The 57,671-nt window shown below is 61.0% G+C and carries 50 protein-coding genes (1 of these 50 cut by a window edge); 29 read left to right on the forward strand and 21 right to left on the reverse strand.

Annotated features, from left to right (window positions below):
- The 13 genes from GL286_RS04430 to GL286_RS04490 form a co-directional block, all read left to right on the forward strand.
- A protein-coding gene (locus GL286_RS04430) for a DeoR/GlpR family DNA-binding transcription regulator (protein ID WP_155094298.1) crosses the window boundary here: on the forward strand, positions 1 to 204 show its 3' end. Its footprint begins 693 nt before the window's first position; 204 of the gene's 897 nt are visible here — the last part of the coding sequence; the start codon falls outside the window, past its left edge; the stop codon is at positions 202 to 204.
- Positions 201 to 1,256 carry an AgaS family sugar isomerase gene (locus tag GL286_RS04435; protein ID WP_155094299.1) on the forward strand — a complete coding sequence of 352 codons (1,056 nt, stop codon included), beginning with the start codon at positions 201 to 203 and terminating at the stop codon, positions 1,254 to 1,256. The genes GL286_RS04430 and GL286_RS04435 overlap by 4 nt, the downstream gene beginning before the upstream one ends.
- On the forward strand, positions 1,253 to 2,164 hold the full coding sequence (locus GL286_RS04440) for an ROK family protein (protein WP_246184820.1): 912 nt from the start codon (positions 1,253 to 1,255) through the stop codon (positions 2,162 to 2,164). The genes GL286_RS04435 and GL286_RS04440 overlap by 4 nt, the downstream gene beginning before the upstream one ends.
- Entirely contained in the window at positions 2,161 to 3,417 is a 1,257-nt protein-coding gene (locus GL286_RS04445; protein WP_155094301.1) for a class II D-tagatose-bisphosphate aldolase non-catalytic subunit, read from the forward strand. Before GL286_RS04440 ends, GL286_RS04445 begins: the two co-directional genes overlap by 4 nt.
- Entirely contained in the window at positions 3,411 to 4,505 is a 1,095-nt protein-coding gene (locus tag GL286_RS04450; RefSeq protein WP_155094302.1) for an N-acetylglucosamine-6-phosphate deacetylase, read from the forward strand. Before GL286_RS04445 ends, GL286_RS04450 begins: the two co-directional genes overlap by 7 nt.
- Entirely contained in the window at positions 4,502 to 6,385 is a 1,884-nt protein-coding gene (locus tag GL286_RS04455; RefSeq protein WP_155094303.1) for a beta-N-acetylhexosaminidase, read from the forward strand. The genes GL286_RS04450 and GL286_RS04455 overlap by 4 nt, the downstream gene beginning before the upstream one ends.
- Positions 6,386 to 6,393: 8 nt before the next feature.
- On the forward strand, positions 6,394 to 7,749 hold the full coding sequence (locus tag GL286_RS04460) for a M81 family metallopeptidase (protein ID WP_155094304.1): 1,356 nt from the start codon (positions 6,394 to 6,396) through the stop codon (positions 7,747 to 7,749).
- 131 nt (positions 7,750 to 7,880) lie between these two features.
- A complete protein-coding gene (gene ytfQ, locus GL286_RS04465) occupies positions 7,881 to 8,840 on the forward strand; it encodes a galactofuranose ABC transporter, galactofuranose-binding protein YtfQ (protein ID WP_155094305.1) in 960 nt (319 codons plus the stop codon).
- 60 nt (positions 8,841 to 8,900) lie between these two features.
- Positions 8,901 to 10,412, forward strand: coding sequence for a sugar ABC transporter ATP-binding protein (locus GL286_RS04470; RefSeq protein ID WP_155094306.1), 1,512 nt, complete (start codon positions 8,901 to 8,903; stop codon positions 10,410 to 10,412).
- On the forward strand, positions 10,409 to 11,407 hold the full coding sequence (locus tag GL286_RS04475; RefSeq protein WP_155094307.1) for an ABC transporter permease: 999 nt from the start codon (positions 10,409 to 10,411) through the stop codon (positions 11,405 to 11,407). The genes GL286_RS04470 and GL286_RS04475 overlap by 4 nt, the downstream gene beginning before the upstream one ends.
- Positions 11,404 to 12,387, forward strand: a complete 984-nt coding sequence (gene yjfF / locus GL286_RS04480) for a galactofuranose ABC transporter, permease protein YjfF (RefSeq protein ID WP_155094308.1) — start codon at positions 11,404 to 11,406, stop codon at positions 12,385 to 12,387. Before GL286_RS04475 ends, yjfF begins: the two co-directional genes overlap by 4 nt.
- Positions 12,388 to 12,389: 2 nt before the next feature.
- Entirely contained in the window at positions 12,390 to 13,133 is a 744-nt protein-coding gene (locus GL286_RS04485) for a FadR/GntR family transcriptional regulator (RefSeq protein WP_155094309.1), read from the forward strand.
- A gap of 96 nt (positions 13,134 to 13,229) precedes the next feature.
- Positions 13,230 to 14,513, forward strand: coding sequence for a lytic murein transglycosylase (locus GL286_RS04490; protein ID WP_155094310.1), 1,284 nt, complete (start codon positions 13,230 to 13,232; stop codon positions 14,511 to 14,513).
- 48 nt (positions 14,514 to 14,561) lie between these two features.
- On the opposite strand, the gene GL286_RS04495 is transcribed toward GL286_RS04490, so the two are convergent.
- The 4 genes from GL286_RS04495 to GL286_RS04510 form a co-directional block, all read right to left on the reverse strand.
- Positions 14,562 to 15,950 (reverse strand): L-cystine transporter, encoded by a 1,389-nt coding sequence (locus tag GL286_RS04495; protein ID WP_155094311.1) that lies wholly within the window; start codon positions 15,948 to 15,950, stop codon positions 14,562 to 14,564.
- 168 nt (positions 15,951 to 16,118) lie between these two features.
- Positions 16,119 to 16,535 (reverse strand): type II toxin-antitoxin system VapC family toxin, encoded by a 417-nt coding sequence (locus tag GL286_RS04500; RefSeq protein WP_155094312.1) that lies wholly within the window; start codon positions 16,533 to 16,535, stop codon positions 16,119 to 16,121.
- 3 nt (positions 16,536 to 16,538) lie between these two features.
- A complete protein-coding gene (locus GL286_RS04505; RefSeq protein ID WP_155094313.1) occupies positions 16,539 to 16,784 on the reverse strand; it encodes a type II toxin-antitoxin system Phd/YefM family antitoxin in 246 nt (81 codons plus the stop codon).
- Positions 16,785 to 16,898: 114 nt separating this feature from the next.
- Entirely contained in the window at positions 16,899 to 18,203 is a 1,305-nt protein-coding gene (locus GL286_RS04510; protein WP_155094314.1) for an MFS transporter, read from the reverse strand.
- 216 nt (positions 18,204 to 18,419) lie between these two features.
- On the opposite strand from GL286_RS04510, the gene cyoA reads away from it, so the two are divergent.
- Genes cyoA through GL286_RS04535 form a run of 5 tightly spaced genes read left to right on the forward strand, consistent with a single transcriptional unit; the run spans position 18,420 to position 23,390 of the window.
- Entirely contained in the window at positions 18,420 to 19,625 is a 1,206-nt protein-coding gene (gene cyoA, locus GL286_RS04515; RefSeq protein ID WP_155094315.1) for a ubiquinol oxidase subunit II, read from the forward strand.
- Between the two features lie 13 nt (positions 19,626 to 19,638).
- Positions 19,639 to 21,648: a cytochrome o ubiquinol oxidase subunit I gene (gene cyoB, locus GL286_RS04520; RefSeq protein WP_155094316.1), complete on the forward strand. Its 2,010-nt coding sequence runs from the start codon at positions 19,639 to 19,641 to the stop codon at positions 21,646 to 21,648.
- Positions 21,649 to 21,652: 4 nt separating this feature from the next.
- Entirely contained in the window at positions 21,653 to 22,273 is a 621-nt protein-coding gene (gene cyoC / locus GL286_RS04525; protein ID WP_155094317.1) for a cytochrome o ubiquinol oxidase subunit III, read from the forward strand.
- Positions 22,273 to 22,650, forward strand: a complete 378-nt coding sequence (gene cyoD / locus GL286_RS04530) for a cytochrome o ubiquinol oxidase subunit IV (protein WP_155094318.1) — start codon at positions 22,273 to 22,275, stop codon at positions 22,648 to 22,650. The genes cyoC and cyoD overlap by 1 nt, the downstream gene beginning before the upstream one ends.
- A gap of 56 nt (positions 22,651 to 22,706) precedes the next feature.
- Positions 22,707 to 23,390: an SURF1 family protein gene (locus GL286_RS04535; RefSeq protein WP_155094319.1), complete on the forward strand. Its 684-nt coding sequence runs from the start codon at positions 22,707 to 22,709 to the stop codon at positions 23,388 to 23,390.
- Here the strand turns inward: GL286_RS04535 and GL286_RS04540 are convergent.
- The 3 genes from GL286_RS04540 to otsB are packed head-to-tail and all read right to left on the reverse strand — an operon-like array spanning position 23,365 to position 27,280.
- Positions 23,365 to 24,750: an alpha,alpha-trehalose-phosphate synthase (UDP-forming) gene (locus GL286_RS04540; protein WP_155094320.1), complete on the reverse strand. Its 1,386-nt coding sequence runs from the start codon at positions 24,748 to 24,750 to the stop codon at positions 23,365 to 23,367. The two genes, GL286_RS04535 and GL286_RS04540, sit on opposite strands and share 26 nt — an antisense overlap.
- Positions 24,747 to 26,543, reverse strand: a complete 1,797-nt coding sequence (locus GL286_RS04545; RefSeq protein WP_155094321.1) for a glycoside hydrolase family 15 protein — start codon at positions 26,541 to 26,543, stop codon at positions 24,747 to 24,749. Before GL286_RS04545 ends, GL286_RS04540 begins: the two co-directional genes overlap by 4 nt.
- Positions 26,540 to 27,280: a trehalose-phosphatase gene (gene otsB, locus GL286_RS04550; protein ID WP_155094322.1), complete on the reverse strand. Its 741-nt coding sequence runs from the start codon at positions 27,278 to 27,280 to the stop codon at positions 26,540 to 26,542. Before otsB ends, GL286_RS04545 begins: the two co-directional genes overlap by 4 nt.
- A 268-nt stretch (positions 27,281 to 27,548) precedes the next feature.
- Here otsB and ada point away from each other — a divergent pair, with 268 nt between their 5' ends.
- Positions 27,549 to 28,613 (forward strand): bifunctional DNA-binding transcriptional regulator/O6-methylguanine-DNA methyltransferase Ada, encoded by a 1,065-nt coding sequence (ada, locus tag GL286_RS04555; protein WP_170295033.1) that lies wholly within the window; start codon positions 27,549 to 27,551, stop codon positions 28,611 to 28,613.
- Here ada and GL286_RS04560 read toward each other — a convergent pair.
- The gene (locus tag GL286_RS04560; RefSeq protein WP_155094323.1) at positions 28,610 to 28,789 is read right to left on the reverse strand and encodes a hypothetical protein; all 180 of its coding nucleotides are present in this window, start codon (positions 28,787 to 28,789) and stop codon (positions 28,610 to 28,612) included. The two genes, ada and GL286_RS04560, sit on opposite strands and share 4 nt — an antisense overlap.
- Before the next feature lie 76 nt (positions 28,790 to 28,865).
- On the opposite strand from GL286_RS04560, the gene GL286_RS04565 reads away from it, so the two are divergent.
- From GL286_RS04565 to GL286_RS04585, 5 genes are all read left to right on the forward strand, one after another.
- Positions 28,866 to 29,447, forward strand: coding sequence for a DUF421 domain-containing protein (locus GL286_RS04565; protein WP_155094324.1), 582 nt, complete (start codon positions 28,866 to 28,868; stop codon positions 29,445 to 29,447).
- Between the two features lie 97 nt (positions 29,448 to 29,544).
- Positions 29,545 to 30,675 (forward strand): o-succinylbenzoate synthase, encoded by a 1,131-nt coding sequence (gene menC / locus GL286_RS04570; protein WP_155094325.1) that lies wholly within the window; start codon positions 29,545 to 29,547, stop codon positions 30,673 to 30,675.
- Positions 30,672 to 31,406, forward strand: coding sequence for a GNAT family N-acetyltransferase (locus GL286_RS04575; RefSeq protein ID WP_170295034.1), 735 nt, complete (start codon positions 30,672 to 30,674; stop codon positions 31,404 to 31,406). The genes menC and GL286_RS04575 overlap by 4 nt, the downstream gene beginning before the upstream one ends.
- Before the next feature lie 38 nt (positions 31,407 to 31,444).
- Entirely contained in the window at positions 31,445 to 32,902 is a 1,458-nt protein-coding gene (locus tag GL286_RS04580; protein WP_155094326.1) for an amino acid permease, read from the forward strand.
- Between the two features lie 171 nt (positions 32,903 to 33,073).
- Positions 33,074 to 34,990 carry a DEAD/DEAH box helicase gene (locus tag GL286_RS04585; RefSeq protein ID WP_155094327.1) on the forward strand — a complete coding sequence of 639 codons (1,917 nt, stop codon included), beginning with the start codon at positions 33,074 to 33,076 and terminating at the stop codon, positions 34,988 to 34,990.
- A 28-nt stretch (positions 34,991 to 35,018) separates the two neighbouring features.
- On the opposite strand, the gene GL286_RS04590 is transcribed toward GL286_RS04585, so the two are convergent.
- Both GL286_RS04590 and GL286_RS04595 read right to left on the reverse strand, forming a co-directional pair.
- On the reverse strand, positions 35,019 to 35,999 hold the full coding sequence (locus GL286_RS04590) for a LysR substrate-binding domain-containing protein (protein ID WP_155094328.1): 981 nt from the start codon (positions 35,997 to 35,999) through the stop codon (positions 35,019 to 35,021).
- A gap of 75 nt (positions 36,000 to 36,074) precedes the next feature.
- Entirely contained in the window at positions 36,075 to 37,547 is a 1,473-nt protein-coding gene (locus GL286_RS04595) for an aldehyde dehydrogenase family protein (RefSeq protein WP_211596181.1), read from the reverse strand.
- A 225-nt stretch (positions 37,548 to 37,772) separates the two neighbouring features.
- Between GL286_RS04595 and speB the strand changes: the two genes are divergently transcribed.
- The gene (gene speB / locus GL286_RS04600; protein WP_155094329.1) at positions 37,773 to 38,723 is read left to right on the forward strand and encodes an agmatinase; all 951 of its coding nucleotides are present in this window, start codon (positions 37,773 to 37,775) and stop codon (positions 38,721 to 38,723) included.
- 134 nt (positions 38,724 to 38,857) lie between these two features.
- Here speB and ppk2 read toward each other — a convergent pair whose 3' ends face one another.
- The 9 genes from ppk2 to GL286_RS04645 form a co-directional block, all read right to left on the reverse strand.
- Positions 38,858 to 39,688 carry a polyphosphate kinase 2 gene (ppk2, locus tag GL286_RS04605; RefSeq protein WP_155094330.1) on the reverse strand — a complete coding sequence of 277 codons (831 nt, stop codon included), beginning with the start codon at positions 39,686 to 39,688 and terminating at the stop codon, positions 38,858 to 38,860.
- Between the two features lie 17 nt (positions 39,689 to 39,705).
- Positions 39,706 to 41,442, reverse strand: a complete 1,737-nt coding sequence (locus GL286_RS04610) for a SulP family inorganic anion transporter (protein ID WP_155094331.1) — start codon at positions 41,440 to 41,442, stop codon at positions 39,706 to 39,708.
- A 190-nt stretch (positions 41,443 to 41,632) separates the two neighbouring features.
- The gene (locus GL286_RS04615) at positions 41,633 to 42,004 is read right to left on the reverse strand and encodes a potassium channel family protein (RefSeq protein WP_211596183.1); all 372 of its coding nucleotides are present in this window, start codon (positions 42,002 to 42,004) and stop codon (positions 41,633 to 41,635) included.
- A gap of 2 nt (positions 42,005 to 42,006) precedes the next feature.
- On the reverse strand, positions 42,007 to 42,645 hold the full coding sequence (locus GL286_RS04620; protein ID WP_155094333.1) for a VIT1/CCC1 transporter family protein: 639 nt from the start codon (positions 42,643 to 42,645) through the stop codon (positions 42,007 to 42,009).
- Positions 42,642 to 43,730, reverse strand: coding sequence for a calcium/proton exchanger (gene cax, locus GL286_RS04625; protein WP_155094334.1), 1,089 nt, complete (start codon positions 43,728 to 43,730; stop codon positions 42,642 to 42,644). The genes GL286_RS04620 and cax overlap by 4 nt, the downstream gene beginning before the upstream one ends.
- 10 nt (positions 43,731 to 43,740) lie before the next feature.
- Positions 43,741 to 45,429 carry an aspartate-alanine antiporter gene (gene aspT / locus GL286_RS04630; RefSeq protein WP_155094335.1) on the reverse strand — a complete coding sequence of 563 codons (1,689 nt, stop codon included), beginning with the start codon at positions 45,427 to 45,429 and terminating at the stop codon, positions 43,741 to 43,743.
- A gap of 22 nt (positions 45,430 to 45,451) precedes the next feature.
- Positions 45,452 to 47,143 carry an aspartate-alanine antiporter gene (gene aspT, locus GL286_RS04635; protein ID WP_155094336.1) on the reverse strand — a complete coding sequence of 564 codons (1,692 nt, stop codon included), beginning with the start codon at positions 47,141 to 47,143 and terminating at the stop codon, positions 45,452 to 45,454.
- A 16-nt stretch (positions 47,144 to 47,159) separates the two neighbouring features.
- On the reverse strand, positions 47,160 to 49,892 hold the full coding sequence (locus tag GL286_RS04640) for a decarboxylase (protein WP_155094337.1): 2,733 nt from the start codon (positions 49,890 to 49,892) through the stop codon (positions 47,160 to 47,162).
- 145 nt (positions 49,893 to 50,037) lie between these two features.
- Positions 50,038 to 50,295: a hypothetical protein gene (locus tag GL286_RS04645; RefSeq protein WP_155094338.1), complete on the reverse strand. Its 258-nt coding sequence runs from the start codon at positions 50,293 to 50,295 to the stop codon at positions 50,038 to 50,040.
- Between the two features lie 165 nt (positions 50,296 to 50,460).
- Between GL286_RS04645 and GL286_RS04650 the strand changes: the two genes are divergently transcribed.
- The 4 genes from GL286_RS04650 (at position 50,461) to GL286_RS04665 (ending at position 54,975) form a co-directional block, all read left to right on the forward strand.
- Positions 50,461 to 52,092 carry a hypothetical protein gene (locus GL286_RS04650; protein ID WP_155094339.1) on the forward strand — a complete coding sequence of 544 codons (1,632 nt, stop codon included), beginning with the start codon at positions 50,461 to 50,463 and terminating at the stop codon, positions 52,090 to 52,092.
- 101 nt (positions 52,093 to 52,193) lie between these two features.
- Entirely contained in the window at positions 52,194 to 52,625 is a 432-nt protein-coding gene (locus GL286_RS04655; protein ID WP_211596185.1) for a hypothetical protein, read from the forward strand.
- Positions 52,618 to 53,847: an HlyD family secretion protein gene (locus GL286_RS04660; protein ID WP_155094340.1), complete on the forward strand. Its 1,230-nt coding sequence runs from the start codon at positions 52,618 to 52,620 to the stop codon at positions 53,845 to 53,847. Before GL286_RS04655 ends, GL286_RS04660 begins: the two co-directional genes overlap by 8 nt.
- 21 nt (positions 53,848 to 53,868) lie before the next feature.
- The gene (locus GL286_RS04665; RefSeq protein ID WP_155094341.1) at positions 53,869 to 54,975 is read left to right on the forward strand and encodes a porin family protein; all 1,107 of its coding nucleotides are present in this window, start codon (positions 53,869 to 53,871) and stop codon (positions 54,973 to 54,975) included.
- Positions 54,976 to 55,126: 151 nt separating this feature from the next.
- On the opposite strand, the gene GL286_RS04670 is transcribed toward GL286_RS04665, so the two are convergent.
- Together GL286_RS04670 and GL286_RS04675 are read right to left on the reverse strand one after the other, a co-directional pair.
- Entirely contained in the window at positions 55,127 to 56,032 is a 906-nt protein-coding gene (locus tag GL286_RS04670) for a DUF2950 domain-containing protein (protein WP_155094342.1), read from the reverse strand.
- Positions 56,029 to 57,618 (reverse strand): DUF3300 domain-containing protein, encoded by a 1,590-nt coding sequence (locus tag GL286_RS04675; RefSeq protein WP_155094343.1) that lies wholly within the window; start codon positions 57,616 to 57,618, stop codon positions 56,029 to 56,031. The genes GL286_RS04670 and GL286_RS04675 overlap by 4 nt, the downstream gene beginning before the upstream one ends.
- Positions 57,619 to 57,671 lie beyond the last annotated feature (53 nt).

Below are 57,671 nucleotides of genomic sequence, written 5' to 3' on the forward strand. Positions count from 1 at the left end.
GAGGCAGCGTCCCGTGTCATCGTCTTGGCCGACCATACCAAGTTTCGCGGCTCGCGCCTGCATCGCATTTGCGGTCTGTCGCGGGTGGCAATCCTGATCACCGACCGGATGCCTTCGACCGAGATCCGGGCGGCGCTTGAAGCGGCCACGGTCCGGTTGATCGTGGCAGACGTGACAGGCACAGACCTCAAGGACAGATCATGACGACTTTCACTGCCGAGGAAATCAACGCTCAGCCCGAGATCTGGCGCGACTGGGCCGCTCTGCTTGCCGCTCAATCCGAGGAAATCCGGAACTGGATTGCGATGCGGGCGCCGCGTGAAATCTGGCTGTCGGGGGCTGGTACTTCGGCCTATCTCGGCGAGGTTCTGACTCGCCAGTTGGGCGGCAAGTTGAAGGCATGGCCGACCACGGATCTGGTTGCCGCGCCGGATCTGGCCTTTGGCGCCAATGGACCGATCCTGTCCCTGCAATTCGGCCGCAGTGGCGACAGTTCGGAATCGGTGGGCCTACTGGACATGTTGGACGCGCACCGCCCCGATATCGACCGCCTGAACATCACATGCAACGCGACCAGCACATTGGGGCAGCGCAAGGGCCCCGGACCGGGTGAAACCCGCGCCCTGATCCTGCCCGAGGCGACGCATGATCGCGGCTTTGCCATGACCTCAAGCTTCACGACAATGTATCTGAGCGCGCTTGCTTGCCTTGATCCGTCATTCGATCCGGTCGCGGTCCTGCCGCGCCTTGCCGCCGCTGCCGAGACTTTGCTGCCACAACTCTGGAGCATCGATGACCGTCCTCCGACACGCGCGATCTTTCTGGGCTCGGGAGCGTTGACCGGAATTGCTCGGGAATCGGCATTGAAAGTGCTGGAACTGACCGCGGGTCGCACGATCACGCAATGGGATAGCAGTCTGGGATTCCGGCATGGTCCGAAAGCTGCAGTGGATGACGGAACGGCGGTTTTTGTCATGATCTCGCCCGATCAGCAGGTGGCGCGTTACGACCTTGATCTGGCAAGCGAAATCCGGCGTCAATTTCCGGCGGCGTCTGTCGTCACCATCGGTTCCGGATGCGATATCGACCTGACGCCGACCGGAACGCCGGCTGATCCGGCGTTATTTGTGCTTCCCGCTCAGGTCATGGCGCATCGCTGGTCCGAAGCGTTGGGTCTGCCGGTGGACGATCCATTTGCCGGACGGAACCTGACCCGCGTCGTGTCGGGCGTGAAGCTATATGGATGGGAAGCATGATCAGCGGTGCCATCGACCTCGGCGGCACGAAGATCGAAGCTCGTCTGTTCGACGAACAGATGCGGACGCAAGAAACCCGACGTGTGCCCACGCCACAGGATGGTTTTGACAATTTCCTGAATGCATTGGTCAATCAGATCCGCTGGCTAGAAGATGCGTCAGGTGATTCCTCGCTTCCGGTTGCCATCTCGATTGCAGGACTGATCGACCCGCAAACTGGTATTGCGACGGCCTCGAACATACCGGTCTCCGGTCGGAATTTGGGTAGGGAACTCGGCGCGGCGCTTGGTCGCGATCTGCCCTTGCTGAACGATTGTATGGCCTTCGCTTTTTCCGAGGCGCATGGCGGCGCAGGGGATGGGGCGGATTCCGTGCTGGGTCTGATCCTCGGGACCGGAGTAGGTGCGGGGTTGGTGATCAACGGTGCGATTACGCCGCGATATGCCGGACTAGCGGTCGAGATAGGGCATCTGGGCATGCCCGCCCGCGCGCTTGCTCGTCATGGCCTGCCGATCTGGCCTTGCGGTTGCGGGCGCGATGGCTGCAATGAAAATTATGTCTCGGGTACAGGGCTGCGGCGCATCGCGGAATGGGCGGGTCTGTCCGATACCGATCCGGTCAATGTCGCGGCCAGCGCCAAGATCGATGCCGATGCCGCACGGGTGATGGAGATCTGGGCCGATCTGACCGGTGAGATGCTTTATTCCGCGCAACTGATGCTGGACCCTGAAGTTATCGTGCTGGGCGGAGGATTGTCGAATATCCCCGGCTTGCCCCGGCGTCTGACGTTGGCGCTTGAAAAGCTGCGGTTGGGGCAGGTGCGTTTGCCGCGTATCGTCGTGGCGAAACATGGCGACAGTTCCGGCGCGCGCGGTGCGGCGCTGATGGCACAGGTGGGCAAAGCATGACCGATCTTCTGACCCCGATGATCCGCGCCTTGCGCAAAGAGATGGGGCCTGCCATTCCCTCGGTCTGTTCGGCCCATCCCGATGTCATTGCGGCTGGGCTACGGCAAGCCCGCGATCATGCAATGCCGGCCCTGATCGAGGCCACTTCGAACCAGGTGAACCAGTTCGGCGGGTATACCGGAATGACGCCCGCCGATTTCACGACATTCGTCCATGATATCGCGATTACTCATGGGCTAGAGGACGTGCCGCTGATCCTTGGTGGCGATCATCTGGGTCCGCAGGCATGGCGCGGTCTTGCTGCCGACGCCGCCATGACCCATGCCGAGGAGATGATCGCAGCCTATGTGCGTGCGGGCTTTACCAAGATCCATCTGGACTGTTCCGAGGGTTGTCTTGGCGAGGCAGCGCAGGTCGGCGATGCTGTGGCGGCCTCTCGCGCGGCGCGACTGGCGGCGGTAGCCGAGGCTTCCGCTCCTGATCCCGAATTGTTGGTCTATATCGTCGGCACGGAAGTTCCCCCACCCGGCGGGGCCCGCCACGATGACGAAGGGATCAGCCCCACGCCTCCGGAACGGGCACGCGCGACCCTTGCGGCGCATGAGGAAGCCTTTGCCGAAGCCGGAGCATCGGCCGCTTGGAAACGTGTCCGCGGGCTGGTCGTTCAACCGGGGTTGGAGTTTGCGCCAGCAAGCGTGCATCGCTTCGATACGTCGCAACCCGATCATCTCAGCGCGGTTCTGGGCCATAATGAACGGTTGTGCTTCGAGGCGCACTCGACCGATTATCAGCGGCCCGAGGTCTATGCCGATCTGACCCATCGCAATTTTGGCATCTTGAAAGTCGGCCCCGCCCTGACATTCGCATGGCGCGAGGCGCTTTATGCGCTGTCCCATGTGCAGGGCTGGATTGATGGCACGCCGCATATCTCGAAAACGCTGGAACGGTTGATGCTGGACGCTCCGCAATACTGGCAGGGGCATTATCACGGCGATCCGGTCACCCTGCATATGCTGCGTCATTTCGGCTATGCTGATCGCATCCGGTATTATTGGCCTCGCGCCGAGGCCGAGGTGAAAAACCTGTGTGCCGCGCTGGATGCAGGCCCGATCCCGCAGCCGGTACTGCTGCAATACCTTCCGATCGCGACTTTGGAACGTGCGTCCCGTCTGGAACTGCCTCCGGCCCGTGCCATCCTGCAAGCGCATGTCGAGCAGACTCTTATGGCTTATTATCCCGAGGAAACATGCTGATCGCCGCCGAACGCCTATGGACGAACGGAGGGATGGCCGAAGGTCTGGCAATCGACGTCGAAGCGGGGCGTGTCACGGCCTTGCGGCCTCTTGGGCAGGACATTCCGGATCTGACGGTCGGGTTTCTGATGCCCGGCTGTACCGATTTGCAGGTGAATGGCGGCGGCGGTGTGCTTTTCAACGCCGACCCAACGCCCGAGGGGATCGCGGCAATCGCAGCGGCCCATCACCGGTTGGGGACCGCGCAAATCCTTCCTACCGTGATTACCGATGCCCCCGAGGTACTGGACGCCGCTTCCGATGCGGTAATCGCGGCGATGGGGCAATCCGGCGTGGCAGGCATCCATATCGAGGGGCCCCATATCGCGCTGGAACGCCGTGGCACGCATGATGCGCGTTTCATCCGTCCGCTGGATCAGCGCACCATGGATGTTTTGCGCAAGCTTCGTGCGGCGGACGTGCCGGTCTTGCTGACTCTCGCTCCGGAACTTGCTGATCCGGCCTTGCTGCGCGAGGCAGCGGCCATGGGGGTTGTTCTTTCTGCTGGCCACACGATGGCGAGTGCCGACGAAACCCGCACTGCTATGGCGAACGGCATCTGCATGTTCACCCATCTTTACAACGCGATGCCACAGATGACCTCGCGCCAGCCGGGGGTGATCGCCGCCGCCATTCTGTCGGACGGTTGGTGCGGATTGATCGCAGACGGCATCCACGTCTCGCCCGAGATGCTGGCGGTTGCGCTGAATGCCCGCCCGCGTCCGGATCGCTGTTTTCTTGTTTCGGACGCGATGCCGACCGTTGGCGGGCCGGATCATTTCACGCTTTATGGTATGGATATCCATGTGCAGGACGGTGCTTTGGTCAATGCGCAGGGATCATTGGCGGGCGCGCATATCGACATGCTGGAATCGATGCGCCGGTTGATTGCCATGACTGGCCTGCCGCTGGAGCGCGCGATTGCCATGACAACCGATCTTCCGCGTCAGGCAATGCATTTGCCGCAACTTGCTGTGGCTAAGGGCACGCCGATCCGCGATCTGGTCGCCTTGGACGATGACCTTCAATTGTTGGCCTGGCCGACATGACGCTGTCGCTAGAGCAGGCATGGTCGCCTGACGGTGACAAACAAAGCAAAGGCGGCATGTTCCTGCTGCGGATAAGGAATCATGGGGAACATGCGGTTGCGCCCTTGGCGTTGTGCCTGTCCTCGATGACGCGGATCGCGCAAGGTGCCACGATCCACGGCGCTGCATTGGAACGCCGCTTCGGGAACTATCACCGCCTGACCGCGCCGCAGGATCTGCGGATCGAAGCGGGCGCATTCTGGCAGATCGAGATCATGGCCCTGACCCACCCGCCCCGCAATCGTTCGCAGGGGGTCATGTCGGCATGGATCGATACTGGCGATGGCGAAACGGTAATATTGTTGGGTGATCTTGAACCACCTGCGGATCTTCCCCGTGGTTCGGTCCCGCCTTTGCCCGAGGGCAGGATAGATCAAGCCTTGGCCCTGCTGCCTTGGCCCCAGCATATCGGGATCGAGGAATGGGGGCCTGCAACCGGATTGGCCCCATTGGCCGAGGTTATGGACGTCGCGGCGCTGCATCGCAGGCTTTTCCCGATGGCCCCCTCGATCCTGTCAGGGCAAGGACGGCAAGTCGTTCTTTTGCACGCCTCTGACATTGCCCCCGAAGGCTATCGCTTGACGTTTACGCCCGACGTGATCGAGCTTTATCATTCGGACGCGGCGGGGCGTCGCCACGGGCTGGTGGCATTGGCGCAGATCGTTCATGGCGCATTCTCCGATGCCCGTTTTCGGGAACCCTTGCGGGGTTATATTCAGGACGAACCGCGCTTTGGCTGGCGCGGGATGCATATGGATGTGGCCCGAAACTTTCGTCCCATCGAAGACGTCCGCCGTGCCGTCGATATTCTGGCATGGCACCGGATGAACCGACTGCACTGGCATCTGACGGATGACGAAGGTTGGCGGATCGAGATCCCCGCGCTTCCACAACTGACGCAGATTGGCGCGCGGCGCGGGGCGGGGCTGCCCTTGTTGCCGCAATATGCCGATCCGCCATCGGGGCAGGCGGGCCATTACTCTGTGGCCGAGGCGCGGGAACTGGTCGCCCATGCCGCCTTGTTGGGAATCGAGGTCATGCCGGAAATCGACACGCCCGGTCATCTGGTTTCGTTGTTGACGGCGATGCCGGAACTGGCCGATCCGGACGAACGACCCGACAGCTATCGGTCGATCCAAGGCTATCCGAACAACGCGGTAAATCCGGCCATACCTGCGGTCTATGACGTGCTCGGGCAGGTTTTCGACGCCATTTGCGCGATTTTCCCTAGCCGCTTCATCCATGTCGGCGGGGACGAGGTCGACGCCCATTCATGGCAGCAAAGTCCCGCTGCCATGGCACTGGCCAAGGTCCACGGACTGACGGGCGAGGGTGTGACACATCAGTTGCAGGCCCTGTTCATGCGCCGGATGCAGCAGATGCTGGCCGAACGCGGTCGGAGGCTGGCCGGTTGGGACGAATGTGCGGATGAGGGCGGGGTTGATCCGGAAGGCACGCTGCTGTTTGCATGGCGCTCGGTCGAAAAAACCGCCGAGTTGATGCGCGCGGGTTATGATGTCATCGCAACGCCGGGACAGGCCTATTACCTCGATATGGCTCAGGTCGAGGGATGGGATGCGATCGGTCTGACTTGGGGCGGGATCGTGCCGCCCGAAAAGACCTACGGTTTTGATGCCTCGGACGGGTTGCCCGACGATGCGGTGGGGCGGTTGGTCGGCATTCAGGCGGGTGTCTGGTCCGAGATGCTGGACTCGCGCGAGCGTTGGAACGCAATGGTGTTTCCTCGCCTGTCGGCCATTGCGGAATCCGGCTGGACGGCTCGCTCTGCGAAGGATTGGCAAAGATTTGTCGCGCTGTCCCGTCTTATGCCTCAGCTATAGGAACTGAAATGCGTGTTGCCATCGGCGGTATCCATACCGAATGCTCGACCTATTCGCCGCTGCTTCAGGTCGCGCGCGATTTTACCCGCACCGAGGGACAGGCACTGCTGGACATGGCCGGAGTCGGCCCCGATTGGGACGGAATCGAGGCCATACCGATCTTTCATGACCGCTCGATTCCGGGTGGGCCAGTGTCACCCGATCTGTTCGCCGCGCAATGCGACGAATTTTGTTCAAGGCTACGTGCGGCAATGCCGCTGGACGGTGTGCTGCTGATCATGCACGGGGCCTATTTCGTGCCGGGCGTCGAAGATCCCGAGGGCGTCTTTGTCACCCGCGTCCGTTCAGTGGTTGGCCCAAGGGCAGTGATCTCGTCGAGTTGGGATCTGCATGGCCAGACTACCCAACGCATCGCCGATACCGTTGACGGATTTGCCGCATTCCGTACGGCCCCCCATATAGACCAGCGCCAGACCCGCGCCCGCGCGGCCGGAATGCTGCTCACGACGCTACGCGGCGGCCCGCGCCCCTGTGTCGTGCGCAAGCCTATTCCGCTGCTTGTCTCGGGCGAGATGTCGTCGACCTTTGTCGAGCCATGCGCCAGCCTTTACGCATCATTGCCCCTTTTCGATGCCCGCTCCGGTATTACCGATGCCAATCTGATGATCGGATATGTCTGGGCGGACAGCCCCCGTGCCACGGCGGCGGCGGTCGTCACCTGCACCGACCGCGCCGCCGGCGAGGCGGCCGCCGCCGAAATTGCGCAATCCTATTGGGATAGGCGGGCCGAGCTTAGGCCGGACATGCCTTCTGCGGCGCTGGATATTCTTCTGGATGGATTGGACCGCCCGACAATTCTGGCCGATAGCGGCGACAATCCTACGGCTGGTGCGGTGGGGGACAGGGCCGATGTCCTTGCGGCTTTGATCGCGCGGGGATGGGACCGTGATCGTCACGCGATCATCGCCGGAATAGCGGCGCCCAAGGCGGTTCAGGCGCTGCGTGACGGAGCGGACCGGATCTTGGTCGGTTCGGAACTGGGCGGCGGCGGCCCGACGTTGGAAGTGCGACCTGATGCGGTGCGCTACACCGAGGCCGGTGCGGTTCTGACCTTGGGGGGCATATCGCTGATTCTGACCGAGCGGCGCAGGCCATTCCATGATCTGGCCGATTTCGAGGTGCTGGGCCTTGATCCCCAAGGCGCGGATCTTCTGGTGGTGAAGTCAGGCTACCTGTCCCCTGATCTTCGGCAATTGCCGATGGCTCAGGTAATGGCCCTGACCGATGGCGCGGTGTCGCAAGACTTGCTGGCATTGCCCAATTTGCATCGTCCGCGTCCGACATGGCCGTTCCAGATCGGCTGATGACGATTTCATCAGATTAATATGCCCGTCAGCCAGCGGTAGAGGGCCTGTTCAGCGTTGTTGACGGACCAAAAATCATACTTTATCGATTCTCTGGAAGGTTGGAGGACCTTTGCAGGGAGAGATAAATCATGAAACGCAAGCTTCTGGCGGCCAGTTCGGTCGCCTGCCTGATGCTGTCCGGCGCGGCCTTTGCTGCCGACATGACGGTTGGCTTTTCGCAGATCGGCTCTGAATCGGGCTGGCGCGCTGCGGAAACCACTGTGACCCAGCAGCAGGCCAAGGAACGCGGCATCGATCTGAAATTTGCCGATGCGCAGCAAAAGCAGGAAAACCAGATCAAGGCCGTGCGCGGCTTTATCGCGCAGGGCGTGGACGCGATCCTGATCGCTCCGGTCGTGGCGACCGGCTGGGATGACGTGCTGGCCGAGGCCAAGGAAGCCGAAATTCCGGTGGTGCTGCTGGACCGCCAGATCGACGCTCCGGAAGATCTGTATCTGACTGCAGTCACCTCGGATCAGGTCTATGAGGGCAAGGTTGCAGGCGAGTGGCTGGTCAAGGATATCGGCGACAAGGCCTGCAAAGTGGTCGAGTTGCAGGGTACGACCGGCTCGTCTCCCGCGATCAACCGCAAGAAGGGCTTCGAGGAGGCCATCGCCGGTCACGCCAATATCTCCATCGCACGCAGCCAGACCGGCGACTTTACCCGCACCAAGGGTAAGGAAGTGATGGAAAGCTTCATCAAAGCCGAAAATGGCGGCAAGGATATCTGCGCGGTTTACGCCCATAACGACGACATGGCCGTTGGCGCAATTCAGGCGATCAAGGAAGCGGGCCTGAAGCCCGGCACCGACATCAAGGTCGTCTCGATCGACGCCGTGCCGGACATCTTCCTTGCCATGGCCGAAGGTGAGGCCAACGCCACGGTCGAACTGACCCCGAACATGGCTGGTCCCGCCTTTGACGTGCTGGAGAAGTTCAAGGCGGACGGCACTGTGCCGCCGAAATGGATCCAGACCGAGTCGAAGCTGTTCACGCAGGCGGACGACCCCAAGGGCGTCTACGAATCCAAAAAGGATCTGGGCTACTGAGTGCCTTCGGGCGGAGGGCCATAACCTCCGCCCGACCTTCCGCCTTCTGGGGCAATTTAGATGACACATGATGCGCTGCTTTCAGCGCAGGGAATCGACAAGTCGTTCTTCGGCGTAAAGGTGCTGGACGGCGTGGACTTCACCCTGCGTGCCGGAGAGATTCACGCCCTTCTGGGCGAAAACGGGGCGGGCAAGTCCACCTTGGTCAAGATCCTGACCGGTGCGTACCGCCGCGATGCGGGCCAGATGCACCTTGCGGGTGCCGAGGTCGAACCTCGGTCCGTGGCCGAGGCGCAAAATCTGGGCATCGGCACGGTTTACCAAGAGGTTAACCTGCTGGATAACCTGACTGTGGCCGAAAACCTTTATCTGGGCCGTCAGCCACGCTGGATGGGGTTGACGGATCGTCGTCGGATGCGGGCCGATGCTCATGAGTTGTTGGCACGATATCATGTGACCGCCGATCCCGATGAGACACTTGCACATTACCCTGTTGCCGTGCGCCAGATCATCGCCATTGCCCGTGCTGTCGATTTGTCTGGCAAGGTTCTGTTCCTTGACGAGCCGACCGCCAGTCTTGACGCCCGCGAGGTGCAGTCGCTGTTCGACGTATTGCACCAATTGCGCCAGCAAGGGCTTGGCATTGTCATTATCACCCATTTTCTGGATCAGGTTTATCAGATCGCCGACCGCGTCACGGTGCTGCGCAACGGGCGCATGGTTGGCAGTCGGGCGATATCCGAATTGCCGCGCCGCGATCTCGTCTCGATGATGTTGGGCCGCGAGTTGGCCGAGGCAACCGGCCATCGCGATCCCGATGCGACCGAACCCGATACCGCCGCCGCCTTCAAATTCGAGAATTATGGCAAGCGCGGCTCCATCGCGCCCTTCGATCTGGCGATCCGGCCCGGAGAGGTCGTCGGTATCGCGGGGCTGCTCGGCTCGGGCCGGACCGAGACGGCGCGGTTGCTGTTCGGCATCGACCGTCCCGATAGCGGGCAGGCGACCGTCGATGATCATCCCGTCAGCCTGCATTCCCCCGAAGAAGCCATTGCACATGGCTTTGGCATGTGCCCCGAAGAACGGAAATCCGACGGCATTGTCGGTGATCTTTCCGTGCGGCAGAATATCGTGCTGGCCTTGCAGGCAACGCGTGGATGGGCGCGTCCGATCCCACGGCGCGAGGCGGATGCCTTGGCCACGCAGTATATCCAAGCGCTGGATATTCGCCCGCCCGATCCGGATCGTCCGATCAAGTTCCTGTCCGGCGGCAACCAGCAAAAGGCGATCCTTGCCCGCTGGCTTGCCACCGAACCCCGCCTGCTGATCCTGGACGAGCCGACACGCGGCATCGATATCGGCGCTCATGCGGAAATCATCAATCTGATCGGCAAGCTGCGCGCCGAAGGCATGGCCTTGGTCGTCATCTCTTCCGAGATCGAGGAATTGGTCGCCTTTTCCACCCGCGTCATCGTCTTGTCCGATCGCCATCACGTCCGCGAGTTGAAGGGCGCAGAAATCACCGCCGAGGCGATCGTCGAAGCCATGGCCGTGCCCGGAGAGGCCGCATGAAGAAATTCCGTCAACTTCGACCCCAGCTTCTGGCATTGGCCGTGGTGCTTGTCATGGTCGGGCTGATTTCTCCGGGCTTCTTTTCGGTCACGGTGCAGAATGGCCGTCTGTATGGTAGCCTGATCGATGTCGGGGTGCGCGTTGCTCCGGTCGCGCTGTTGGCAATAGGTATGACGCTGGTGATCGCGACCAAGGGCATCGACCTGTCGGTTGGCGCGGTCATGGCGATCACCGGCGCCGTCGCTGCAACATTGGTCGCCGACGGCCATTCGGTACCCGTTGTTTTGGCGGTATCCTTGGCGCTGGGGCTGCTTTGCGGGATCTGGAACGGCGTTCTGGTCGCCTTTCTCGATATCCAGCCGATCATCGCGACACTGATCCTGATGGTGGCGGGGCGCGGTATTGCCCAGCTGATCACCGGAGGCGTGATCCTGACCTTCAACGATCCGGCCTTTTCCTTCATCGGATCGGGCGCGGTTCTGGGAATCCCGATGCCGATCCTGATTTGGCTGGCAATGGGACTGGCCGTCGGGCTGCTGGTGCGCCGCTCGGCGCTTGGCCTGCTGATCGAGGCCGTAGGGATCAACCGCCGTGCCTCGATGCTGGTGGGGGTGAGGGCGCGGTTCCTGATCTTGGCGACCTACGCCATTTCCGGTCTTTGTGCCGCGATGGCGGGCATGATTGTCACCGCGGATATTCACGGGGCAGACGCGAATAATGCGGGCCTGTGGCTGGAACTGGACGCAATTCTGGCCGTCGTGATCGGAGGCACCTCGCTTGCCGGAGGGCGGTTCTCGATCACGGCATCGTTGATCGGGGCCCTGATCATTCAGGCTTTGAACACCGGCATTCTGATGTCGGGTTGGCCGCCTGAGTTCAACCTGATCGTCAAGGCCGTCGTCATTGTGACGATCCTGACGCTGCAATCACCCGCCGTGGCGGATGAACTGACGATGCTGCGCGACTTTCTGCGCCGGAAAGGGGCACAAAAATGATCCGCGCGCGTAATCTTCCCTTTGTCGCCACGGTTTTGATCTTTCTGATCGCCTACGGGCTTTGCGCGTTGCAGTTTCCGAATATGCTTTCGTTCCGTGTGGTTGGTAACTTGCTGACGGACAATGCATTTCTTGGTATTGCCGCTGTCGGAATGACCTTCGTGATCCTGTCCGGAGGCATTGATCTATCCGTCGGATCGGTGATCGCCTTTACTTCGGTCTTCGTGGCAGTCCTGATCCGCGCAGGGGTCCATCCGGCACTGGCCTTTGGTCTTGCCCTGATCGTCTCGACCGGCTTCGGGGCATTGATGGGGCTGACCATCCATGCGTTGAAGATGCCCGCTTTTGTTGTGACGCTGGCGGGGATGTTTCTGGCGCGCGGGGCGGCATTCCTGATTTCGACGGATTCCGTGCCGATCAGCCACGAGTTCCTGAAAACGCTCAAGGGTCTTTTCATCCAGCTTCCGGACAAAGGAAAGCTGAGCTTCCTGGCGATTGTCATGCTGCTGGCCTTTGCTCTTGGGGTGGTTCTTGCCCATCGCACGCGTTTTGGCGCGAATGTCTATGCGCTTGGCGGATCGGAGCAATCTGCCGAACTGATGGGTGTGCCGCTACGCCGTACGATGATCCAGCTTTACGCCTTTTCGGGCTTTATGGCGGGTTTGGCTGGTTTGGCTTATACGCTGTACACGTCGGCGGGCTATTCACTGGCGACTGTGGGCGTGGAACTGGATGCGATCGCCGCTGTGGTCGTCGGAGGCACGCTGTTGACCGGAGGCTCCGGTCTGGTTCTGGGAACTTTGTTCGGTGTGCTGATCCAAGGGTTGATCCAGACTTATATCGTCTTTGACGGCACGCTGTCGTCATGGTGGACCAAGATCGTCGTCGGGCTTTTGCTGTTCGCCTTTATTGTGTTGCAACGCCTGATCCTGCTGATCTCGGAACGCCGCGCGGCAATGCGCTCGGCTGCCGGAGAATGACGATGGGGGTGTTACGCCAGCGCATGTTCGGGAACCAGCCACGCTCCAGCCATGCCAGAGTAGTTGATGAACTGGGGCGTGCCATCGTTTCGGGCGAGTTTCCCGAAAACTCGACTCTGCCGGGCGATCAGCAATTGCTCGAACGGTTCGGCGTGTCCCGCAGCGTGCTGCGCGAGGCGATGAAGACCTTGGCGGCTAAGGGGCTGGTTCGTGCCAAGTCTCGGGTCGGGACACGGGTCAATCCGCGCGATAGCTGGAATTTCGTCGATTCCGATGTGATCTCGTGGAAGATGCTGGGCGGGATGGATGCCGAATTTGTCGATCATCTGCGCGATATGCGTCTGGCGTTCGAGCCAGCGGCGGCCCGACTTGCCGCGCTGAATGCGACCGCCGAGGAAATCGTCAATCTGTTCAGTATCGTCGCGCGGATCGACAACCCGCAGCACAGCCGTGAATCGGTCGCGCAAGAGGATCTGAATTTCCACATCGCCATTGCCGTGATGTCGCGCAATCCTTTCATGCGGTCGGTGACCACCTTGATCGAGGCGGCGCTGGCGGTCTCGTTCCAGATATCCTCGCCGGCACTTAGCCCCGAGGGGATCTCGCGTTGTGCCTCGCAACATCTGCGGATCGCGAGTGCGATTGCCTCGCGTGATCCCGATGCGGCTGACGCGGCCATGCGCGAAGTTGTCCTTGAGGGCGCCGACCGCGCTCGCGAGGCATTGGATCTGGATCAGACCGTTTAGGCGGCTCAACCGCAAGTAGCGACAAGCAAGATTGCATTTGGGCTTTCGACCTTAGCCCCGTCGCGTTAGGATTCCTGAAAACAAACGGGGGCAGCGATGCGGTTTTCATTCAGGCATACGGTCAGTTTTGCGGCTTTGGCACTGGTGCTGGCCTCGTGCGGCGGCGGCAGCTACGCACCGGGTCGAGGTGGTGTGGCGCAGCAGAGTCAGGAAATAAAATGGGGTCGGAACCAGAATCCGCCCGCAGCCAAAGTCGCCGGGATGAATGCCTGGGTCGAAGGGTTCAAAGGGCAGGCCCGCTCGCAAGGCATCAGCGATGCGACGCTGCAATTCGCGTTCCGCGACGTGGTTTACAACCCCGAGGTGGTCCGACGTAGCCAGAATCAGGCCGAGTTCAAGAAATCTCTGTGGGAATATCTGGAAAACGCGGTTTCCGAGAAGCGTCAGACCAATGGCCGCGCCGCGCTGTCGCAATATAACGCGCCGCTGAGCAGGGTCGAAGCCAGTTTCGGCGTCGATAAAGAGGTGGTGACAGCCGTCTGGGGCATGGAGTCCACTTACGGCGAACGTCGCGGTGACCTGCCGCTGATCGAGGCGCTGTCCACTCTCAGCTACGAAGGCTATCGCGGCAGTTTCTTCCGCAGCCAGCTGATGGCCGCGCTTCGCATTCTGCAGGCCGGCGATATCGATCCGGCCCATATGACCGGAAGCTGGGCCGGCGCAATGGGGCATACCCAGTTCATCCCGACCACATATCTATCCTATGCCGTTGATTTTACGGGGGATGGCCGCCGCGATATCTGGTCGAACGACCCGACGGACTCGCTGGCATCGACTGCCAACTACCTGGCGAAATCGGGCTGGCAGCATGGTCTGCCCGCGGCCGTCGAGGTCAAATTGCCCGCAGGGTTCAATACGGGTCTGGCAGGCAAGGGCAAACGACGCTCGGTTGCGGAATGGCAGTCGTTGGGCGTGCGTCAGGCGACCTCGCGCCCTTTGCCGCCCGCTGGCACTTCGACCGAACTGCTGATCCCCGGTGGACCTTCGGGCGCGGCTTTCCTGATTACCCGCAACTTCCATGCGATCCTTCGCTACAACAATGCCGACAGCTATGCGCTGGCGGTGTCGCTGCTTGCGGACCGGATCAAGGGCTATCCGGGTCTGGCAAATCCATGGCCGGCCGATGCACCCGGTCTGCGGCTCGAGCAGCGCAAGGAAATGCAGCGCCTGCTGACCGCGCGTGGATTTGATACGAATGGCGTCGATGGCAATGTCGGCTCGAACACCATCTCGGCAATCCGGTCCTATCAAAGCTCGCGTGGTTTGCCGGTGACCGGAGAACCCAGCGCGGCCCTGCTGGACCAACTGCGTCGGGGCTGATTGCGGAAGTTACCCCCGGTGGCGTGATCCACCGGGGGTTTTCCTTTGTCAGGCGTTTTGCAGTTCACCCGCAGTTTCGCTGTCCATGATCGCGCGATCCGTCTGGCCGAGGATCTGGGAGGTGATCGTACCTGCGGTCATTGATCCGTTCACGTTCAGTGCGGTACGGCCCATGTCGATCAGAGGTTCGACGGAAATGAGCAGGGCGACCAATGTGACGGGCAGGCCCATTGCGGGCAGAACGATTAGTGCAGCCATCGTCGCGCCGCCGCCAACGCCTGCAACTCCGGCGGAACTGAGCGTTACGATGGCGACCAAGGTCGCGATCCATGTCGGATCAAGCGGGTTGATCCCCATGGTCGGCGCAACCATCATCGCCAGCATCGCGGGATAAAGTCCGGCGCAACCGTTCTGTCCGATCGTGGCCCCGAAGGATGCCGCAAAGGAAGCAATGGTCGTGGGCACTCCAAGGCGGCGGGTCTGGATCTCGACATTGAGCGGAATTGATGCGGCGCTGGACCGGCTGGAAAAGGCGAAGCTGAGCGCGGGCAGAACCTTGCGGAAGTACGTCAGCGGGTTCACTCCGGTCAAGGTCAACAGCAGGGCGTGAACCGCGAACATGATCGCGATGCCGACATAGGATGCGATGACGAATTTTCCGAGGTTCAGGATGTCGGCTGAATTCGAAGTCGCCGCGACTTTCGCCATTAACGCCATGACCCCGTAAGGCGTCAGTGCCATGATCAGGCGGACAAGTTGGGTGATCCAGCCCTGCATCAGGTCGATGAAGGCGATCAGGCGGTGGCCCTTTTCCGGATCGCGTTTGACCAGACGGATCGCTGCGGCGCCCAGAAACGCCGCGAAGATCACGACCGAGATGATCGAGGTCGGGTTTGCTCCGGTCATTTCCGCGAACGGATTCTTCGGAATGAAGGACAGGATCAGTTGCGGAACGGTCAGATCGGCGACCTTGGGTGCGTAATTGGTTTGCAATGCCTCGAGTCGGGCGCTTTCTACCGCGCCATGGGCTAGCCCCTCGGCGGTCAGGCCAAAGCTGAGCACCATGATGACACCGACCAGTGCAGCAATTGCAGTGGTAAAAAGCAGCGTCCCCAGTGTCAGAAACGAGATTTTCCCCAATGCCGAGGCGTCATGCAGTTTCGAAACGGCGCTAAGGATAGCGACCAGAACCAACGGCATGACGATCATCTGCAATAGCTGGACATAGCCGTTGCCGACGATATTGGTCCAGTTGATCGTTTCGGTGATCGCCGAGGCTCCGGTGCCATAAATCATCTGCAAGGCGACGCCGAACAGCGTCCCGATGATCAGTGCGATGAAAACTCTGGTTGAAAGTGAAAGATCGCGCTCTTGCAGGCGGTGCGCTACCAGCAACAGTCCCACGAACACGATCAGGTTGATGAATACCGGTGCCATGACGCATCTCCAGCCGCGAATGAGGGCATATTTGTATTCATGCCAGCCCCGGGGAATAAGGGGGTCGGACAAAATAAGCATATGCTTGTCGCGGTTAGACGGATAGCGCCGACGCTGTTCTTTGAGGCCGGTGTGTTGCGGAACAGGCGCAATGCAGGACGTGCAATTTCAGGACGATTGTTCGGGAAAAGGGTCGATAATCTTGCATCCGCTGGGCCTGAAATCGGACACATTGCCCGTTACGACCGTAGCGTCATTTGCCAAGGCGGTCGCTGCAATCAGCAGATCGGCACCGTCATGGCCGATCTGGGCCGAGAGTTTTCCCCAGATTCGCGCCTCGGTCGGGCCGAAGGCCAGCAACCGGTCCGAAAACAATGTGACGGTCCTGTTCAGCCAATCCCGAAGGTCGCGGGCGAAGGGGGGATTTATCTGCTCTTGTCGGGTGATTCCCCGCTCGATCTCGCCCAAGGTAACCACCGAGAGGTACAGCTTGGTTTCATCCTGTCGGGTCAGCCAAGCCGTAACTTCGGGGCTACGTTCCGGTCGGCGCAAGGCGGATAGCACATTCGTGTCAAGAATGAGCATCGGCTAGAATTGAACCTCGCGGGCGCGAACCGCGGCGCGCGGCGCAGGGGCGTCGCCCGGAAAATTCAGCAGATGGGTGATGAACGATCCGCGATTCTCGGCAGCGGCGGCGCGCATCCGGTCATATTCGGCGGCCGAGAGGACCACGACTGCCGGTTTGCCACGTCGCGTAACAGCTTGCGGCTCGCCTGCAAGTGCTGCCTCGACCACGGCAGAAAATCTGTTCTTGGCGTCCTGAAGGGTCCACATATGATTTTCCTTAACTGGCTAGCTATTTGGCTAGATAATTCAGGCTGCCGCCAATTTCAATGGAAAACGCCCGGTGCTTTCACACCGGGCGTTAGTTTCAGCAAGTAAGCAGGTTCAGCGCAGACGTAGCTGACGGGCGAACCACAGTGCAGCCATGGTGCAAAGCGCACCGGACAACAGGTAAAGACCGGCCGCCGGCAGACCCAGCCACGATGACAGTGCCAGCGCGGCCAGCGGAGCAAAGCCCGCACCGAACAGCCATGCCAGATCCGATACGATGGCCGAGCCGGTATAACGGCGGCGCGCCTCGAACAGCGATGCGACCGCGCCCGAGCTTTGACCGAAGCTCAGACCAAGGATGATGAAGCCGACAATCATGTAGATCGCTTCACCGAACTGGTTGCTGCCCAGCAGAAGCGGCGCGACAAGGCTGAAGATCGCGATGGCGACGGCGCAGCGGAGCAGCAATTTGCGGTGGCCGATGCGATCGGCGATCACACCCGAAAGGATGATGGCGACAAAACCGAATGCTGCGGCAAGGGCCTCGATCAACAGGAAGCTGGTCAGGGTCTCGTTGGTGTAAAGGTAGATCCACGACAGCGGGAACACGGTCACCATGTGGAACAGCGCAAAGCTTGCCAGCGGAACGAATGCGCCGGCCAGAATCGTGCGACCGTCATTGGCAAAAGCCGCGCGGAAGCTGGTCGGCTCCAGCTCGTGATCCTCGAAGGCTTGCGAATATTCCGGAGTCACCACGATACGCAGACGGGCGAACAGCGCCACGACGTTGATCGCGAAAGCCACGAAGAACGGATAGCGCCAGCCCCAGTTCAGGAAGTCGGCCTGCGACATGTTCGCCAGCAGATAGGCGAACAGCAGACTGGCGACGATCAGACCGACCGGAGCACCAAGCTGCGGGGCCATGACATAAAGACCGCGACGATTCTCGGGCGCGTTCATGTTCAGAAGGGCGGGAAGACCGTCCCATGCACCACCAAGGGCGAAACCCTGCGCGATTCGCAGCAGGCATAGTACGGCAATCGAGGCAGCGCCGATCTGGTCGTAGGACGGGATCAGACCCATGCCGACGGTTGCGGTGCCGAGAATCAGCAGCGACAGCGTCAGCTTGGTGTTCTTGCCGTAGTTACGGTCGATGACGGTGAAGAATGCCGTACCCAGCGGGCGGGCAAGGAAGGCCAAGGCGAAGACCGCGAATGACCAAAGCGTCGCAGTCAAAGGATCTGCAAAGGAAAAATACCTTTGCGGGAACACGATGACGGAAGCGATCGCGAAGACGAAGAAGTCGAAGAATTCGGACGAGCGCCCGATGATCACACCTACCGCGATATCGGAAGGGCGGACGTCATGTCCGTCTGCTTCCCGGGGAAGGTTTGAGGGAGAGGGTGTTGCTGCGCACATGTCTAGCTGACCTAACAGGGGGCGCCCGACAGCGAAGAGGGCGAGGGGGAGACTTAAAGGCAATAGTGGCGGCGTTCTTCTTATGGTCAACGTAGATTTTCAAGGTGCGCAAGGTGTGGCAAATTGTCCTATGTCTGTCGCGGACCCGATCCCTTAGGGGGTGGGCCCATCTACACCCCTCCCCATGCCACCTCTTCAGGTGAGGTCACGGCTCATATGCGTATACTCCCCCGCTTGGCGCGCTTTATCGCGCTTGCACCCGCTTTTCTGGCTTTGTCTGCCTGCAAACTGGAGGTGCTCAAGCCCTCCGGCGATATTGCCGAGCGTCAGAAGGATCTTCTTCTGGCCTCGACAGGCTTGATGTTGCTTATCATTATTCCCGTGATGGCGATGGTCGTCTGGTTTACTTGGCGCTATCGCGCGTCCAATAAAGCCGCGACCTATAAGCCGGACTGGGACCACTCGACCAAGTTCGAGCTGGTGATCTGGGCGGCTCCGCTGCTCATCATCATCTGCCTCGGTGCGCTGACCTGGGTCGGCACGCACCTTCTGGACCCCTACCGTCCGCTCGACCGTCTGAGCGCGACCGAGTCGGTTCCGGACGAAGATCCCTTCCGCGTCGAAGTCGTCGCACTCGATTGGAAATGGCTGTTCATCTATCCCGAACAAGGGGTGGCATCGGTCAACGAACTGGCCGTGCCGGTCAATCGCGAGATCGAATTCAGCCTGACCTCGTCCTCGGTGATGAACGCGTTCTATATCCCTGCAATGGCGGGCATGATCTATGCCATGCCGGGGATGGAAACCAAACTGCACGGCGTTTTCAACAACGGCGGCGAATATCAGGGTCTGGCCTCGCATTATTCGGGCCACGGCTTCTCGGGAATGCGGTTCAAAGCCCATGCGCTTGAGCCTGCGGCCTTTGACGAATGGGTCGATGAGGCCCGCGCCAATGGCGGCATGCTGGACCGTCCGAAATATCTCGAACTGGAAGCCCCCAGCGAGAACGTCAAACCGATGACCTTTGCCGAGGTCGATCCTGAGTTGTTCGATCGCGCCGTCAATATGTGCGTCGAGCAAAACAAAATGTGCATGGCCGAGATGATGGCGCTGGACGATCAAGGCGGTACCGGCCTTGCCGGCACGATCAACATGGCGCAGCTGACCTATGACAAGAATATCCGTCGTGGTCTGGCCCGCCCGGTCTTCGGTCAGGAACCGTTCATGGTCACCAGCTTCTGCACCCCTGCGGATTCGGTGAAAATGTTCGCTGACCTGCGCCAGTCGCAGCCGGTCGTCCGCGTCGATCAGACGCCGATGCGCGGAATTGCGCTGCCCCGCCCCGAAAACCGCCTTGGCATCGGCATGCCTCGGCTCATTCAGGACGCACGGCACCCGACCGCCGTCGAGCCTCAACTCTGAGCCGGAGTCCGAGATGGCCATTCCTACAAATGTCGAGACCACGTTCCTTCTTGGGCGCCTGAATTGGGACGCCATTCCGAAGGAACCTATCGTTGCGGTGACCTTCGTCGCCGTCGTGCTTGGCGGCGCGGCAATGCTGGCGCTGCTGACGAAATACAAGCTCTGGGGTTATCTCTGGAACGAGTGGTTCACCTCGGTGGACCACAAGAAAATCGGGATCATGTACATGATCCTTGGCCTGATCATGTTCGTGCGCGGATTTGCCGACGCGATCATGATGCGCCTGCAACAGGCCATCGCGTTCAACGGCTCCGAGGGCTATCTGAACGCGCACCACTACGACCAGATCTTCACGGCGCATGGCGTCATCATGATCTTCTTCGTGGCGATGCCCTTCGTCACCGGTCTGATGAACTATATCGTGCCGCTGCAGATCGGTGCTCGCGACGTGTCCTTCCCCTTCCTGAACAACTTCTCGTTCTGGATGACGGTGGGTGGTGCAGTCATCGTGATGGCGTCGCTGTTCGTCGGTGAGTTCGCGCAGACCGGTTGGTTGGCATTCCCGCCGCTGTCGGGCATTGCCTATAGCCCGTGGGTCGGCGTCGATTATTACATCTGGGGCCTGCAGGTCGCGGGTGTCGGGACGACGCTGTCGGGGATCAACCTGATGGTGACGATCCTGAAGATGCGCGCGCCGGGCATGACCATGATGAAGATGCCTGTCTTCACCTGGACCTCGTTCTGCACCAACATCCTGATCGTGGCCTCGTTCCCGGTTCTGACGATGACGCTGATCCTGCTGACGCTGGACCGCTATCTCGGCACGAACTTCTTCACCAATGACCTTGGTGGCAGCCCGATGATGTATATCAACCTCATCTGGATCTGGGGTCACCCCGAGGTTTACATCCTTATCCTGCCGCTGTTCGGCGTCTTCTCGGAAGTCACCTCGACCTTCTCGGGCAAGCGTCTGTTCGGCTATACCTCAATGGTCTACGCGACCGTCTGCATCACGGTCCTGTCCTATCTGGTGTGGCTGCACCACTTCTTCACGATGGGTTCGGGCGCTTCGGTGAACTCGTTCTTCGGGATCACCACGATGATCATCTCGATCCCGACCGGTGCGAAGCTGTTCAACTGGCTGTTCACCATGTATCACGGCCGCGTCCGTCTGGAGCTGCCGATGATGTGGACCATCGCCTTCATGCTGACCTTCACCATCGGTGGCATGACCGGCGTTCTGCTGGCGGTTCCGCCTGCCGATTTCGTGCTGCACAACTCGCTGTTCCTGATCGCCCACTTCCATAACGTGATCATCGGCGGCGTTCTGTTCGGCCTGTTCGCGGCGATCAACTTCTGGTGGCCGAAGGCCTTCGGCTTCAAGCTGAACCAGTTCTGGGGCAAGGTCAGCTTCTGGTGCTGGGTTGTCGGTTTCTGGGTCGCCTTCATGCCGCTCTACATCCTTGGTCTGATGGGTGTGACCCGCCGGATGCGTGTGTTCGATGATCCGGACCTGCAAATCTGGTTTATCGTTGCAGCCTTTGGCGCAGTCCTGATTGCCGCGGGTATCGGTGCGATGTTCGTCCAGTTCGGCGTCTCGATCTGGAAGCGCAACGATCCGGCGTATCGCGATGTCACGGGCGATCCGTGGAACGGGCGGACACTGGAATGGGCGACCTCGTCGCCGCCGCCGTCCTACAACTTCGCCTTCACGCCGGTCATCCACGGGCTTGATGCCTGGGCCGAGATGAAAGAGGCGGGGGCTTCGCGTCCCAAGGCCGATTACATCCCGATCCACATGCCGCGCTACACCGGCTCGGGAGTGATTATCGCAGGACTGTGCACGGTCTTCGGCATGGCGATGATCTGGTACATCTGGTGGCTTGCTGTCGTGTCGTTCCTGGCGGTCGTCGGTTACTCGATCTACCACACCTTCAATTACGACCGTGATTACTACGTCCCCGCCGATGAGGTCCGGGAGGTCGAGATCGCCCGCGACCGTCAGCTGGCAAAGGGAGTCTGATGCGATGAGCACCATCACACAACTCAAGGCCCCGGCCGACTATTGGGAAACCGAGCCCCATCACCATCCTGAAGGTGCCTCGACCAATATCGGCTTCTGGGTCTACCTGATGAGCGACTGCCTGATGTTTGCAGTCCTCTTCGCGACCTACGGGGTGCTTCATGGCAACCTTGCGGCCGGTCCCGGCCCCAAGGACCTGTTCGACCTCGAACTGGTGGCGATCAACACCGCGATGCTGCTTTTCTCGTCGATCACCTACGGCTTTGCGATGCTTCGCATGGCCCGCGGCGATCAGGCGGGCACGCTGAAATGGCTGGCGATCACGCTGTTCTTCGGTCTGTGCTTCCTTGCCATCGAGCTTTACGAATTCGCGCACCTCATCCACGAGGGCGCGGGTCCGCAGCGCTCGGCGTTCCTGTCGGCCTTCTTCACGCTGGTCGGCACGCATGGTCTGCACGTGACGTTCGGTTCGATCTGGCTGGTCACGCTGATGGTTCAGGTGAAGAAATTCGGCCTGACCTCGGCCAACCAGCGGCGCCTGATGTGCCTCAGCTTGTTCTGGCACTTCCTTGACCTGATCTGGATCGGGGTCTTCACCGTCGTCTATCTGCTGGGGGTGATCTGATGGCCCATTCGCATAATCATCACGATGCACATCATGACGCGCATCACGACCATGGCAGCTTCAAAAGCTACATGACCGGTTTTGTGCTGGCTGTGATCCTGACCGTGATCCCCTTTGGCATCGTCATGGGTGGAGGCTTCGACAGCCGCGCCCTGACCATCGCCGTAGTGGTACTATGCGCTGTGGCGCAGGTTCTGGTCCATATGATCTACTTCCTGCACATGAACAGCAGCGCCGAGGAAGGTTGGACGCTACTTTCCACGTTGTTTACTATCGTGGTCGTCGTCATCATGCTGGCCGGTTCGCTTTGGGTCATGTTCCATCTGAACACGAACATGATGCCGCAAATGAGCCATGAATTGCAGGTCATGCCGTGACGGAGAGCGCGGCTCACGGGCCGCGCAAGCCCAGGTCAAAACTGGCCTGGGCACTTATGACGCTCGCCTCGGTGGTGGGCGTCATTGTGCTTTTGGGCCTTGGCATCTGGCAGGTTCAACGGCTTGCGTGGAAAACCGACTTGATCGAACGTGTCGAGGCGCGCATTGCCGCCCCCGCCGTTCCTGCACCTGCTGCCGCCGACTGGGCCGCGTTCTCGGCCGATGCGGACGAATATCGGCGTGTCTCGGTGACGGGCAGCTATCAGTTCCAAGACGAAGTGCTGATCAAGGCTGTTACGGCCCAAGGCTCGGGTTTCTGGGTGATGACACCGTTGCTGACTTCCGAGCGATGGGCGGTTTGGGTCAATCGCGGCTTTGTGCCCGACGACCGTCGTGATAGCGCCGATCGGCAACGCCCCGAAGGGCCGCAAGAAATCACCGGTCTATTGCGGCAGACGCAGGCTGGTGGGGGCTTTCTGCGCGACAATGATCCGGCAGGAGACCGCTGGTATTCCCGTGATGTCGAGGCGCTGTCGCAGCATTTCGGGCTGCAGAACCACGCCCCGTACTTTATCGACGCCGACAAGGAACAGGACGCGAACGCCCTGCCTCTGGGCGGGTTGACCGTGGTCAGCTTCCGCAACAGCCATCTCAGCTACGCGCTGACCTGGTTTGCCATGGCTATAGGTCTGGCGGCAGGGGCTTGGTACGTCCTTAGTCGGGACCGCTCGCAGGACTGACGGCACCAAGTGATCGCGGATCGAGGTCGTTCATGAATGACCTCGACCATGCCGCGACATGATGCTGTGACAATCGCCGCATCAGCGAGGCGTGGCGTTCCTGACGTTCCTCAAGTGGCATTGTCAGAGCGCGCGCAATGGCATTCGAGACGTCCTCGACGTCATGCGGATTGACGATCAGCGCCGCGCCCATTTCGGCGGCAGAGCCCGCGAATTGCGACAGGACCAGCACGCCCGGATCGGCCGGATCTTGCGCCGCGACATATTCCTTGGCGACAAGGTTCATGCCGTCCCGCAAGGGTGTCACCAGCCCGACCCGCGACAACCGGTACAGCCCCGCAAGCAGGCTATGGCTGAAGGCCCGGTTGATGTAGCGCACAGGCACCCAATCCAGCGTACCGTATTTCGCATTGAGCCTTCCGGCCCGTTCGGCGACCTCTTGCTGGATGCGGTCATAGCCCTCGATTCCGCTGCGCGAGGCGGGGGTTATCTGCAGGAAGCTAACTTTGTTATGGACCTCGGGATGGTCTTCCAGAAGCTGCTCGATTCCGCGCAGACGTTCCGGCAGCCCTTTGGAATAATCCAGACGGTCCACCCCGATCACCATGTTCCGTGGGCCGAACCTCTGGATCAGATCGCGGATGCGCGGCAATTCCTGCGCCCGCCTTGCGCGGGTCGCGAATGCGGCGGTGTCGATCGAGATCGGATAGGCCCCGATGCGCGTGCCGCGCGGAGGGGTGATTTCCTCAAGATCGCGGCGCATCGAGTCCAATGCATCGCGCAGGTTGCGGACATCGGCACGCGTTTGCAGGCCCACCACGTCATAGGCCAGCATTGCGGCCAGAAAGCACTTTGCGCGGGGCAGGGCGCGGAACAGATCCTGCGCGGGCCAAGGGATGTGATGGAAATATCCGATCCGGTTCTGCACCCCGCGTTTGCGAAGTGCGGCGGCCAGCGGGATCAGGTGATAGTCATGCACCCAGATCAGATCGTCGGGGCGCAACATCTCGACCAGCGCCTCGGCGAACTTCCCGTTGACGGCCATATAGCGTTCCATATCGGGGCGCGTGAACTCCAGCAGATCGGCGCGGTAATGGCATAGCGGCCAAAGCACGCTGTTCGAGATGCCCTCGTAATAGCCCGCCACATCTTCCGGCGTCAGGTCCATCGCGGCATAGGTGACCTGCCTTTCGGTCTGCATCTGCATTGCGCCCGGATTTTCGGAGGTTTTGCCGGACCAGCCCAGCCACAAGCCGCCTTCACCTTTCAACGCGGCCTCGAGCGCGACGGCCAACCCGCCTGCCGCCACCCCCTTGCCCAGTGCAGGAAGCCGGTTCGAGACGATGACAAGTCTGCTCAAACGATGTCCTCCCACTTGCGCGAGAGTTTGGTTGCGGCATTGATCAGGCCGACCATCGAATAGGTTTGCGGGAAATTGCCCCAAAGCGTGCGGGTCGCGACATGGACGCCCTCGGACAAGAGCCCCAAGGAGTTACGCTGCGCCAATACTTCGGAAAAAATTTCCCGTGCCTCGTCATGACGCCCAAGGCGACACAAGGCGTCGATCAGCCAGAAGGTGCAGGCGGTGAAGGCGGTCTCGGGCGCGCCGAAATCGTCCGGAGCCTTGTAGCGGAACAGGTGATGACCCTGCCGCAACTCGGCCTCGATTGCCGCGACGGTCGCGCGATAACGTGGATCGGCGCCGGTCGTGAAGCCGATTTCGGTCATCAGAAGCAGGCTTGCGTCCAGATCCTCGCCGCCAAAGGCCATGACATAGCTTTGGTGTGTCTCGCTCCAACCATATGCTTCGATGGCCTCGCGGATCTTTGCGGCCTCGGCCCCCCAATAGGCGGCGCGGTCTGCAAGACCCAGATGTGTGGCGATGCGCGCCAACCGATCACAGGCCCCCCAGCACATGAGCGCCGAGTGGGTATGGATGCTTTCGCGGGTGCGGAATTCCCACAATCCGGCATCGGGGGTGTTCCACCGGGCAACAGCCTGATTGCCGAGTATTTCAAGCTTGTGGAACAGATCGGCCCCGCCCAGCCGCGGCAGGCGTTCGTCAAAGAAACATTGGCTGACGGCCAGAATGACCGAGCCGTAGCCATCGTTTTGCACCTGGACATATGCCGCATTGCCCCGTCTGACAGGTGCGTTGCCACGATAGCCCGCCAAGGCGTCGCAACTTTCCTCGATGATGACACGCTCATGCCCCAGACCGAACAGCGGTTGCATGTAGCCGTCATGCGAGCCGGTCGCGAGGTTCAGCACATAGTCCAGATAATCCTCCATCGTGCGCGTGACGCCCAGTCCGTTCAGCGCCTTGACGGTAAAGAAGCTGTCGCGCAGCCAGCAGAAACGGTAATCCCAGTTCCGGCCCGTGCCCTGAAACTCGGGTATCGAGGTGGTCAGCGCCGCCACGATTCCGCCGGTTTCCTCGTATTCGCATAGTTTTAGCGTGATTGCTGCGCGGATCACCGCATCCTGATAGTCCGGCGGGATAGAAAGGGCGCGGACCCAATCGGCCCAGTATTCCTGCGTTCGCTCTAGAAAAGTCGATGCGATTACCTCGGGCGCGTCACTGAGCGGCTCATCCGGCCCGAGCAGGAAGACGCGCGGTCGATCCAGAAGAAATGGCGTTTCGTTCAGCACGAACTCGACCGGAGCCGAGGTGGTCAACCGTACCGGATCGTCGCCGAGTTCATAGCGAAGATGGTTCGAGCCGCGATGCGTTCGGGCGGGAAGTGCGCCATAGTCATGACGCGGGCGCAGTCGCACCGTGATGCGGGGCATCCCCTCGATCGGTTCGACGATGCGGACAAAATTCCGGCCCCTGAACATGCGGCCACGCTCGCGAAAGCGGGGCATGAAGTCGATGATGCGCAGGCGGTTACCCCGCGAGTCGGTCTGGATCGTTTCAAGTATGGCGGTGTTGCGGCGATAGCTTTGCCGCGTTTCGACCAGATCGTCGCAGCGGATCGACCAGATGCCCTCATGGGGTCCGGCCTTGGGTTCGAGCAGCCCGCAAAAGACCGGATCGCTATCAAGGCGCGGCAGACACATCCAGACCAGATCGCCGAAGCGGTTCAAAAGCGCGGCGGTGGTCGAATTGCCGACGATGCCCAGTTCAAGGGATTGGTTGCGTTCGGTCATGCCTCGAGCCTCCGTTCCAGCCAGTCCGCCAGTTCGGCCGGACCAGAGAGGTGGATGTCGGCGGGCAGATCGCGCTCGCCCAAGGCGACCGCCATTCCGCCGGACTCGCGGGCGGCCTCAAGCATGGGCAGGTCGTTCAGGTCATCGCCGAATGCAATGGGACGACGGTCGGCAAAGGGCGGTTGCGCCATGAAGCGCCGCAATGCCACGCCTTTGTCGTCGCCTACGGGTCGGATCTCGGCCACCGATTTCCCAAGCTGCAACCGCCAGTTTGCGCCCAAGAGGGCCAAGGACTGGTTGGCGGCAGCCAACATCACCGCTTCGGAGGACGGCGCACCACGCCAATGCAGCGCAAGTCCTTGCCCCTTGTCCTCAAGGACTGCACCGGGGTAGGTGGCAACCAGATCGGTCAAGGCGGGCAATAGCGGACGGATCGCCGCGACCTTTTCGGCAAGATCCGGATCTGCGGCATTTCCGGGGAAATCGACGCCGTGCAGACCGGCGATAGGGATCGTCGCATCCAGATGTGGTGTGATTTCATCGCGATTGCGACCGGTGATGATCGCGACGGCTCCGTTGGTCCGTTCGCTTAACCGCAGGATGTCGCGGCGGATGCCAAAGCCCAGACTGACGTCTTGTGGGCGTGGGGCGATCTCGGCGAGCGTTCCGTCGAAATCGAAGAAAAATGCATGTTGATCCAGATCCAGAGATCCGAAATCCTTGAAGATATCCCTCAATATTTCCGTCCTTTTCCAGCGGCGCACGCAGCATCGCACGCCCGGGGTTCGGGGTTTGGGACGGGCCGGATGCGCGCCGTCCTGAGTTTAAGACGGCAGGCCGGAAGGCAGTTCCCTATTGCGGCAACCTTTCGTGGCGCACGCAGGAATTGCCCGACCGATGACCTGCTCCCGCCTCCATGGCTGCAATTTGACAGCAAACAGCGGAGCGCAATCACCGCAAATGCGATGCAAGATTTGCCCGTCACGAACAGGAAGGTGCTATAGCATGTTCATGAAACAGGATCAAAACACCGCAATGGATCCGCGTTGGCTGGCGGTGCTGGCGCGCGATCCGGCAGCGGACGAGCAGTTTGTTTACGCGGTGCGTACTACGGGCGTTTACTGCCGTCCGTCCTGTCCATCGCGGCGGGCGAAGCCGGAAAATGTCGCGTTCTTCGTCTCGCCCGACAAGGCCGAGGCTGCAGGTTTTCGGCCTTGCCTGCGCTGCCATCCGCGCGGCCAGTCCCTTGCGCAAGCAAATGCCGCATTGATCGCGGCGGCCTGTCGCATGATCGAGACCGCCGAGGAGGCCCCCTCAACCGGCGATCTGGCTCGTCGTATCGGGCTAAGCCATTTCCACTTTCATCGCCAGTTCAAAGCAGTGACGGGGATGACGCCGCGCGCCTATGCCGTGGCGTTTCGCGCAGGACGGGTGCGGAAGGCGCTTGACGATGAAGCCAGCGTGACTGCAGCCATCCATCGGGCCGGTTACAGTTCGAACAGCCGGTTTTATGAAACTTCGGACAGGATTATCGGGATGACACCGCAAACCTATCGCAAAGGTGGACATGACGCCGAGATCCGCTTTGCCTTGGCCCAGACGGCGCTTGGGGCAATCCTTGTAGCCAGCACGGAAAAGGGTGTTTGCGCGATCTCGCTCGGGGACGCGCCCGAGCCATTGCTTCAGGAATTGCAGGACCGTTTTCCGAATGCGAAAATGATCGGTGCGGACGCCGAATATGAGGCGTTGATCGCAAGGGTCGTGGCTTTCGTCGAAAATCCCGCCATCGGTATTGATCTGCCTTTGGATATTCGCGGCACGGCATTCCAGCAGCGGGTCTGGCAGGCTTTGCGTGATCTGCCGGTCGGGGAAACCGTCAGCTATGCCGAGCTGGCCAGCAAGATCGGTGACCCCAAAGCGGTTCGTGCCGTTGCGGGCGCGTGTGCGGCGAACAAGATCGCGGTCGCTATCCCCTGTCACCGCGTCGTGCGTACGGATGGCTCGCTTTCCGGCTACCGCTGGGGGATCGCACGCAAGGCCGAGTTGCTGCGGAGAGAGGCCAAGGGCTAACGTCCCCTGACCCAGAACAGGGCATAGGCCAGATACAGGCCGGCGGCAGAAAAAGCTGCCGCCCACATGCCTTGGTCATTGGCGTATTCCACCCCGGCCCAAGCCAGCGGCGAGATGACGCAAAGCAGTCTGACCCAGAGGCGGTCGAAAAACGGGTTGTTCGGATCTACCAGCATGTTGCCGTTCTAGCTCAGGCGGGAACCCGGATGAAGGGCAATTGCGTTTTCATCGGGCCTTTTCAGGAGACAGGCGATGCTGTCCGAACTGCACAGGATTTTTCTGGGTGATCACGACCTGATCTTTCTGTCGGAGGTCCTGTTCCGCACCCTGATTATCTACGGTTACACCCTTGCCCTGATGCGCTGGATCGGCGGGCGCAGCGTGTCGCAATTGTCCGTGGTCGAGTTCCTGCTGGTGATCGCGATCGGTTCCGCCGTCGGAGATTCGCTTTTTTATCCAGATGTGCCCTTGATACCCGCCATGCTGGCGATCCTGCTGGTCGTTCTGTGCAACAAGCTTGTGGATTTCGCGATCATGCGTTCGGACCGGTTGGCCGTGCTGTTCGAGGGGGCTCCACAAGTCGTCATCGTCAATGGCGCGGTTCGGCTGCGCCAGATCCAGCGCGAAGGCATAGGTTTGCAAGAACTCTATCTCAAGCTGCGCGACAAGGGCGTTACCGATCTGTCGCAGGTTCGACTTGCGGTGCTTGAGGCGAACGGGGTGCTATCGGTTCTGACCCATGCGCGGGACGATGCGGCTTCGGGGCTTTACCAGCCTCCGGCATTGCCCGAGGCGGAGCTTTCGCAAGCCACCAACCGGCAGGAATGGCGCTGATGGCTGGAAATATCTCCGAATGCGACCCTGCGTTCATGGGCTTGCGCATTCCGGTCATTGGCATAAGTCTGCGCGCGCCTTTCCCTGCGAGCAATACATGACCCAGACCCTGTTTACCGGCATTCGTATCGACGCGGCAGAACTGCGTATCGTGCGACTGCCGTTATTGACCCCCTTTGTCATCTCGACCGGAACGATGACCGACAAGGTTTTCCCGCTCTTGACCCTGCGAGGCGAGGGACTTGAAGGGTATGGCGAGGGCGTCATGGATATGCTGCCCGATTATCTCGAGGAAACACAGACGGCCTCGCTGGCGTTTCTCGAACAGGCGATCCTGCCGCAAATCCTTGGCCGGACGTTCGCTAGCCCTGCCGAGTTGGACGCGATCCTGTCACCTTGGCGCGGCCACCGCATGGCCAAAGCGATGGTCGAAATGGCGGCATGGGATCTGTGGGCCAAGGCGCTGAACCAGCCGCTTTCGGCGTTGCTGGGCGGGGTGCGCGACGCGGTCGAGGTCGGTGTCAGCCTTGGCATCGCCGATATTCCGACGACGCTTGAACGGGTCGCAGCCTCGGTCGATGCGGGTTACAAGCGGGTCAAGCTCAAGATCAAGCGCGGCCATGACCTTGCGCTGCTACAGGCCGTGCGGGAAAAATTCCCCGATATCAAACTTACTGTCGATGCCAATACCGATTACCGGCTGCCGGATCTGCCGTTGCTGATGGCGATGGACCGGTTCGGGCTGGACTATATCGAACAACCGTTGGCCTATGACGATATCCACGATCACGCCAAGGTGCAGGCGCGGCTGACGACAGCGATTTGTCTGGATGAAAGCATCCGCTCGGCGACGGATGCCCGCAAGGCGCTGGTCGCCGAGGCGGCGCGGGTGATCAATATCAAGGTCGGCCGGGTCGGAGGCTTTGGTCCCGCACGCGCCATTCACGATCTATGCGCGGCCTTTGACGTGCCGGTCTGGTGCGGCGGTATGCTGGAATCGGGCATCGGGCGGGCGCAGAATATCCATTTGGCCAGTCTGCCTAATTTCTCGAATCCGGGCGACACATCGTCGGCAAGTCGCTATTTTGCGCGAGACATCACCGAGCAGCAGCTGGAATCCGATCAAGGGCTGATGCCGGTGCCGAAACATGGTCCGGGTCTGGGTGTCACTTTGGATCGCAGGTTCCTGACCAGCGTCACCGGTTCGGTTCAGGAGTTCCGACCGTGACGCCTGTTCTGCGCGAACTGGCCTCGCTGGCGGAGTTGAAAGCATCCGAGGATTTGCAGCGCGCGGTCTGGGGGCAGAACGATCCGGCGGATAATGCCGACCTGATGCTGGCGATCCAGCACGAGGGCGGGCTGGTAGCGGGCGCTTTTGACGGCGACCGGATGCTGGCGTTCCTGTTCGCCTTTCCCAGCGCTACGCCGGGTGTGCAGCATTCGCATCGGCTGGCCGTTTTGCCCGAGGCGCGGGGTTTGAAACTGGGTGTTAGGCTAAAATGGTTCCAGCGTGACTGGTGTCTTTCCCGCCAGATCCGCCTGGTCCGCTGGACCTACGATCCGCTTCGCGCGGTGAATGCGGGGTTGAATGTAGGCGCGCTTGGAGGCGTATCGAACACCTATTTACCCGACTATTACGGCACGATGGAGGGGATAAATGCGGGTCTGCCTTCGGATCGGCTGATGTTGGACTGGCATCTGGACAGTCCCGAAGTTCTTGCGCGTTCGCGGGGCGAGCGGCCAGATCCAACGATACCGACGCACCGGATCGCGATTCCCAAAGACATTGACGCCTTGCTGCGTGATGCGCCCGATGCCGCAATGGCAACACGGATTGCGTTACGCAAGGACTTGACCAATGCCTTCGCCCTCGGCCAAAGGATCGTCGGATTCGACAATGTCGAACCCGCTTATCTGCTTTCCCAAGTGGACGAGCAGGAAATACCCGGCCGGATCTGATCCGGCACACCCGGAATGCCAAGGAATCTAGACGTCACATGACCAGTCCGACCTCGCTTGCGCAGCGCGTGCTGCGTAGGAAACCCGTGCGTTCATTCGCTGTGCAGGCATCGCATGAAAGCGACGGCCAGTTGCGACGCCATATCACGCTGTTCCAGCTGACCATGCTGGGTGTCGGTGCGACGGTCGGGACGGGGATCTTCTTCGTCTTGGCCGAACAGGTGCCGACGGCAGGTCCGGCAGTGCTTGTCTCGTTCCTGATCGCGGGGCTGGCGGCTGGTCTGACCGCGTTGTGCTATGCCGAGATGAGCTCGATGATACCGGTCTCGGGGTCGAGCTATTCCTATGCCTATGCCACCCTTGGCGAAGGTGTGGCCTTCATGGTCGCTGCATGTCTTGTGATGGAATATGGCGTCTCGGCTGCGGCAGTGGCCGTCGGCTGGAGCGAATATCTACATAATCTGCTGATGATCACGACCGGCCTTGAACTGCCTCGCGCGGTCCTGCATGCACCTTTGGTCGCCGAAGGCTATTCGCTGCATTTCGGCGGTGACGGGCTGATCAACCTGCCGGCTGCCTTGCTGGTTTTCCTGTGCTGTATGCTGTTGACGCGGGGAACACGGGAATCCGCTCGGGCCAACGCGATCATGGTGGTGTTGAAGCTGGCGGTGCTGGCCTTGTTCATCGCCTTGGCTTTTACCGCCTTCGATAGCGAAAACCTGAAACCTTTTGCTCCGCATGGGTTCGGGGGTATCAGCGCCGCTGCAGGGTCGATTTTCTTCACGTTTATCGGATTGGACGCCGTTTCCACGGCCGGAGACGAGGTGAAAAACCCGCGCCGGAACCTGCCATTGGCTATCATCCTTGCATTGCTGGTCGTCGTAGGCTTTTACCTGCTGGTGGCGCTGGCCGCTTTGGGTGCGCAGCCGCAATCCATGTTCGAGGGGCAAGAGGCCGGACTTTCGGTCATCCTGCAAAACGTCACCGGCTCGCCCATTCCCGCGGTGATCCTGTCGGCGGGCGCGGTCATCTCGGTTTTTTCGGTGACGCTTGTGGTGATCTATGGACAGACCCGCATCCTTTACGCCATGTCGCGTGACGGTATGCTGCCCAAGATTTTCAGCCGGCTGAACCCCAGAACCCAGACGCCGACCGCGAATACGGTGATCGTTTCGGCCCTTGTGGCTGTGATCGCGGCGTTCCTGCCCTCGGATATTCTGTGGGATCTGACCAGTATGGGGACGCTGACGGCCTTTACCGTCGTTTCGATCGGGGTGATCGTGCTGCGTTACCGTCGCCCCGATGCCGAGCGCGGCTTCCGCGTCCCGCTGTTCCCTTTGCTGCCGATCCTCAGCATCCTGTGCTGCATCTATCTGATTTCCAGCCTGCCAAGTATCGTCTTCCGCCTGACCGCCGTCTGGATGATCCTCGCGGCCAGTTTCTACCTGTTCTATTCGTCGCGAAACTCGGCGCTGGAACGGGATCAGGCCGAATAACGCAACGGGATTGCCGACGCGCTGGATTTACAGCTTTACTTGCTGGGCCAGCGCGTCTAAACGGCCGTTCTTTGGCTCCGCGTGTCCGGAGCGGCGCAGCTTGTCTTGTCCGCCGCAAAGGGTCTGGTGCCTTCCATCGGGTGTTCGGCACCCCCCTTTTTTGGCGATAACATGACCGATCTTAATATTGCCGCGCCTCTGGCCGCGGCGCTGGCAGCCAAAGGCTATGCCAGCCTCACCTCCGTTCAAGAAGCGGTCCTTGCGGCAGATGCCGAAGGTCGCGACATGCTGGTTTCGGCCCAGACCGGTTCGGGCAAGACGGTGGCCTTCGGCCTTGCAGTGGCGCACGACATCCTGCAGGGCGAAGACCGGCTGACGCCGGCCGATGCTCCGCTGGGGCTGGTTATCGCCCCGACCCGCGAGCTTGCACTGCAAGTCGCCCGCGAGTTGGCATGGCTTTACGGCGACGCCGGCGCCCATATCGCCACCTGCGTCGGCGGCATGGACTACCGCAACGAGCGCCGTGCGCTTGAGCGCGGGCCGCATATCGTTGTCGGTACTCCCGGTCGTTTGCGTGATCACATCGACCGCGGCGGCCTGAACCTGAGCGACCTGCGCGCAGCGGTGCTGGACGAGGCCGACGAGATGCTGGACCTCGGCTTCCGTGAGGATCTGGAGTTCATCCTTGGCGCCGCGCCGGTTGAACGTCGCACGCTGATGTTCTCGGCGACGGTTTCGCCCGCGATCGAAAAACTAGCCAAAGATTTCCAGAAGAACGCCCTGCGCATCGTCGCAGGCGGTGAAGCGCGCCAGCACGGTGACATCGAATACCGCGCCTATAGCGTCATGCCGCGCGACCGCGAACCGGCGATCTTCAACCTACTGCGTCTGCACGAAGCGCAGACCTCGATCATATTCTGCAAGACCCGCGCCAACGTGAACCACCTATTGGCTCGTATGGGCAATCGCGGCTTCAAGGTCGTCGCCCTGTCGGGTGAGCTGAGCCAGGCAGAACGGAGCCATGCCTTGCAGGCGCTGCGCGATGGCCGTGCCCAGGTCTGCATCGCGACCGACGTCGCGGCCCGGGGTATCGACCTTCCGGGGCTTGAACTGGTGATCCACGCCGATCTGCCGACCAACTCGGAAACCATGCTGCACCGTTCGGGCCGGACCGGTCGTGCGGGCGCCAAGGGGGTTTCTGCGCTGATCGTCACCTCCTCGGAATACAAAAAGGCCCAGCGTCTGCTGAAGATGGCGAAAGTCGATGCCGTCTGGTCAGGTGCTCCGAATGCCGACGAGGTCCGCGCCAAGGACGATATCCGTCTGATGGAACATCCGGCACTGCACGAGGCTCCGGGCGACGAAGGCGAGATTTCCGCTGAACTGCTTTCGAAATTCGGTGCCGAAACGGTCGCCGCCGCTTTCGTTCGCCTGTGGCGCGAAGGCCGTCCGGCTGCCGAAGAACTGACCGTGATGCAGGAACGTCCCGCGCCGGCAGTACCGCGCGAGCAGCGCGATTTCGGTGACTCGGTCTGGTTCTCGCTGACCGTTGGCTATTCGGGCCGTGCCGAGGCCCGCTGGCTGCTGCCGAAGATCTGTGAAGCAGGCAATGTGACCAAGGACGTGATCGGTGCCATTAAGGTGCGTGAACACGAAAGCTTCGTTCAGATTGCATCCAGCGCGGCCGATCGCTTTGGCGAGGCAACCGAGCTGGAAGAGGGCCTGATGATGGTCCGTCAGGCAGGCATGCCGAATTTCGAGCGTAGCGCCCCAAGCGCGCGCCGCGAAGCTCCGGCCGCGAAAAAAGCCTTTCCGAAGAAGAAATACGAATCCGCTCCGGAATATACGCCGCGTGACGAGCGTCGCGACGATCGCCCGCGTGCCGGTGATGGTGCCGTTACCGCCCGAAAAGCGCGCTGGAGCACCAGCGACAAAGCGGCCAAGCGCACGACCGAAGGTTCTGCTCCGCGCGAGAAAAGCAAATTCGCGAAGCCCGCAGCCGGTAAAGCCGCATGGGCCAAACCGGCGCCGAAGCGTAAGGCCGATGGTTTCAAAGGCAGCCACGCGCCGAAAGGCCGTAAGGGCTGATCCTTCTGCATGAACCGCGATGTGCCGCCTAGCGGCGGCGCATTATGGCACTGGCCTGTTGCAGGGCCTCGATAAAGGCGCGCGTGGCGTGACGGGATTTCCAGTCCTGCCGCGCGGCGACCTGAAATTTCGCGACATAGGAAAACAGATCAGGCCGGATCGGACGCAAACGATCCGCGAATTGCGCTGCGAAATGGTCAGGAAGATAACCGAGATAGGCGCCTGACAGGATCAGGTGCGCCTCGGCCTCCATATTGCTGACGGTCGCATGCGGGGATGAAATCGCGAAAACCTGGATATCGCGTGACGCCCAGTAACTGCGGGCGATGATCCGATGCTCGCGAATGGTGTCGATACCGATTTCCGCGTCGGGTACGGTGAAAAGCGGATGGTCCGTTGCGCAATAGATATTGTGCCGCTCATCGTGCAGGCCAAGATAGTCCAGCCCCATCGCCGCGCGCGGAAAGCTTCCGACCGCCAGATCGACCTTTTGGCCGATCACCTCGCGCAGCAATTCACCGGGTGATAGCGTGATGATCTCCAGATGGACCGAGGGCGCAATATCCGCGAATTGGGCCACCGCAGCCGATACGGGGCAAAGCGGATCGGAAATCATCGTGTCGACCAGACCGACCGTCAGGCTGCGCGGCATCTGCGAACTGAGCGTCGAAACGCGGTTCGAGAACTGGTCCAGCGTGCCAAGCAGCCGCTGGGCTTCCTTGTAGAAATCCTCTCCGGCCGGTGTCAGTGAAAAGCCGCTACGGCCGCGCTTGCACAGTTTCAGCCCGTAACGCGCCTCAAGCGCCGAGATTTTCTCCGAGATGCTCGACAGCGCAAGGTTCAACTCGGATTGTGCGGCGGACAGGCCACCCGCTTCGACGACGCGCAGAAAGATGCGGATCAGCCGGATATCCGAGCTTTCTACCGGCGTCGCGGTACGGGATTTACCGCGCCTGACCGGCGCGGCTGGTATGATCGTACGAGAGGGCGTGTCGCGCTTTGGGCTCACAAGAGAATGCCGTGTTGGGATTGCCTTCCCTCATTAGCCCTGTCGTCGTCTTGCGCAAGTCCGCAACTGCCCTGATCAGGTGATAACGCGCGATGTCACATGCTTGACGCCGGAATAGGCCGCCAGTCCCCACGGACCCAGTTCACGACCGATGCCGCTTGACTTGAAGCCGCCCCAAGCGGTGTTCGGGAAAATGATCTGGGGCGAGTTGATCCAGATATGTCCAGCGTCGATGCGGTTCGCGATGTCTTCGGCACCAGCGCGTCCGACGACGGTCGCGGCAAGGCCGAACTCGCTGTCATTGGCAAGTTCGAGCGCCTCGTCGTCGGACGACGCGCGACGGATGGCCAGAACGGGACCAAAGATCTCTTCTCGCCAGATCGCGTGCTCTGTGGGCACGTCGACATAGATGGTCGGTTCGACAAAATAGCCTGCCTGCGGCCCGGTCGAGGCGCCGCCCGCGATGCAATCCAGCCCGTCATGGCGCGCACGCAGCAGATATTCCAGAACCTTGTCGCGTTGGGCTTTGGTGGTCAGCGGACCCATTTCGGCGGCTGGGTTGTCGGGGCCTGCGACGACCATCTTCGAGACATGCCGGCGCAGACCCGCGATGACATCATCCGCGATCCGGTCCGACACGATCATCCGTGACGTGGCCGAGCACATCTGACCGGCATTGAAGAAAATCCCCAGCGAAGCAATTTCAATCGCTTGCGCGATGTCGGCATCCTCCATCACCACGATCGGGGATTTCCCGCCAAGTTCAAGCGACACCGGAACCGAGCGTTCCGCTGCCGCCGCCATCACCCGCCGTCCGGTCGTGTTCGAGCCGGTGAAACTGATCTTGCGGAAACGCGGCTCGGCGGTCATCGCCCCGCCGACCGCGCCCGCTCCGGGCAGTATGTTCAGCGCGCCAGCGGGTAACCCGATTTCTTGCGCGATGTCGCCATAGACCAGTTCGACCGGTGTGGTGAATTCCGACGGTTTCAGGACCGCCGTGCAGCCGACCGCAAGCGCGGGGGCCAGTTTCCAGGCAGTCGTGACCATCGGGAAGTTCCACGGCACGATCAGTGCGACCGGACCGACAGGCTCATGACGGGCGCGGCCGCGCAGGGTGGGGTCGGGCAGTTCGACCGCACCATCCTGACGGGCGTCGAAGGACGCCGCGAGTTCCGCATAATAGTCAAAGGTCGCCGAGGCATCATCGACGTCGATTTCCGCTTCAATGCGGGGCTTGCCATTGTTCAGCATTTGCAGCGCGACCAGAGTGTCCTTGCGGTCGCGAAGCCCCTGGGCGAAAGCGCGCAGGTAAACGGCACGTTGCGAAGCGGGGACGCGGCGCCACGAGAGGAATGCGCGGGTCGCCGCTTCGGCTGCCAGACTGACGTCTTCGGCGCGCGCGGCACGCAGCAAGGCAATCCGCGTTCCGGTGGACGGATCGACCGATTGGATGTCATCGCCTTGACCTGCGATCCAGACGCCGTCGATGAACACGCATTTTTCCCGCGCAAGAAGCATCTGATCGAAACTGGTGGCAATCTTTGTCATTTATCGGTTCCTTGCAATCCTGACGGGGTGATGGCCCGTCATTGCGGCGGAAAACATCATAATTAAACGGGCTATACTTCGGTATTGCCCGAAGTGATACCGAAGGTTATCCGGTGATTTCACATATGGATAAGTCGAAGTTTGGTTCGTTATGGCGTTATTTTATCGAAGTGACGGCCTCGGCTAGATTGCTTGTAAAATACTTCGAACTCAGGAGAAAACCCGATGTCCAACGGCTTCAACCAACCGCTTGGCGGCAATACGATGCCGCGCTTTGGCGGTCCGGCCACGATGATGCGCTTGCCGACGCAGGAAACGGCCAAGGGATTGGACGCCGCGTTCATCGGCATTCCGATGGATATCGGGGCTTCGAACCGCCCGGGCACGCGCCTCGGGCCGCGCCAGATCCGCGATGAAAGCCGGATGATCCGGCCCTACAACATGGCGACCGGAGCAGCCCCGTTCGACAGTCTGCAGGTGGCCGATATCGGAGACGTTCCGATCAATACCTTTGATCTGAAGAAATCCGTCGAGATCATCACCAACCATTACCGCGACGTGCTAAGTCACGATGTCATCCCGTTGACACTGGGCGGCGATCACACTTTGACTTGGCCGATCCTGCGCGCCATCCGCGAAAAGCACGGTCCCGTTGCCCTGATCCACGTCGACGCGCATTCCGACACCAACGAGCACATGTTCGGCGAGCGTGAGGCGCATGGATGCCCGTTCCGCCGCGCCTGGGAGGATGACTGCCTTATCAATGATAAGGTGTTCCAGATCGGTCTGCGTGGCTCGGGCTATACCGCCGAAGACTTTGACTGGGGCCGCGAAAAGGGCTGGACCGTGGTTCCTGCCGAGGAATGCTGGCATAAAAGCCTGACCCCGCTGATGGCCAAGATCCGCGAGCAGATCGGTGATGCGCCGGTTTATCTCAGCTACGATATCGACAGCCTTGATCCGGCCTTCGCGCCCGGCACCGGCACGGTCGAGGTCGGTGGATTGACCACGATTCAGGGGCTGGAGATCATTCGCGGCTGCTTCGGCCTGAACCTTGTCGGTTGCGATCTGGTCGAGGTTTCCCCGCCCTATGATCCGGCAGGAAACACCGCTGTGATCGCTGCTAACTTCCTGTTCGAGATGCTTTGCGCGTTGCCGGGCGTCAAGCGCCGCTGACAATCCAAAGGGTGGACCTTTGCCAGTCCGTCATCTCGCCAGATGGTGACGGACGTGGCGGGGCGTACCCGTTCGCGATGTGAAAATCGGTGCCTGCTTCCGGACGTTTTGGGTAGGGAGTTGCAACCGGGGCGTCAGATGACCGAAGGCACCACATTGCGAAACGGGATGTCCTTGTCGAAACCTTTGGGTCGCTTTTGGCGCTTGCCGAATTCCGGCTTCTTAAATGCGACCTTCTCGTAAGGGATAGCGGAAAGAAGATGGGTGATAGCATTGATCCTTGCGCGCTTCTTGTCGCTGGAATCGATCATCCACCAGGGCGCTTCGTCTGTGTCCGTCATCCGGATCATCTCGGCGTAAGCTGCGGTATAGTCCCACCAACGCCGATAGGATTCGACATCCATCGGACTAAGCTTCCATTGCCGCACCGGATCTTCGACACGCTGGCGGAAGCGGCGCTCCTGTTCTTCTTCCGAGACATTGAGGAAGTATTTCAGCAAGATCACCCCCGAGCCGACCAGCCATGATTCAAGTTGCGGCAGACCTTCCAGAAAGCGATGAACCTTGGCCTCGGATGTGAAACCCATGACACGTTCGACACCGGGACGGTTGTACCAGCTCCGGTCAAAGATCACGATCTCGCCCGCTGCGGGAAGCTGGCTGATATAGCGCTGCATGAAGATCTGCGATTTCTCGCGGTCACTCGGGGCCGGCAGTGCGACGACGCGAAAGACCCGCGGGCTGACCTTTTCGGTAATGCGTTTGATCAGTCCACCTTTTCCGGCAGCATCGCGGCCCTCGAAAATCACGACGATGCGGGCCCCGCTCTGCTTGACCCAGGCCTGTAGATGGGCAAGTTCGACCTGAAGGCGGGCGATCTCTTTCTCATAGGTCTTGCGATCGAGTTTCGCGACTTGGCCTGTCTGTGGCATGTCGGCCGGTATGTCCTTGTGCTTCTTGCCCATGATTTCCTCGTTGGTTTTTACCCCTGCGGAGCGGCTTCAAAAGCGCGTAGCGCATCGTCCAGATCCTCGAAGATCATCGTCCGGCCAATGGCATCGCTTAGCCCGCTGCGCTGCATCAGGGCTGCGACGCTTGATTGCACCTCGCTTAGCGCCATCCGGATACCCATTCGTTCAATATCGCGGTGCAGGTCTTCGAGCATGGCAATGGCCGTGCTGTCGATCTGTGTGATCGCCGAGGCGTCGATCACCAGCCATCGCGTATCTGCGGCGCGCGCGGCGATGATTTCATGCAAGCGGTCTGCGATGTGATCCGCGTTGAAAAACAGCATGTTGCCTTGGACAAAGCAGATCATCAGCCCCGGTATCGGCTGCGCCTTTGCCGAGCGATGCAGCTTGTAGAAGCCTTGGCTACCGGGAATTTGGCCAAGCAGAACAACCCTTGGCTGCGTTTCCTTGAGGATGACGTAAACAAAGGTCGCGATGATCGCGACCACGACGCCTTGCAACACGCCGAAGCTTATCGCGCCAGCCATGGCGATCAGAGCAAAGACAAATTCGACGCGACTGATACGCCAGATCTGTCGCAGCCCATCAAGGTCGATCACGCTCAGGGCCGCCGCGATCAGGATTGCCCCAAGCGCAGGGATCGGCAATATCCGTAGATACTTGGCGAAGAATGCCACGGCGATCGCCAATACGATCGCCGCCGCCAGACCGGCAATTTGGGTTTTGCCACCGACCGACAGGTTCACCGCCGTCCGCGAGTCCGAGGACGTCACCGCAAATCCGCCCAGCAGCCCCGAGACGATATTTGCCGTGCCGAAGCCGCGCAACTCGGCATTCGGATCGACATCCTCTCCGGTGCGCGCGGCAAAGCTGCGCGCGGTGATGATGCCAGCGCCGAAGCTGACGACAAAGATCGCGGCTGCACCCATGAGCAATTCGGCAAAGGGCAATCCGGCAAGGACCGGAAACCCGATCGAGGGCAAGCCGGTCGGCAAGTTGCCAACTATCCTGATCCCATTGGCCTCGAAATCGAACATGATGGACAGCAGACCGGCCAACACGACGACGATGACAGGGCCGGGTATGCCCACAGGCCGAAACCGGACGATCTGAAGGATTGCGAACATCATCAGGGCCAGCAATAGCGACGGCCAGTGGATGTCATCCGCCTTATCCATCAATTCGGCCAGCGGTGCGATCAGGCCATCGGATTCGATCTTGAGCCCGGTGATACGGCCGATTTGACCGATGATGATCGAAATCGCGACTCCGATGAAAAAGCCTGCAAGGATCGGGCGCGATAACAGGCTGGCAATATTACCAAGCTTCAAGGCACTGGCAGCGAAACAGATCAGGCCGACACCGATTGACAAAAGTGCTGCCGCGCCGACCAGACCTGCCTGAGACAGCGCCGGACTTTGTTGCAGTACCGTGGCCAGAACACCCGCCATGACCGCCATAGTGGCAGCGTCCGGCCCGACGATGAGCCGACGCGACGGACCGAGCAGGGCGTAGCCGATCACGGACCCGATGCTTGCGTATATGCCTGTCTCGGGCGGAAGTCCTGCGATTGCCGGATAGGCGATGGCGCTGGGAATGCCTACGGCAGCGATGGCAAGTCCCGCCGAGATATCCGAGGTCAGCCAGGCACCACGATATCCTCGCAGGCTGGGAAACAGCCGGAACCATTCCTGCGGTCGGTTGGTGTCGCGGCCTTCTGGCGGTGTATTCGCGGGAACGTCTGGCATTTGCGGACGCCTCGTCTGCGGGCTTGCAAAACAGTTAACTGGAAGCTGGATCAGTCGATTCTGGCAAAATAGCACAGCGTAAATATATCATATTCCGGCGAAAATTCGCAATTCATAGCGGTTTCTTGCCATGGCGGATCAAACCTGCGGTGGGGTGATACGCACGTGGGGCAGCCTGGCAAACAGGGCGTCACTTGTCCCATCGATGCCCGATATCGGGATCGTCGTCGTTGTCCTCGCTCAGGGCCAATTCGCGCAGGATTGCTTGCGCAAAAGAGGTCACGGTCAGGACAAACACCCCGATCCCGACCACCAGAAAGCCGATGGCGCAGATCTTGCCAAGCGGGGTCTCGGGTGTCAGGTCGCCATATCCCACCGTCGCCATGCTGACGACCGAGAAATAGAACGCATCCAGAAAGCGCCAATGCTCGATCAGCATGAACAGCGCCGATTGCACCAGCGCGATCAGCAGGCAAACCACCATCAGCGCTTGCACGCGGGGCGTCCGAAAAGCAGTCAGGACGGCAAAGAAAAGCGCGGCATAGGCGTTGACGATGCGCAACCTCAGCCTCCTAGTGCGATGGCGATGCCGACGAGGATAAGTCCAAGTACCACCATGGCAAGTCCGACGCGCCATGCCTGACCCCAATGCCGCCCAAGTGTGCTTCCGGCGATGAACAGCGACGCGACGGCTATGCCATGCGACCAGTAAAGCGCGTGGCGGGCGTCCTCGACCAACAGAAAGGGAAGGACGACCGGCAATGTCGCGGCAAAGACCATGGCAAAGACCAGGGCCGCAGCAAGAAGATCTGCGGGACTAGGACGCGTCTGGCGGCTCGGGGCGGGCAGGCCCAGCAGATGCTGGCGGATGCGTTCCAGATCGGCCTCACCCAGAGCCTCGGCGGCAAAGGGCGGCAGGGCGGCGGTGATCCGGTGCCGCGCATCGGCCGGGGTGGGGGCGGCGCGCACGGCCTCGAAGCTGTGCAGCGCCAGCGCCTTTTCGGCGCGGGTCGACAGCAGATACATGGCCGCGTCGATCAGCCCCCAAGCCAGATTGCAGCCAAGCGCGCCGATCAGCATCAGCCGGACATCCTCGCGCCCGGCCTCGGCAACGTTCAACGAGGCGGTAAAGGTCAGGACCATGATCAGGCCGAACAGGATCTCGCTCGCGCGCGAGATCGGGTCCAGAAGTCGCGTTGTCATTGCGCGGGGGGCAGGACGTAAAGCGTCAGGCCAAAGATCGCATAGACCATCAGCACCAGAACGCCCAGAAACCATGTCGAATGGCCGCCATTGGTCAGCATCGCCGCCGAGATCGCGGCGATCAGCATCATCACGATGGCGCCGGGCCAGAAATCGAGCCCCATCGGGGTGGGGCCGATCACGTAGCTCAGAAGCACCAGCAGCGGCCCGACAAACAGCGCGATCTGCGCCGCGCTGCCAAGGGCGATGCTGACGCTGAGATCCAGCCGGTCCTTGCGCGCGGCCGAGAAGGCCGAGGCGAATTCCGCCGCCCCTCCGACCAGAGAGACGACGATGAAGCCGACAAACGCAGGTGTTAGTCCCAGCGCCGCGCCGGCGACCTCGACCGAGGCCACGAAAATATGGCTGACCAGCGCGACCAGCACCGTGACCGCGGCCAGCGTGGCCAGCGCGATGCCGATGGGCAGGGCCTCGCCGTGTTCCTCATGCTCGGCGCTGGAGAAAGCCTCGCGATGGGTGCCGAGCGAGAAATACAGCCCCAGCACATAGCCCGCGATCAGCAGTACCGCGAGCATCAGGCTGAGACGCTGGATCGCGGCCGGATTGGCCACATGATCCGCCGTCGCCACCGCTGATGGCACCAGCAATGCGACTGTGGCGATGAACAGCAGGCTCGCCTGAAACCGCGCGCCGATGCGGTTGAAATCCTGCACATGGTGGCGCAGCCCGCCCAGCAGGAAGGACGCACCCAGCATGAAGAGCGCGTTCGTCACGATGGCCCCGGCGATGGATGCCTTGACCAGCGCATATTGCCCCGCCGCCAAAGCGGTCAGGGCGATCACCAGTTCAGTCAGATTGCCCAAAGTCGCATTGATCAGCCCGCCCGCCGCGTCTCCGGTCTTTTCGGCAACCGCTTCCGTGGCAAGGCTGAGCATCGCGGCCAAGGGCACGATGGCCAGAACCGAGAGCAGGAAGAGCAGCGTGTGGGCCTCGGGCTTGGCCAGTTCCACGACCAGTACGATGGGGACGAAAATCACCAGCCAAAGCAGCGGGGTCGAGCGGATTTTGTCAAGAAGCTGGGACATGCGCGCCTCGTCAGACGGTCAGGACCAGAATGGGGCCCATCAACGTCAGGGTCACATTCGAAATGGCATAAGGCACTGTATAGCCAAGGACCGGGGTCTCGTTCTCGGCGGCCTGCACGGCGGCGTTCAGCCCGGCGGTGCAGGTGAAGCAGCCCGCCAGCGCGCCGCAGATCACGGCTGGGTTCATCCTCAGGACATAGCGGGCGTAGAGCAGCGACAGCACAATCGGCACGGTGACCGCGATAATGGCAAGGACCGGCAGCAGGATGCCCTGCTGCTTCAGCAGCGTCACCGCCTGCGGCCCGGTGCCAAGCCCGACGCAGGCGATGAAGATCGCCAAACCGAAATCGCGCAGATGCAGGGCGGTGGCGGGCGGCAGGCCTCCGAATTTGGGGTGGCGCGAACGCAGCCAGCCGAAGAGCAGGCCCGAGAGCAGGCAGCCGCCCCCGGTATGCAGCGCGACGGGAGAACCTGCGATAGGCACGGTGATCATGCCGATCAGGATGCCGACAATGATGCCAAGACCCAGATAGACGTAATCGACCGCGATGCCCTGATCGATCGCGTAGCCGATGCTCGGGACCGCGTTGTCCAGCGCCTCAGGCATGCCGTAAAGGCTGACCACGTCGCCCGCCTGCAGCCGCATCTTGGGGCGCGGAATAAGGTTCTGTCCCGCGCGGGTGATCTTGACGACATGAGTGCCACGCCGCTGCTGCGGGTCGATCTTGGCCCGCACGGCCATGATCGTCTCGCCGATGAAGTCCTTGTTGGTCAGGACGACGGTGCGGGTCTCGCCGATCAGGTCGAGGCCGCGCGTGTCGGTGGTCTCAAGGCCCAGAAACGTCTCGGCTTCGAGCAGTTCGTCCAGACGCCCGAGTAGCGCGACCCGATCGCCCAAGGCCAGTTTGCGGTCCTTGGCGGGTTCAACCGCGCGGCCCCGACGGATGATGCGCTGGACGGTGACGAAGCCGTTGAACTTCTTCTCGAAGCTGGCAACGTCAATCTCGGCTTCGGGGCGGGTGACCTGATAGGCGCGTGCGACGATGCCGCGCAGGGCGGATTCCTGCCCCGGATCAAGATCATCGTCCCCGCCGATGCCCAGTTCTGCGGTGTATTTCGCGGCCTCGGCTTTCAGGTCTATGCCCATCAGTTTCGGCGCGATCAGGCTGACGAAGAAGACGACCAGCGTAAAGCCGAACAGATAGGTGATTGCATAGGCCACACCGATATTGGCCTGCATGGCGCTGATCTGCTCGGGCGGCAGGGTCATGCTGCCCAAGGCCTCGCTGGCGGTGCCGACGGCGGCTGATTCGGTGATCCCGCCCGCGAGCAACCCAGCCGCCGTGCCCTTGTCGAGGCTGAAGACCCGCGCCAGCCCCCAGATCGTGGCATAGATCAGCGCGCTTGAGACCAGCGACAGATTCACAAGGTTCAGCGTGCTGCGGCCAAGGCTTTGGAAGAAGCTGGGGCCGCTGACATAGCCCAGCGAATAGATGAACAGAGCAAAGGCCATGGTCTTGATATTGTTGTCGACCTCGACTCCGATCTGGCCGACGACGATGGCGGCGAACAGCGTGCCGGGGATACCACCGAGTGGTATCCCCGCGATCTTGATGCGCCCAAGGGCAAAACCGATCGCCACGCAGACGAACAGAACTGCGATCGGAGAGGCGTCGAAGTAGGATCGGATCGCTTCCATTTTTGCCCCCCGCGGCAAGCCCTCAGATGATCAGCAGCACGATCACCAGCCCCCACAGCGTCAGCAGCGTGTTGCTGACGGCATAGGGGACGGTATAGCCCAGCATCGGTACGTCGCTTTTGGCGACCTCGCCGACCATGGCGACCGAAGCCGTCGAGGTCCGCGCCCCGCCGCAGCAGCCCAGATTGATCGCGTCGTCGAATTTGAAGATATATTTGCCGATATAGGGCGCGATCAGCATCGGGACGGCGGTCGCAAACAGGCCCCAGAAGAACAGGCCGAAGCCCGCCTGTTTCAGCCCGGCGACGAAGGTCGGCCCCGAAGTGATGCCGACAATCGCGATAAAGACGTTGAGGCCCACCGAGTTCATGAACCACAGAGTCGGCTGTGGGATATTGCCGATCTGCGGCTTGACGGTCCTGAGCCAGCCGACGATCAGCCCGACGATCAGCGCGCCGCCCGAGGTCGAGAGCGTGATCGGAATCCCCCGCACCGGCAGGACATAGGCCCCGATCAGCCCGCCGATAAAGATCGAGAGGCCCACCAGAACCATATTCGTGACCGTCTGCGGCCTATCGGCGAAGCCAACTTTCTTCACGAATTCCGCGACATGGGCGCTGGACCCCGCGACGCGCACGATATCTCCGCGATTGAGCTTGGTCTTGGGCATGACCGGGATATTCACCGCCATCGAGCCGCGCCGGATCGAGTTCAGGTAGACCCCGCGGGTATAGGGCTCGCGCGCAAGGTCGATCAGCTCGCGCCCGTCCAGCGCTTTGTTGGTCAGCAGCACATCGACGGCCTCGACCGGGATATCCAGAAGCTCGCGGTCATCGACCTCTTCGGTCTCGCCAAACAGGTTGACCAACACGTCGCGCTTGCCCGAGACGGCGACCACGTCGCCCGCCTTCAGCACCGTATCGGGGCCGGGACTGACCAGTTCTCCGTCACGGCGAATGCGCTCGACAAAGATGCGCTCGCCCTCGCCAAGTCCTTCGGCTTGGGCGGGGGTCTTACCGACGGCGACGCCGCCCTCGCGGACGCGATAGGCGCGAAGCTCGCGGGCGCGCCATGCGCTCAGGTGGCTCGCATCCTTGGAGCCGCCCGCCAGAACCTCGCGCTCATAGCGGGCGCAGGCCTCGGCGATGTTCACGCCCAGCATTTTCGGCCCCAGAAAGGCCAGAATCCAGCCGGTGCCGATGGTCCCGAAAAGATAGGTGATGGCATAGGCCACCGGCATTAGATCCAGTTCCGCCTTGGCCTGATCGGGCGGCAGTCCCGCGCCGTTGATCGCATCCGTCGCCAGCCCCATCGAGGCCGAGATGGTCTGCGCCCCGGCCAGCAGCCCCGCTGCGAGCCCCGCGCCATAGCCCGAGACCTTGGCCGCGATCCACACCACCGCAAGGCAGAGGACCGAGACGACGACCGCAAAGATCGCCTGCGGCAACCCGTCCGTGGCGATGCCGCGAACGAATTGCGGCCCGACGCCGAAGCCCACGGCGAACAGGAACATGATGAAGAAGATCGACTTCACTTGGGACGAAATCTCGATCCCGAGTTGGCCGATGATGACGCCCGCCAGCAATGTGCCGGTCACCGCGCCAAGGCTGAAGCTGCCGAATTTGCGCGCGCCCACCCAATAGCCCACCGCCAGCGTCAGAAAGATCGCCAGCTGCGGATTGGCGCGAAGCGTATCTGCAATATAGCCGAACATGACTTATCCCCCTTTCCTATTTGCGGATGTGGTCTTTTGCGTGATCGGGACGGATCAGCTTGAGACCCTTGGCGCGCTCAAACCCATGGATTTCCTTGACGTCGAGCTTGCGCATGAAGTCGATGGTTTCCTTGCTGATGACCTGACCGGGCACCATGATCGGGAAGCCCGGCGGATAGGGGATCACGAAATTGGCCGAGATCATCGCCGGGCCGGATTTCAGGCGCTTGTCCACATCTGGACTATCGAGCGGCAGATATTCGCAGCCCTCGGCGTAATAGGCGCTGTAAAAGGCCGAGCGCATATCGCCCTCGGGGGTCTTCTTGCCGGCGTCCCAGCGGAAGGCCTCGTGGAATTCGCTGAAATTCGGCAGGTCCGGCACGTCGGTCATCAGCGATTTGACGCGGGCCGCGAAAGCCGCGCGGCCGTTCTCGCCATTGGCGGCCAGATCGCGCTCGATCTTGTTGCTGATCTCCAAAAGCACCCGGATCAAGTTCGCCACATCGCTGCGGGTATTGTTGATGTTGGATTGCAGCAGGACAGAGTTGCGCGAGGTCTTGTTGAACTGGATGTCGTAATCATCCGCCATCATCTTCTTGAACTGCGTGCCGTCGAAGCCCGCCGTGCCGCAGACCAACGTGATGCGGGTCGGGTCAAGGCAGAACTCGTCCTCATGCATCGAGCGGACCTGATCCTCCCAATCGGTGCCGGGGGTCAGGAAGTCGCTGAAGCCGGTCTGGCGGTATTCGGCAGGGATCATCTCGCTGGCGCTGAGGACGCGGAAATATTTCGAGATGACGGGATGGGCATTGACCTCTTTGCGGATATCCAGCGCGATCTCGATGGCGTTCGCCACCAGCCCGTAACCCTCCAGCTCCATCTGGCGGCGGGCGACATCTAAGCTGGCGATCAGTTGCTGGTTCGGGCTGGTCGAGGCATGGGTGAAGACCGCCTCATGGAACTGCGCCTCAACGCTGGCGAAATCCACGTCGCGGACCAGCAGCATCGAGCCCTGCCGCAGCGCCGACATCGACTTGTGGGTCGAGTTCGTCTGATAGACCCGCATGCGGATCTGGCGCGGATCGGGGATAAGTCGGGTTTCCATCAGCTTGGCGGCGGATGGGTTCTTGCCCAGTTCCTTCTGCTGCGCCTCGTAAGCATCGACCGAGGCGGGGTCCTTCATCCAAGCCGAGATCGCCTCGGCTGCACCCATCGCGGTGCGGGGCCGCAGGAAAGGCGACCAGCGGGCAAAGCCGAACCATGCCTCATCCCAAAGGAAGATCAGGTCGGGCTTGATCGCGAGACATTCCTCCATCACGCGGCGGGTGTTGTAGATATGGCCGTCAAAGGTGCAATTGGTCAGGTCGACCATCTTGGCGCGGTCAAGTCGCCCCTCGGCCTTCAGGTCCAGCAGCGCCTTCTTGATGCTGGAGAGCGGGACCGCGCCATACATCGAATATTCCGTCATCGGGAAGGCGTCGATGTAAAGCGGCTGTCCCCCCGCCAGCACCAGCCCGTAATGGTGCGACTTGTGGCAGTTGCGGTCCAGAAGCACGATATCGCCCGGCGCGACCAGCGCCTGATGCACCATCTTGTTCGAGGTGCTGGTGCCGTTCGTCACGAAGAACACGTGATCCGCGCCAAAGGCCCGCGCGGCCATTTCCTGAGCCATTTTGATATTACCGGTCGGCTCAAGCAGGCTGTCGAGACCGCCGGTCGTGGCCGAGGATTCCGCAAGGAAGATGTTCAGCCCATAGAACTCGCCCATGTCGCGGATCCAGTCGGATTTGAACACCGACTTGCCGCGCGCGATGGGCAGCGCATGAAAAGTGCTGATCGGGCGCATCGCGTATTTCTTGAGATTGTCGAAAAAAGGCGTGCGGAAGCGGTCGTCGATGCCTTCGAGGACGCAAAGATGAAGCTCAAGCAGTTCTTCGACCGCGTAAAGCACGCGGCGCAGACCAGCGGCGCGAGGATCGCCCGCGATCCGTTCCACATTGCGGTCCGAGAGCAGATAAAGATCCAGTTCCGGCCTGATCCGCTTCAGCGCACCCGCCAGCGACAAGGGCAGATCGTCGCCCGCGACATGGGCGGCGTCCAACCCAGCCGTGGCCAGAAAATCGCGCAAGACTGGCAAATCAGCGGCGGCCTGATGGTCGAATCCTTCATAAATCGTTACCGCCAAAATCGCGGGGTTCAGGATCGCGGCGCAGATCGCTTCCTCGAAACTGGCGACGGGAACGGTTTCGTAGATGAAGCTGTCCTCGGGGCGGCGCAGGCGTCGGGTTTGCGCGATGATGCTTTCCCCGCGTGAGGCAGCACCGGGGGCAACCACCATCATCTCGAAATAAGGACGATGCCTGCCGCCACGTGCCATGGTCGGTGTGTTCAGATCGGGCGGGGCTTCGGCGACGATCTCGGCGGATTGCCAGTCGCCAAGGTCGCCTTTGTAGGATCGTGTCAGGATCGATTCCGAAATCCGCTGAGCCAAACCCGCCGCAGCGCCTGACTGGTTGCCGTCGATCCGGCCTCGCAGGGTCGCCAGCAATTCGCGCCCCGGATAGGCAAAGAAGCCTTCATATCCGGATAGCTCGTCCAAGGCCGCCCGAACTGTGGCCTGATCGGTGCTGCCGCGCGCCCAGTTACGGGTCGCGGTATGCAATGCGCGCCAACGATCCGTGCGCTGGCCCGGAAATGCAAAGAAATGATCGCCGCGGCGATCCGGCGATTCGACGGTCTGCTTGTCCATGGCTCCCCCTCCAAGACAATAACGGCCCAACGCTGCCGCGCTGAGTGTCCTTCGTCGGGGGAATCATATGGCCAGAGAAAACACCGGCGCGATCAGGCTTATGTATCTTACTGTTAACTACGGGACTTGCCGTGATCGGCCATGCTCAATCGACCTTGTAGTCGTGGCGATGTTCCAGAAGATATTCGCGCAGTTCGTTGTCCAGTTCGGGCAGAAGATGGCGATATTCATCGATCTCGGGACGGTAAACCGCGTCGGGACGCGCCTCGAAACGCTTCAGCGTTTCCACGGCCAGCGCCATATCCCTGCAAATTGCCTGAAATCGGCGGTCGTGCAGGTATAGCCTGCGGATGCTATCAGCATGATCGGGAAGCCGCTTGATGACATGTTCGATCACATGCATGGCATGAAACCCTCGACTGTGGCAAAATCGGAAGGCAGTCCGTCAAATCACTTGGAATTACCCGATATTTCGGCATTATCCGGACTGTCACGAGTACGTTACCGTAACAGACCGCTTTCTAAGCTGCGCAGTTGCTTGAGCCTTTGCCGTTATAGGGAAATAGGAATGTCTGACGGGTTGTCGAGGACGATCCCCGAGGCGGAAATCCGTGCGGAGCTTGAGCGTATTCTTGCATCCGCCAATTTCCAGACCTCCGAGCGGAACGGCCGCTTTCTGCGCCATGTCGTCGAGGAAACTCTTGCTGGCCGGGGCGAGCGGATCAAGGCCTATAGTATCGCGACCAGTGTCTTTGGCCGCCCGAGCGACTTTGACCCCTTGCAGGATTCCATTGTCCGCATCGAGGCTGCGCGCCTGCGCCGCGCCATCGAGCGTTTCTATCTGCTGGAAGGTGCGCGCGTCGGACCTCGGATCACCATCCCGAAGGGAACCTATGTTCCCGAATTTTCGCTTTTCCCGATGGAAAGCAAGCCTTTGCCCGCGAACCGGCCCATGCCGGTGCCTACGGAAGGTCCAGCCCTTGAACGCGGCCCACGCATTCTGGTCGAACTGTTCGAGCAAGAAGGGGATCTGGCCCTTTGTCCCACCATTGGCCGGACGCTGACGCGGCAGGTGATCGCGGGGCTGACGCGCTTCACCGATCTTTTCGTCTATGGACCGGCCACGGCCGAGTTGGCGGGGGCGGCACAGGCGCTTGAAATAGATTATCGCCTGTCGGGAACGCTGACCTTGTCCAAGGACCAGTTGCATGCCGATCTGCTGATGAGCCGCGCGACGGACGGCCGTTATGTCTGGACCCAGTCTTTTGATCGTGGACTTGGCCCTGATCGCGATCCCCAGCATATCGTCAGCCTTTGCGCCGAGATCGCGGGCCAAATCGTTCGCGTGGTCGCGCTGCGCGATGGCATTCTGGACAGTCAGGCAAGGGATTCCGGTGGTGCGGCTCCGCGACATCTTGCGGGTTATCAGAAGCTTCTGGATTTTCAGGATTACTGGCGCACATTGGACCCGCAACGTTTCGAGCCTCTGCGTCTTGAACTTGAGGCGACGATTGCCGCCGATCCGGGATTTGCTGCCGCCTATGCCTGTTTGTCGCTTTTGTACAGCAACGCTGCACGCTTCGGCTATCAGGCCGGCCCTGCTCCGTTGAATCGAGCATTGGATCTGGCGCACGAAGCGATCCGGCTGGCTCCGAGTTCCAGCAAGGCCTACCATGCACGGGCTATTGCCGAGTGGTTTTTGGGCCAACCCGAAGTGGCGCTTTCGACTTTGCAACTGGCCCGCGCGCTGAACCCCAACGATCCCGAATTGATGGCCGAACTTGGTTTTCGTCATGCCAAACGGATGGAGTGGGACGAGGCCGTGCCCTTGCTGGAGGAAGCCTATCTGCGCAATCCCCTGCAAAGCGGGCAATATCGCATGGGGTTGTTCCTGTTCCATCTGGCCCATGATCGCCCGACCGAGGCCCTGCGAGAGGCATTGGCGATCAACGCTCCGGCTGTCGGTCATTTCCATCTGGCAAGTGCGGCAGCGCTGTCCGAGATGGGCCACCGCGACGAGGCCCGCGCCTATCTGGACAAGGTCAACCAACTGGTTCCCGGTCTGCGGGCGCGGCTAGCCGAAGATCTGGCCTTCCGGCAGATCCACCCCGAACTGATCGCTTCGATTCTACGCGCCATCGACAGGATCGACCCCAATCCGGGGAAGGTCTGGCCGCTGCGGCCCCGTCCGGCGCGCTAACAGTGAGTTACATGAGCGTATTCTGCGGATCGGCAGGCTGCGGATAAAGTGAGGACGGTTTCTGGCCGCAAAGCGTGCCGGAACAAGAACGGAGAGGCGATTTGACGACTGAAACGCATGGTGAGACGTTGCTCCACCCCGAAGCGGTGGCCCATTTGCCGCCCTTCGTCACGCTTCCGGGGCAGACCGACTGGCTGATGATCGCGACGGGGATCTTTCTGTTGGTCGCGGTCGTCGGCGTCGGTGTTTTCTATTTCAAACTGCACGCGCTGCCCGAGCAAATGGCCCATCGCGGTCAGAAGATCCAGCTTGAACTGGTCGCCGTACTCGCGCTTATCTCGCTGTTCACCCATAACCATGCGTTCTGGATCGCGGGTCTGCTGATTGCGATCATACCAATTCCGGATTTTACCACGCCGCTGACCTCGATGGCGCATTCGCTGGGTCGCATGGCGGGCATTTCGCCGTCTCAGCCGCCCGTTGAACCTGCGTCCGAGACTGCCGACGAGGATAAGGGGGCAGGTCATGCTTGAGCTGCTGCTTTGTTCCTCGATCACTGTCCTGCCCGACTTCCTTTACCGTCGCTTCGCGCAGGGCAAACGGCTTGGGCGCGAGATCACGCTGTTCACCGTCTGGTACGAACTGCGTTGGGGCATCGTGATGTGCCTCTTGCTGACGATCAGCCTGATCACCGCGATTTTCTATTTCCACCCTTCGACCAAAGCCGCGACCTCGGTGTTTCGCACCGTTACCATCCTGCCGCAGACGAACGGGCGCGTGGCTGAAACCTTTGTCGACATCAACCAGAAGGTGAAACAGGGCGATCCGCTGTTCCGGCTAGAAGATTTCGAGCAGAAGGCGGCCGTCGAAATCGCCCGCCGCAAACTGGCCGAGATCGAGGCCGAATTGAAAGTCGCGACAATTCAGGTCCGCGAGGCCGAGGGACGCATCGCGCAGGCCCAAGGTATGTTGGCGCAGGCGCAGGATGAATACGAAACCCGCAACGCGCTGCTGCGGCAGAACTCGACCGCCATCGCGCGGCGGGATGTCGAACGCGCCGAAGTGCAGGTCGCAACCCAGCAAGGTCAGGTCGATGCAGCTATTGCGGCCCGCGACGCGCTGGTGGCGCAGGTCGAACACCAGCTGCCCGCCCGCAAGGCCAGCGCCGAAGCCGCGCTGCATCAGGCGCAGGTCGAGTTGGACAAGACCCTTGTCGTTGCGGGGACCGACGGGATCGTGCAGCAATTCGGGTTGCGTGCGGGTGACGTGGTGAACCCGATGCTGCGTCCGGCGGGTATCCTTGTGCCTGAGCGGCGTGTGACGGGTCTGGTCGCCGGATTTGGCCAGATCGAAACTCAGGTGATGAAACCGGGTATGATCGGCGAGGTCACCTGCGCCGCGAAACCGTGGCAAATCATCCCCATGGTCGTGACCGAGGTGCAGGACGTGATCGCGGGCGGGCAGGTGCGGGCCAGCGATCAACTGATCGACGTGCAAAATCTCTCGCCTGGCGGTTCGATCACGGTCATCATGGAACCGCTCTACGAGGGCGCGCTTGACGGGCTCCCGCAGGGTGCGAGTTGCATTGCCAATGCCTACACCAGCAATCATGACAGGCTGGAGGATGAAAGCCTTGGAACCTTGAAACGCTTTGCCCTCCATGCGGTCGATGCCGTGGGCCTGGTCCATGCGCTGATCCTGCGCATTCAGGCCTTGCTGCTACCGATCCAGACGCTTGTCCTGAAAGGCCACTGAAGCAGAACAGGAGAAAGCAACATGAAGACAAGTCTGTTCATCATCGCGCCCGGCCTCTGCCTTGCTGCGATCCCTGCATGGTCCGAGGACCTGACCTTCACCCATCCCTCGGGGGCGACCGCCACATTCTATGGTCAGGTCAACCTGACCTATCAGCGGGTCGATGACGGCGAAGAGTCCTTTGATGATTTCGTCGATAACGGAAACTCGGTCAGCCGTCTGGGTTTCTGGGTCGATGTGCCGATGGGCGAGAACCAGTTGAGGCTGAACTTCGAGACGGGGTTGGGCTTCAAGACGACCTCGGATACCAACCAGATCGACGATCCCGATTGGGTCGATTGGCAAAGGACGGATCTGCGGAAATTCGAAGCCGTCTATATCGCCGGATTTGGTTCGTTCTGGTTCGGTCAGGGCAGCATGGCGACCGATGGCGTGGCCGAGATCGACAATTCCGGCACCAGTCTTGCCGGTTACGTCAACTTGCCCGACATGGCCGGTGGCTACGAATTCCGCGATGGTGAACTGCTGTCGGGCATTGCGATTGGTGATGTCTTCAAGGATTTCGACGGCGGGCGACGCTTCCGCCTGCGCTACGACACGCCGAAGTTCAACGGGTTCATGTTCTCGGCGGCTTATGGCGAAGAGATATTGGCCGAGGATGACGACGCCAATTACTACGACGTCGCGCTGCGCTACGGTTATGAAAACGACACCTTCAAGGCCGATGCGGGTTTGGGCTACGCATGGAAGGATGCGGATGACGATGGCGATACCGAACAGCTGATCGCCTCGACCTCGGTTGTGCACCGCCCGACCGGACTGAACGCGACCCTCGCCATGGGGGATGGTCAGGATGACAGCGGTAATTATGGCTACTTCAAGTTCGGCTGGACCGGTGACGTGATCGACCAAGGCAGCACGGCTGTTTCGATCGACTACTTCGAAGGTAATGACTACGTGATCTCGGGCTCGGATTCGAAGTCCTGGGGCATTCAGGCGGTACAAGGCTTCGATGATTATAATGTCGAAGCCTATCTGGGTTATCGCGAATACGAATTCGACGACGATACCGGTGCCGATTATCAGGACATCAGCGCCTTGCTTTTGGGCGCGAGGTGGAAGTTCTGAATTTTCCTGTCAAGCAATCAGACGCCGCCACCCGTTCGGGGGCGGCGTTCTGAGTGCGGTATTCAGGCTGTGCTGCGAGGACAAGGTAATCGCTGGCGCTTGAACCAATGACAGCGGTTTCAAATGGCCGATCAGGTGGTTCGCGATGTCCCTATTCGACCACTTTCCATTCTTCGGTCGGATTGAATAATTCTATCGCAGCCGCCTTTTCCAGCGTGTCTTCGCCAAGATCCGCCTGATAGACGATCCCCGCCTCGCCCACCATGAAGCTCATGATGCCGGAATCGCCATAGGCGGCGGGATAGGCGACGACCGCATGGCCAGCAACCATGTTGCCGTTGACCATATAGCTATAGGCTCCACCGGGCGCGGCGGCATCCTGCCCCTGCAAGATGCGGAAATAGTAGCCCTCGTAGGGTTCGGGTTCGCGGTCCTGACCGTCGCTGCTAAAGCCAGTGAAATTGGCGCGGGCGAGGTTTTCGTCAAAGGGACTGGGCGGGGTATCGGGGTCGTCCATCCAGAACAGCCCGTCATGTTGACCCGGAGATGACAGGATCGACGCCGCAAACTCCATCACGCCGTCGCCGTCATAATCGGTCTGGCGGTAGCGCGCTTGTACCTCGGTGGCGCGGCGCAGCAGGGCGATCACCTCAAGCTCGTTGCGCCCGATGCGACGGGCCAGAACCTCGTCACGGGCGCTGTCGGCGTCGAAGCTCCAACCGGCATCGCTTTTGACCAGATCGGCAGGAAATGGCCACATCTCGCGTCCGGCCAAAAGCGTCATCCGCCCTTCATCCGCAGGTTCCAGCCGATGGATGACATGCATATCGTCCAGCAGCTTGCCCCAAAGCTCGCGGTCTTCCGCTGCATCGCCGGTCGAGATGACATCCTCGTTCTCGGGACCGAATATAGCCAGAACCGTGGCCTTATCCTTGAACTCTAGTGCCGTGACAAGGGCTTCGACGGCGGCATCGGGCGTCTGGAACATCTGCGGGGCAGCCGTGGCGAACGGGACCGACGCCAACATCAAAACCACGCTGGAAACAAGCGTTTTCATCTTCTTCCTCCTCGACCGCCGCCGCGGCCTCCGCGAGAACCCATGCTGCTGCGGCCCCGATGACTGGCCGCCGAGGGGCGTGGACCCGAGGACCGTTGGAATGCGCTGTTCGAGCGGCTGGGCGCATGGGCCTGTGGCCGCTTATGGGTTGCCGGACGTGAGACATTGGCCCGTGGCGCTGCGCGTTGCCCCGAGGGGCGCGCTCCTGCATTTGGCCGGTTGGCAGCGGGTTTGGCCTGCCGCGTGGGCTGTTTGCGTGCGGCTGATTGGCCGACATTCTTCTTGGCGGTTTTCAGGTTCGCCGGTTTCGCCCCCGAGGATTTGCGTGCCTCGATCTTTTTCTTTGCGGCATCGCGACTTGCGGTATCGGCGATGGGCCGGCTGTTGGGACGATTTCCTGCCCGTTCGCCAATCGCTTGGCGCGCGTTGTCGCGATCAATCTGGGGACGGTTGCCCGCGCCGATGCTGACGCGCTCGCCGCCGCCGATCCGGTTGCCGTCGATATTCACCCTATCGCGGTCAATGTTGATGTCGCCCCGATCTATGTTGCGATCACCGCGGTTGATGGTGATATCGCCACGATCCCAGTCGATATCGTCATCGACATCCCAACCGTGCCAGTCGTCATCGTCGAAGATTTCGTCAAGGACAACGGCGCTGCCCAGCAAAACGCCGCCCGTCAGCAGGATATCATCCCAATCCGTGCCGTCGTCGTATCCGTAATTGTAACCGTAGTGATAATTCGGCGTGCTCGATACCGGCATCGGGGTCGAATAGACCACATTGCTGTCATAGGTCGGAACGTAGACGACACCCGGATCAGCCGGAGCGATCTGGATCTTGTCATTGACCGTCTCGACCTTCTGGACCGGACTGTCGGCCAGATAGCCCATCTTTTCGGCCTTGCCGCGCAACCGCTGGATCGAGGCCAGCACGTCATCAGTCTGGCCGACGACCGCTTCGCCTGCCTGTTCGGTCCAGTCCATATTGTCGCTCATGCGGGTAACGACAGCGGGAAATCCAGCCGCCAGTTCGCGCACGCTATCATCCCATGGTTCGGCCGAGGCCAGCTTCGCGCGTTCCTTGTCGGAGGCGTCCGCGTTGTCCTCGACAAAATTTCCGGCTTTGGCGACATCCAAGGGAAATGTCGTAGCCACAAGGGTCGGGGTCAGCAGCGTGTCTGGAAACAGTGCCACCGGTCCGAAAAGAGTGTCGAGTTCGTCCGCCGACAACGTCCCTTCGGCCGAGATGGCGGCCTGCATCGCGGGCGAGGGCGTGGCGCCTTGTGATCCAGTGGCACAGGGAATGTTCAGGGTCATGCCGACCGCAAGATTTTCTGGCCTGCCCCCCAATGCATCGCGGTTCGCATCCAGAATCAAACCATATTGGTTCGGATCGCCGTAAGCGCGGGCGGCAAGCCTGCTTAGGGTCTCGCCACTTGAAACAACGTGGGGACTGCCGCAGGGCAGGGTATCTTGGGCAAGACTTGGCATCGCTGTCGCTGAAAGCAAAAGCACCGCCCAAAGGCTGCGGCCCGGACGATAGCGTCCAAACAGGCCCCATCCCCTCAACTCGGTTAGAGACATTCCCCCCTCCCTGAAGCGAATGCGCAAAAGCCAAGAGCGCACGTCAAATTCTA

The organism is Paracoccus aestuariivivens, assembly GCF_009711225.1.
In the GTDB taxonomy this organism is placed as follows: domain Bacteria; phylum Pseudomonadota; class Alphaproteobacteria; order Rhodobacterales; family Rhodobacteraceae; genus Paracoccus; species Paracoccus aestuariivivens.

Bases quoted from the DNA above. Each gene is read 5' to 3' on its own strand.
- GL286_RS04435 (WP_155094299.1), top strand. From the start codon at position 201: ATGACGACTTTCACTGCCGAGGAAATCAACGCTCAGCCCGAGATCTGG.
- GL286_RS04440 (WP_246184820.1), top strand. From the start codon at position 1,253: ATGATCAGCGGTGCCATCGACCTCGGCGGCACGAAGATCGAAGCTCGT.
- GL286_RS04445 (WP_155094301.1), top strand. From the start codon at position 2,161: ATGACCGATCTTCTGACCCCGATGATCCGCGCCTTGCGCAAAGAGATG.
- GL286_RS04450 (WP_155094302.1), top strand. From the start codon at position 3,411: ATGCTGATCGCCGCCGAACGCCTATGGACGAACGGAGGGATGGCCGAA.
- GL286_RS04455 (WP_155094303.1), top strand. From the start codon at position 4,502: ATGACGCTGTCGCTAGAGCAGGCATGGTCGCCTGACGGTGACAAACAA.
- GL286_RS04460 (WP_155094304.1), top strand. From the start codon at position 6,394: ATGCGTGTTGCCATCGGCGGTATCCATACCGAATGCTCGACCTATTCG.
- ytfQ (WP_155094305.1), top strand. From the start codon at position 7,881: ATGAAACGCAAGCTTCTGGCGGCCAGTTCGGTCGCCTGCCTGATGCTG.
- GL286_RS04470 (WP_155094306.1), top strand. From the start codon at position 8,901: ATGACACATGATGCGCTGCTTTCAGCGCAGGGAATCGACAAGTCGTTC.
- GL286_RS04475 (WP_155094307.1), top strand. From the start codon at position 10,409: ATGAAGAAATTCCGTCAACTTCGACCCCAGCTTCTGGCATTGGCCGTG.
- yjfF (WP_155094308.1), top strand. From the start codon at position 11,404: ATGATCCGCGCGCGTAATCTTCCCTTTGTCGCCACGGTTTTGATCTTT.
- GL286_RS04485 (WP_155094309.1), top strand. From the start codon at position 12,390: ATGGGGGTGTTACGCCAGCGCATGTTCGGGAACCAGCCACGCTCCAGC.
- GL286_RS04490 (WP_155094310.1), top strand. From the start codon at position 13,230: ATGCGGTTTTCATTCAGGCATACGGTCAGTTTTGCGGCTTTGGCACTG.
- GL286_RS04495 (WP_155094311.1), bottom strand. From the start codon at position 15,950: ATGGCACCGGTATTCATCAACCTGATCGTGTTCGTGGGACTGTTGCTG.
- GL286_RS04500 (WP_155094312.1), bottom strand. From the start codon at position 16,535: ATGCTCATTCTTGACACGAATGTGCTATCCGCCTTGCGCCGACCGGAA.
- GL286_RS04505 (WP_155094313.1), bottom strand. From the start codon at position 16,784: ATGTGGACCCTTCAGGACGCCAAGAACAGATTTTCTGCCGTGGTCGAG.
- GL286_RS04510 (WP_155094314.1), bottom strand. From the start codon at position 18,203: ATGTGCGCAGCAACACCCTCTCCCTCAAACCTTCCCCGGGAAGCAGAC.
- cyoA (WP_155094315.1), top strand. From the start codon at position 18,420: ATGCGTATACTCCCCCGCTTGGCGCGCTTTATCGCGCTTGCACCCGCT.
- cyoB (WP_155094316.1), top strand. From the start codon at position 19,639: ATGGCCATTCCTACAAATGTCGAGACCACGTTCCTTCTTGGGCGCCTG.
- cyoC (WP_155094317.1), top strand. From the start codon at position 21,653: ATGAGCACCATCACACAACTCAAGGCCCCGGCCGACTATTGGGAAACC.
- cyoD (WP_155094318.1), top strand. From the start codon at position 22,273: ATGGCCCATTCGCATAATCATCACGATGCACATCATGACGCGCATCAC.
- GL286_RS04535 (WP_155094319.1), top strand. From the start codon at position 22,707: ATGACGCTCGCCTCGGTGGTGGGCGTCATTGTGCTTTTGGGCCTTGGC.
- GL286_RS04545 (WP_155094321.1), bottom strand. From the start codon at position 26,543: ATGACCGAACGCAACCAATCCCTTGAACTGGGCATCGTCGGCAATTCG.
- ada (WP_170295033.1), top strand. From the start codon at position 27,549: ATGTTCATGAAACAGGATCAAAACACCGCAATGGATCCGCGTTGGCTG.
- GL286_RS04560 (WP_155094323.1), bottom strand. From the start codon at position 28,789: ATGCTGGTAGATCCGAACAACCCGTTTTTCGACCGCCTCTGGGTCAGA.
- GL286_RS04565 (WP_155094324.1), top strand. From the start codon at position 28,866: ATGCTGTCCGAACTGCACAGGATTTTTCTGGGTGATCACGACCTGATC.
- menC (WP_155094325.1), top strand. From the start codon at position 29,545: ATGACCCAGACCCTGTTTACCGGCATTCGTATCGACGCGGCAGAACTG.
- GL286_RS04580 (WP_155094326.1), top strand. From the start codon at position 31,445: ATGACCAGTCCGACCTCGCTTGCGCAGCGCGTGCTGCGTAGGAAACCC.
- GL286_RS04585 (WP_155094327.1), top strand. From the start codon at position 33,074: ATGACCGATCTTAATATTGCCGCGCCTCTGGCCGCGGCGCTGGCAGCC.
- GL286_RS04595 (WP_211596181.1), bottom strand. From the start codon at position 37,547: ATGACAAAGATTGCCACCAGTTTCGATCAGATGCTTCTTGCGCGGGAA.
- speB (WP_155094329.1), top strand. From the start codon at position 37,773: ATGTCCAACGGCTTCAACCAACCGCTTGGCGGCAATACGATGCCGCGC.
- ppk2 (WP_155094330.1), bottom strand. From the start codon at position 39,688: ATGGGCAAGAAGCACAAGGACATACCGGCCGACATGCCACAGACAGGC.
- GL286_RS04610 (WP_155094331.1), bottom strand. From the start codon at position 41,442: ATGCCAGACGTTCCCGCGAATACACCGCCAGAAGGCCGCGACACCAAC.
- GL286_RS04620 (WP_155094333.1), bottom strand. From the start codon at position 42,645: ATGACAACGCGACTTCTGGACCCGATCTCGCGCGCGAGCGAGATCCTG.
- cax (WP_155094334.1), bottom strand. From the start codon at position 43,730: ATGTCCCAGCTTCTTGACAAAATCCGCTCGACCCCGCTGCTTTGGCTG.
- aspT (WP_155094335.1), bottom strand. From the start codon at position 45,429: ATGGAAGCGATCCGATCCTACTTCGACGCCTCTCCGATCGCAGTTCTG.
- aspT (WP_155094336.1), bottom strand. From the start codon at position 47,143: ATGTTCGGCTATATTGCAGATACGCTTCGCGCCAATCCGCAGCTGGCG.
- GL286_RS04640 (WP_155094337.1), bottom strand. From the start codon at position 49,892: ATGGACAAGCAGACCGTCGAATCGCCGGATCGCCGCGGCGATCATTTC.
- GL286_RS04645 (WP_155094338.1), bottom strand. From the start codon at position 50,295: ATGCATGTGATCGAACATGTCATCAAGCGGCTTCCCGATCATGCTGAT.
- GL286_RS04650 (WP_155094339.1), top strand. From the start codon at position 50,461: ATGTCTGACGGGTTGTCGAGGACGATCCCCGAGGCGGAAATCCGTGCG.
- GL286_RS04660 (WP_155094340.1), top strand. From the start codon at position 52,618: ATGCTTGAGCTGCTGCTTTGTTCCTCGATCACTGTCCTGCCCGACTTC.
- GL286_RS04665 (WP_155094341.1), top strand. From the start codon at position 53,869: ATGAAGACAAGTCTGTTCATCATCGCGCCCGGCCTCTGCCTTGCTGCG.
- GL286_RS04670 (WP_155094342.1), bottom strand. From the start codon at position 56,032: ATGAAAACGCTTGTTTCCAGCGTGGTTTTGATGTTGGCGTCGGTCCCG.
- GL286_RS04675 (WP_155094343.1), bottom strand. From the start codon at position 57,618: ATGTCTCTAACCGAGTTGAGGGGATGGGGCCTGTTTGGACGCTATCGT.